The sequence below is a fragment of the Pseudomonas sp. Irchel s3b6 genome (genome assembly GCF_900187415.1).
GTDB lineage: Bacteria > Pseudomonadota > Gammaproteobacteria > Pseudomonadales > Pseudomonadaceae > Aquipseudomonas.
In genome coordinates this window covers 1-57671 of the sequence record NZ_FYDM01000013.1, presented here as the reverse complement: position 1 = coordinate 57671, position 57671 = coordinate 1, and the positions used below count along the sequence as shown (strand labels likewise).

General features: G+C 62.5%; 48 protein-coding genes and 2 pseudogenes (1 of these 50 running past the window's edge). 20 read left to right on the top strand and 30 right to left on the bottom strand.

The features are described 5' to 3' along the window. The 6 genes from CKW07_RS19480 to CKW07_RS19455 all read right to left on the bottom strand — a co-directional run. On the bottom strand, positions 1–101 hold the start of the coding sequence (locus CKW07_RS19480; protein WP_095146601.1) for an arylsulfatase. It extends 1558 nt beyond the left edge of the window; the window shows 101 of its 1659 coding nt (coding positions 1–101); the start codon lies at positions 99–101; the stop codon falls past the left edge of the window. 239 nt (positions 102–340) lie between these two features. Beyond that, entirely contained in the window at positions 341–1312 is a 972-nt protein-coding gene (gene lipA / locus CKW07_RS19475) for a lipoyl synthase (RefSeq protein ID WP_095146600.1), read from the bottom strand. 86 nt (positions 1313–1398) lie between these two features. Then, positions 1399–2655, bottom strand: a complete 1257-nt coding sequence (gene glyA / locus CKW07_RS19470) for a serine hydroxymethyltransferase (protein WP_095146650.1) — start codon at positions 2653–2655, stop codon at positions 1399–1401. 56 nt (positions 2656–2711) lie between these two features. Then, positions 2712–3095, bottom strand: a complete 384-nt coding sequence (gcvH, locus tag CKW07_RS19465; protein WP_095146599.1) for a glycine cleavage system protein GcvH — start codon at positions 3093–3095, stop codon at positions 2712–2714. A gap of 413 nt (positions 3096–3508) precedes the next feature. Continuing rightward, positions 3509–5044 carry a sigma-54-dependent transcriptional regulator gene (locus tag CKW07_RS19460; RefSeq protein ID WP_095146598.1) on the bottom strand — a complete coding sequence of 512 codons (1536 nt, stop codon included), beginning with the start codon at positions 5042–5044 and terminating at the stop codon, positions 3509–3511. An 84-nt stretch (positions 5045–5128) separates the two neighbouring features. Next, positions 5129–6052 (bottom strand): LysR family transcriptional regulator, encoded by a 924-nt coding sequence (locus CKW07_RS19455; protein WP_095146597.1) that lies wholly within the window; start codon positions 6050–6052, stop codon positions 5129–5131. 151 nt (positions 6053–6203) lie between these two features. Between CKW07_RS19455 and speB the strand changes: the two genes are divergently transcribed. The 5 genes from speB (at position 6204) to CKW07_RS19430 (ending at position 12736) form a co-directional block, all read left to right on the top strand. Beyond that, entirely contained in the window at positions 6204–7202 is a 999-nt protein-coding gene (gene speB, locus CKW07_RS19450) for an agmatinase (protein ID WP_095077166.1), read from the top strand. A gap of 71 nt (positions 7203–7273) precedes the next feature. Then, positions 7274–8782 (top strand): aldehyde dehydrogenase, encoded by a 1509-nt coding sequence (locus CKW07_RS19445; RefSeq protein ID WP_095146596.1) that lies wholly within the window; start codon positions 7274–7276, stop codon positions 8780–8782. 178 nt (positions 8783–8960) lie between these two features. Continuing rightward, positions 8961–10529 carry a cytosine permease gene (locus CKW07_RS19440; protein WP_095146595.1) on the top strand — a complete coding sequence of 523 codons (1569 nt, stop codon included), beginning with the start codon at positions 8961–8963 and terminating at the stop codon, positions 10527–10529. Positions 10530–10531: 2 nt separating this feature from the next. Further along, the gene (gene betA, locus CKW07_RS19435; protein WP_095146594.1) at positions 10532–12220 is read left to right on the top strand and encodes a choline dehydrogenase; all 1689 of its coding nucleotides are present in this window, start codon (positions 10532–10534) and stop codon (positions 12218–12220) included. 213 nt (positions 12221–12433) lie between these two features. Continuing rightward, on the top strand, positions 12434–12736 hold the full coding sequence (locus CKW07_RS19430; protein WP_095146593.1) for a hypothetical protein: 303 nt from the start codon (positions 12434–12436) through the stop codon (positions 12734–12736). Positions 12737–12850: 114 nt separating this feature from the next. Here the strand turns inward: CKW07_RS19430 and CKW07_RS19425 are convergent, their stop codons facing one another. Continuing rightward, positions 12851–13381 (bottom strand): hypothetical protein, encoded by a 531-nt coding sequence (locus CKW07_RS19425; RefSeq protein ID WP_095146592.1) that lies wholly within the window; start codon positions 13379–13381, stop codon positions 12851–12853. A gap of 54 nt (positions 13382–13435) precedes the next feature. Further along, positions 13436–14638 carry an MFS transporter gene (locus CKW07_RS19420; protein WP_095146591.1) on the bottom strand — a complete coding sequence of 401 codons (1203 nt, stop codon included), beginning with the start codon at positions 14636–14638 and terminating at the stop codon, positions 13436–13438. 123 nt (positions 14639–14761) lie between these two features. On the opposite strand from CKW07_RS19420, the gene CKW07_RS19415 reads away from it, so the two are divergent. After that, positions 14762–15598, top strand: coding sequence for a helix-turn-helix transcriptional regulator (locus tag CKW07_RS19415; protein WP_095146590.1), 837 nt, complete (start codon positions 14762–14764; stop codon positions 15596–15598). 260 nt (positions 15599–15858) lie between these two features. Here CKW07_RS19415 and CKW07_RS19410 read toward each other — a convergent pair whose 3' ends face one another. Genes CKW07_RS19410 through CKW07_RS19400 form a run of 3 tightly spaced genes read right to left on the bottom strand, consistent with a single transcriptional unit; the run spans position 15859 to position 20937 of the window. Then, positions 15859–16992 carry a branched-chain amino acid ABC transporter substrate-binding protein gene (locus CKW07_RS19410; RefSeq protein ID WP_095146589.1) on the bottom strand — a complete coding sequence of 378 codons (1134 nt, stop codon included), beginning with the start codon at positions 16990–16992 and terminating at the stop codon, positions 15859–15861. A gap of 48 nt (positions 16993–17040) precedes the next feature. Beyond that, the gene (gene mdeB, locus CKW07_RS19405; protein WP_218192036.1) at positions 17041–19725 is read right to left on the bottom strand and encodes an alpha-ketoglutarate dehydrogenase; all 2685 of its coding nucleotides are present in this window, start codon (positions 19723–19725) and stop codon (positions 17041–17043) included. 12 nt (positions 19726–19737) lie between these two features. Further along, positions 19738–20937 (bottom strand): methionine gamma-lyase, encoded by a 1200-nt coding sequence (locus tag CKW07_RS19400; protein WP_095146588.1) that lies wholly within the window; start codon positions 20935–20937, stop codon positions 19738–19740. A gap of 124 nt (positions 20938–21061) precedes the next feature. Between CKW07_RS19400 and CKW07_RS19395 the strand changes: the two genes are divergently transcribed. Further along, complete coding sequence (locus CKW07_RS19395; RefSeq protein ID WP_095146587.1) at positions 21062–21532, top strand: Lrp/AsnC family transcriptional regulator; 471 nt, start codon at positions 21062–21064, stop codon at positions 21530–21532. Positions 21533–21571: 39 nt separating this feature from the next. Here the strand turns inward: CKW07_RS19395 and chrA are convergent, their stop codons facing one another. Further along, entirely contained in the window at positions 21572–22777 is a 1206-nt protein-coding gene (gene chrA, locus CKW07_RS19390) for a chromate efflux transporter (protein WP_095146586.1), read from the bottom strand. Positions 22778–22873: 96 nt separating this feature from the next. Beyond that, positions 22874–23584, bottom strand: a complete 711-nt coding sequence (locus CKW07_RS19385) for an isoprenylcysteine carboxylmethyltransferase family protein (protein WP_256577071.1) — start codon at positions 23582–23584, stop codon at positions 22874–22876. A 199-nt stretch (positions 23585–23783) separates the two neighbouring features. Here CKW07_RS19385 and CKW07_RS19380 point away from each other — a divergent pair, with 199 nt between their 5' ends. Then, positions 23784–24380 (top strand): LysE family translocator, encoded by a 597-nt coding sequence (locus tag CKW07_RS19380; RefSeq protein ID WP_095146585.1) that lies wholly within the window; start codon positions 23784–23786, stop codon positions 24378–24380. Here the strand turns inward: CKW07_RS19380 and CKW07_RS19375 are convergent. Beyond that, entirely contained in the window at positions 24377–25258 is an 882-nt protein-coding gene (locus tag CKW07_RS19375; protein ID WP_095146584.1) for an AraC family transcriptional regulator, read from the bottom strand. The two genes, CKW07_RS19380 and CKW07_RS19375, sit on opposite strands and share 4 nt — an antisense overlap. Before the next feature lie 238 nt (positions 25259–25496). On the opposite strand from CKW07_RS19375, the gene CKW07_RS19370 reads away from it, so the two are divergent. Next, positions 25497–26951 carry a TrkH family potassium uptake protein gene (locus CKW07_RS19370; protein ID WP_095146583.1) on the top strand — a complete coding sequence of 485 codons (1455 nt, stop codon included), beginning with the start codon at positions 25497–25499 and terminating at the stop codon, positions 26949–26951. Positions 26952–27051: 100 nt separating this feature from the next. Beyond that, positions 27052–28742: pseudogene (aspT, locus tag CKW07_RS19365) on the top strand (aspartate-alanine antiporter). Positions 28743–28763: 21 nt separating this feature from the next. Here aspT and CKW07_RS19360 read toward each other — a convergent pair. The 4 genes from CKW07_RS19360 to CKW07_RS19345 all read right to left on the bottom strand — a co-directional run bounded on the left by CKW07_RS19360 (position 28764) and on the right by CKW07_RS19345 (position 33689). Continuing rightward, positions 28764–29267 (bottom strand): VOC family protein, encoded by a 504-nt coding sequence (locus CKW07_RS19360; RefSeq protein ID WP_095146582.1) that lies wholly within the window; start codon positions 29265–29267, stop codon positions 28764–28766. A 125-nt stretch (positions 29268–29392) separates the two neighbouring features. Further along, entirely contained in the window at positions 29393–31873 is a 2481-nt protein-coding gene (locus CKW07_RS19355) for a TonB-dependent siderophore receptor (RefSeq protein WP_176465341.1), read from the bottom strand. Between the two features lie 301 nt (positions 31874–32174). After that, a complete protein-coding gene (locus CKW07_RS19350; protein ID WP_095146581.1) occupies positions 32175–33158 on the bottom strand; it encodes a FecR domain-containing protein in 984 nt (327 codons plus the stop codon). Between the two features lie 6 nt (positions 33159–33164). Beyond that, positions 33165–33689, bottom strand: a complete 525-nt coding sequence (locus CKW07_RS19345) for a sigma-70 family RNA polymerase sigma factor (RefSeq protein WP_095146580.1) — start codon at positions 33687–33689, stop codon at positions 33165–33167. A gap of 350 nt (positions 33690–34039) precedes the next feature. Here CKW07_RS19345 and CKW07_RS19340 point away from each other — a divergent pair, with 350 nt between their 5' ends. The 3 genes and pseudogenes from CKW07_RS19340 to CKW07_RS25985 form a co-directional block, all read left to right on the top strand. Continuing rightward, positions 34040–34501 carry a (2Fe-2S)-binding protein gene (locus CKW07_RS19340; RefSeq protein WP_095146579.1) on the top strand — a complete coding sequence of 154 codons (462 nt, stop codon included), beginning with the start codon at positions 34040–34042 and terminating at the stop codon, positions 34499–34501. A 2-nt stretch (positions 34502–34503) separates the two neighbouring features. Beyond that, entirely contained in the window at positions 34504–36669 is a 2166-nt protein-coding gene (locus CKW07_RS19335; RefSeq protein ID WP_371850659.1) for a molybdopterin cofactor-binding domain-containing protein, read from the top strand. Between the two features lies 1 nt (position 36670). Continuing rightward, positions 36671–36850 (top strand): annotated as a pseudogene (locus CKW07_RS25985) (hypothetical protein); the annotation flags it as partial. Here the strand turns inward: CKW07_RS25985 and CKW07_RS19330 are convergent. Both CKW07_RS19330 and CKW07_RS19325 read right to left on the bottom strand, forming a co-directional pair. Beyond that, on the bottom strand, positions 36830–38200 hold the full coding sequence (locus tag CKW07_RS19330; protein WP_095146578.1) for an amidase: 1371 nt from the start codon (positions 38198–38200) through the stop codon (positions 36830–36832). The pseudogene CKW07_RS25985 and the gene CKW07_RS19330 sit on opposite strands and share 21 nt — an antisense overlap. Further along, positions 38197–38622, bottom strand: a complete 426-nt coding sequence (locus CKW07_RS19325; RefSeq protein WP_095146577.1) for a VOC family protein — start codon at positions 38620–38622, stop codon at positions 38197–38199. Before CKW07_RS19325 ends, CKW07_RS19330 begins: the two co-directional genes overlap by 4 nt. A 111-nt stretch (positions 38623–38733) precedes the next feature. On the opposite strand from CKW07_RS19325, the gene CKW07_RS19320 reads away from it, so the two are divergent. Further along, a complete protein-coding gene (locus tag CKW07_RS19320) occupies positions 38734–39609 on the top strand; it encodes a LysR family transcriptional regulator (RefSeq protein ID WP_095146576.1) in 876 nt (291 codons plus the stop codon). A gap of 110 nt (positions 39610–39719) precedes the next feature. On the opposite strand, the gene fabI is transcribed toward CKW07_RS19320, so the two are convergent. The 8 genes from fabI to gloB form a co-directional block, all read right to left on the bottom strand. After that, positions 39720–40514, bottom strand: coding sequence for an enoyl-ACP reductase FabI (gene fabI, locus CKW07_RS19315; protein ID WP_095146575.1), 795 nt, complete (start codon positions 40512–40514; stop codon positions 39720–39722). Positions 40515–40533: 19 nt separating this feature from the next. Then, positions 40534–42144, bottom strand: a complete 1611-nt coding sequence (locus tag CKW07_RS19310) for an ABC transporter ATP-binding protein (protein ID WP_095146574.1) — start codon at positions 42142–42144, stop codon at positions 40534–40536. A gap of 1 nt (position 42145) precedes the next feature. Then, positions 42146–43165: an ABC transporter permease gene (locus CKW07_RS19305; RefSeq protein WP_095146573.1), complete on the bottom strand. Its 1020-nt coding sequence runs from the start codon at positions 43163–43165 to the stop codon at positions 42146–42148. A gap of 1 nt (position 43166) precedes the next feature. Beyond that, positions 43167–44240 carry a microcin C ABC transporter permease YejB gene (locus CKW07_RS19300; protein WP_095146572.1) on the bottom strand — a complete coding sequence of 358 codons (1074 nt, stop codon included), beginning with the start codon at positions 44238–44240 and terminating at the stop codon, positions 43167–43169. A gap of 1 nt (position 44241) precedes the next feature. Beyond that, positions 44242–46074: an extracellular solute-binding protein gene (locus CKW07_RS19295; protein ID WP_095146571.1), complete on the bottom strand. Its 1833-nt coding sequence runs from the start codon at positions 46072–46074 to the stop codon at positions 44242–44244. Then, positions 46071–47903 carry an extracellular solute-binding protein gene (locus CKW07_RS19290; RefSeq protein ID WP_095146570.1) on the bottom strand — a complete coding sequence of 611 codons (1833 nt, stop codon included), beginning with the start codon at positions 47901–47903 and terminating at the stop codon, positions 46071–46073. Before CKW07_RS19290 ends, CKW07_RS19295 begins: the two co-directional genes overlap by 4 nt. 212 nt (positions 47904–48115) lie before the next feature. Continuing rightward, positions 48116–49537, bottom strand: a complete 1422-nt coding sequence (locus CKW07_RS19285; RefSeq protein WP_095146569.1) for a LysM peptidoglycan-binding domain-containing protein — start codon at positions 49535–49537, stop codon at positions 48116–48118. A gap of 99 nt (positions 49538–49636) precedes the next feature. After that, positions 49637–50404 (bottom strand): hydroxyacylglutathione hydrolase, encoded by a 768-nt coding sequence (gene gloB / locus CKW07_RS19280; RefSeq protein ID WP_095146568.1) that lies wholly within the window; start codon positions 50402–50404, stop codon positions 49637–49639. A gap of 133 nt (positions 50405–50537) precedes the next feature. Between gloB and CKW07_RS19275 the strand changes: the two genes are divergently transcribed. Both CKW07_RS19275 and rnhA read left to right on the top strand, forming a co-directional pair. Continuing rightward, a complete protein-coding gene (locus tag CKW07_RS19275) occupies positions 50538–51296 on the top strand; it encodes a class I SAM-dependent methyltransferase (protein ID WP_095077140.1) in 759 nt (252 codons plus the stop codon). 92 nt (positions 51297–51388) lie between these two features. Continuing rightward, positions 51389–51841: a ribonuclease HI gene (rnhA, locus tag CKW07_RS19270; RefSeq protein WP_095077139.1), complete on the top strand. Its 453-nt coding sequence runs from the start codon at positions 51389–51391 to the stop codon at positions 51839–51841. Between the two features lie 21 nt (positions 51842–51862). Here the strand turns inward: rnhA and CKW07_RS19265 are convergent, their stop codons facing one another. Both CKW07_RS19265 and CKW07_RS19260 read right to left on the bottom strand, forming a co-directional pair. Beyond that, entirely contained in the window at positions 51863–52813 is a 951-nt protein-coding gene (locus CKW07_RS19265) for a glycerophosphodiester phosphodiesterase family protein (RefSeq protein ID WP_256577069.1), read from the bottom strand. A gap of 138 nt (positions 52814–52951) precedes the next feature. Further along, positions 52952–53842: a LysR family transcriptional regulator gene (locus CKW07_RS19260; RefSeq protein WP_095146566.1), complete on the bottom strand. Its 891-nt coding sequence runs from the start codon at positions 53840–53842 to the stop codon at positions 52952–52954. A 127-nt stretch (positions 53843–53969) separates the two neighbouring features. Between CKW07_RS19260 and CKW07_RS19255 the strand changes: the two genes are divergently transcribed. The 4 genes from CKW07_RS19255 (at position 53970) to CKW07_RS19240 (ending at position 57509) form a co-directional block, all read left to right on the top strand. Continuing rightward, positions 53970–55118: a muconate cycloisomerase family protein gene (locus CKW07_RS19255; RefSeq protein WP_176465344.1), complete on the top strand. Its 1149-nt coding sequence runs from the start codon at positions 53970–53972 to the stop codon at positions 55116–55118. 10 nt (positions 55119–55128) lie between these two features. Continuing rightward, entirely contained in the window at positions 55129–55419 is a 291-nt protein-coding gene (catC, locus tag CKW07_RS19250) for a muconolactone Delta-isomerase (RefSeq protein ID WP_095146565.1), read from the top strand. 51 nt (positions 55420–55470) lie between these two features. Beyond that, a complete protein-coding gene (gene catA, locus CKW07_RS19245) occupies positions 55471–56400 on the top strand; it encodes a catechol 1,2-dioxygenase (RefSeq protein ID WP_095146564.1) in 930 nt (309 codons plus the stop codon). 152 nt (positions 56401–56552) lie between these two features. Further along, the gene (locus CKW07_RS19240; RefSeq protein WP_095146563.1) at positions 56553–57509 is read left to right on the top strand and encodes an AraC family transcriptional regulator; all 957 of its coding nucleotides are present in this window, start codon (positions 56553–56555) and stop codon (positions 57507–57509) included. Positions 57510–57671: the final 162 nt, after the last annotated feature.

The following is a 57671-nucleotide window of genomic DNA, read 5'->3' as shown; positions in this document are numbered from 1 at the left end:
ATGTTGGGTTTTTCGGTTTGCGCGGCTTGGGCAAAACCGTTAAGCGCGATCAGCAATGAACAAGCAGCGTAGTACCTGAAGCGATGTGGGAGCCTTTGCATGGTGGCCTTCCTTTAACGAGTGTCGATCCGGGTGGCTGGCGACGCAAATCTCGTCGGCACAACGACCAGGAATCCTGGTGAGTGACCCCTGACCATGAGCCTGGACAGTGCGAGGAGACCAACCACTCGATAGAACTCCCGTTCACTACTCAAGGCGCCCGCGAAAGCCTAGTACGGTTTTTCATTGCGTGCGATTCCGGCGGTGGATTTCAACATCGCTCGTAGAACGGGGCGGGCCGTTACGCTTGTGTCAGGGTTCCTTGAACCTGTTGGTCGGCGTGGTAGGAGGAGCGTACCAGCGGGCCGGACGCGACGTTCTTGAAGCCCATCTTGTACCCTTCCTCGGCGAACCAGGCGAAGGTGTCAGGGTGCACGAAACGCTGCACCGGCAAATGGCTGCGGGACGGTTGCAGGTACTGGCCCAGGGTCAGCATGTCGATGTCGTGCTCGCGCATGCGCTGCATGACGTCGATGACTTCCTCGTCGGTCTCGCCCAGGCCCAGCATCAGCCCGGATTTGGTCGGGATGTGCGGCATCATCTGCTTGAAGCGTTGCAGCAGGGTCAGCGACCACTGGTAGTCCGAACCCGGACGCGCCGCCTTGTACAGGCGTGGCACGGTTTCCAGGTTGTGGTTGAACACATCCGGCGGCTCGGCGGCGGTAATTTCCAGCGCGATGTCCATGCGGCCACGGTAGTCCGGCACCAGGGTCTCGAGCTGCACGTTCGGCGACAGCTTGCGGATTTCGCGGATGCAGTCGGCGAAGTGCTGGGCGCCGCCGTCACGCAGGTCGTCGCGGTCCACCGAGGTGATCACCACGTACTTCAGGCGCAGGTCAGCAATGGCGATGGCCAGGCTTTCCGGTTCGTTGACGTCCAGTGGCTTCGGACGGCCGTGGCCGACGTCGCAGAACGGGCAGCGACGGGTGCAGATGTCGCCCATGATCATGAAGGTCGCGGTACCGCCGGAGAAACACTCGCCCAGGTTCGGGCAGGAGGCTTCTTCGCAGACGCTGTGCAGCTTGTGTTTGCGCAGCAGGGCCTTGATCCGGTCGACTTCCGGGGACGCCGGGATGCGCACGCGAATCCAGTCGGGTTTGCGTGGCAGTTCATCGGTGGGGATGATCTTCACCGGGATCCGCGCCACCTTGTCGGCGCCGCGCAGTTTGATGCCCACTTGCACGGTTGCCGGGCTGTTGCCTGATGAGTCCACAAGCGCTCTCCTGTGCGGTGTCCTTGATAGATGAGAGGGGCAATCTGTCGGGGGCAATGCGGGAGGCGAGAGCCTCCCGCTGCCGATCAGCTGCGGTAGACGGGGAAGTCCATGCACATTGCGGCGGCCTGCCTGGCAACCTGTGCCTCGACATCGGCATCGCCGAGGTGATCGAGGATGTCGCAGATCCAGCCGGCCAGCTCAACGCACTGGGCCACCTTGAAACCACGCGAGGTCACGGCCGGGGTGCCGATGCGCAGGCCTGAGGTGACGAACGGCGACTGCGGGTCGTTCGGTACGGCGTTCTTGTTCACGGTGATGCCGGCACGGCCCAGTGCCGCGTCGGCATCCTTGCCGGTCAGGCCCTGGCGGATCAGGCTGACCAGGAACAGGTGGTTGTCGGTGCCACCGGACACGACATCGTAGCCGCGTTCGATAAACACCCTGGCCATCGCCTGGGCGTTGTCGATGACGTGTTGCTGATACACCTTGAAGCCTGACTCTAGCGCTTCCTTGAAGCACACGGCCTTGGCGGCGATCACATGCATCAGCGGGCCGCCCTGGCCTCCGGGGAACACCGCGGCGTTGAGCTTTTTCTCCAGCTCCGGGTTCGACCTGGCCAGGATCAAGCCACCCCGAGGGCCGCGCAGGGTCTTGTGAGTGGTGGTGGTGACCACGTCGGCGAACGGAATCGGGTTCGGGTACAGACCGGCAGCGACCAGACCGGCGACGTGGGCCATATCAACAAAGAGATACGCGCCGACTTTGTCAGCGATCTGACGGAAGCGCGGGAAATCCAGGGTCTTGGAGTAAGCGGAGAAGCCGGCAATGATCATTTTCGGCTGGTGCTCCACCGCCAGGCGTTCGACTTCGTCGTAGTCGATCAGGCCGGTGTCGGTGTCGATGCCGTATTGCACCGCGTTGTAGAGCTTGCCGGAGAAGCTGACCTTGGCACCGTGGGTCAGGTGCCCGCCGTGGGCCAAGCTCATGCCCAGCACGGTATCGCCGGCATTGAGCAAGGCCAGATAGACCGCTGCGTTGGCCTGGCTGCCGGAGTGTGGCTGGACGTTGGCGTAGTCGGCGCCGAACAGTTGCTTGGCGCGGTCGATGGCCAACTGCTCGACCACATCGACGTGCTCGCAACCACCGTAGTAGCGCTTGCCCGGATAACCTTCGGCGTACTTGTTGGTCAGGCCGCTGCCTTGGGCCTGCATGACGCGCTGGCTGGTGTAGTTTTCCGAGGCGATCAATTCGATGTGCTGCTCTTGCCGCGCCTCCTCGGCATTCATTGCCGCCAGCAGTTCGTCGTCGTAGCCAGTGAGCCGGTCGTGTTTACTGAACATGGTGCGGTCCTCGATGGTGCGTGTTGGATGGCCGATGTGGCGGGCAATCAATGCCTTTAGCCGTGGTCCTGGTCGTTGATCAGACGCTCGTAGGCGCTCTGGTCGAGCAGGTGGTGCATGGCGTCGGTGTCGTCGGGGTGCAGGCGGAAGAACCAGCCAGCCCCCAGTGCGTCCTCGTTGACCAACTCCGGGGAGGTTTCCAGGGTGGCGTTGACATCCACCACTCGCCCGTCCAGCGGCATGCCGATGTTGCTGGCGGCTTTCACCGATTCCAGCACGGCCACTTCTTCGCCGGCACGGTAGGCCCGCAACTCGGGCACCTGGACGAAGACCACATCGCCGAGTGCCTGCTGGGCAAACGGGGTGATGCCGACGGTGATCGAGCCATCGGACTCAAGACGCAGCCATTCGTGATCGACGGTAAAACGCAGGTTGCTCATATCCACTCCCCATTGTTCTGACTCGCCCGCTGCGTATGGCGGACGGCAATTGCCAGGCTGGTCCTGGTAGGAGCGAGCGTGCTCGCGATGGACGTTAACGATAACGCGTGCTTTCTGATTAAACGCGTTGCCCTTGAGTCCATCGCGAGCACGCTCGTTCCTACAGAGGTCGGCGTTCGCTTAACTGACTTGGCCTGGAAGACCCGCCTGGTTTGAGGATTAAAAGCAAGGGTGATGCCAATTCTGTTTATTCGTTATAAAACAATGAGATATGTCTTCTGTTCGGAAGCGTATCGACCTGCTTTGTAGCGAAATCAATACAGCTCTCCAAGCCCAGTCCGTTTTCACGGGGCCGAGACAGGTCGTCGCCTGCGTGTCGAATTCGCTACGCTGTATCGATTTGCAGACGATAGTCAGTGCTTTTCTGGAATGCCGTATTTGCGCAAGCGAGTGGCGATCGCGCTGTGGGAGGTTTGCAGGCGGGTAGCCAATAGCCGGCTGGAGGGGTAGCTGCGGTAGAGCTGTTGCAGCAGATTGCGTTCAAAGCCTTCGACGGCATCGCCCAGGCTCCCGACTTCGTCGGCGTTCTGGCGCGCGACGGCGGTCCTGGCGATGTCCAGGTCGTCGATGTCCACCAGGGGGTTCTCGCAAATGGCGGCGGCACGGAAGATCACGTTCTGCAGTTGCCGTACGTTGCCCGGCCAGCGGTTGCCCAGCAGCGCCGGGAAGGTGGCAGGGGCCAGTCGACAAGGGGGGCGCTGGATCTGCGCGCAGGCTTGCTGCATGAAGTGCTGGGCCATCAACAGGATGTCATGCCCACGCTCGCGCAGCGGCGGCACTTGCAGGTTGAGCACATTCAGGCGGTAGAACAGGTCTTCGCGAAAGCTGCCTTCACTGACCATTTTTTCCAGGTCGCGGTGGGTTGCGCTGAGGACGCGCACGTTGACCCTGACCTCACGATCACCGCCGATGCGCCGGAAACAGCCATCGCTGAGAAAACGCAGCAACTTGGCCTGCAGGTAGGGTGACATTTCACCGACTTCGTCGAGGAACACCGTGCCCTGGTCCGCCAGTTCCAGCAGGCCGAGCTTGCCGCCGCGCTGGGCACCGGTGAAGGCGCCCGGGGCGTAGCCGAACAGCTCGCTTTCGGCCAGGCTCTCGGGCATGGCCGCACAGTTGAGCGCGAGGAAGGGCGCATCGCGCCGTGGGCTGATGGCATGACAGGCGCGAGCCACCAGCTCCTTGCCGGTACCGGTTTCACCCTGGATCAGCAGCGGCGCATCCAGGGTTGCCACGCGCTGGGCCCGAGCCTTGAGGGCGCGCACCGGAGGCGAGTCGCCCAGCAGTGCATCGAACCCGGCAGCGTGGTCGTGGTGCAGGGCGGCCACGCATTTGGAGATGCGCGCGGGCAGGTACAGGGTCAGCAAGCCGCCGGCCAGCGACGGGCTGCTTGACTCGCCGGCGTCGCTGATCGGCATGGCATCGAGCAGCAGCGTCTGGCCGCCCAGGCTCACTTCACCCATGGGCAGGCGGAAGCCGCGTTCGATCAGGGTGGCTTGCAAGGACGGGTCATCGAACAGCGCGGTCAGTGGCTCGCCGGCCGGTTCCCGCCCGCATAGTGCGATCAGGGCCGGGTTGGCCAACAGCACATGGCCGCGGCCATCCACCGCCATGACCGGGTCGGCGCTGGCCGCCAGCAAGGCATCGAGCTGCAGGCGTCGCCGTTGCCCCGGGAGCATGTCGACCACCGTCACCGCCTGCACGCCCTGTACGCCCAGAAAGGCTTCGCGCAACTCCTCCAGGACATCGGCGTCGAGGGTCGGGGCGTCGATGTAGACGTTGGGCGGCACCATCTCGACGGCGTCCAGGTTGAAACTGCGGCGACCGAGCAGGGCCAGCACTTCCTGGGTGATGCCGACGCGGTCGATGAAGGTGACGTGGATGCGCATGGGTGGCCTGCAAGGGTGGGCAAGGGAATCTATGTGAATCAGTATGCCGGGCCACGCTCGAGGGTGGCGAGCGTGCCGGGCGCATTATTTGCCCCGGGGGGTGGCGGCCTTGCGTGAACAGGCGGCCAGGTCCTCGAGGAAGGCCTCGAGGATCGGCGGCGGGGCAATACCGCGCCGGGTGATGACGTCGAAGGGTGACATCAACTGCAGGCTTGCCGGTGCCAGTTGCTGCATCTCACCGGTCTTGACCCACTGGGAGGCGAAGTGCACGGGCAGAAACCCCAGGTAGGCGCCGGAAATGATCAGGATCGCCAGGGCCTCGATGTTGTCCACGGTGGCGGCGGCCTTGCTGACGCCCAGGTGTTCCAGGTCGTACTGCTGCATGTAGCCCCGGGCGACAATCCGGCTGCTGCCGATTTCGGCCAGCAGTTCGTCGCGTTCGGCCTGGCTGCCATAGAGTGGGTGACGGCGTCCGCAATACAGGCCCAGGGCTTCCTGGTACAGCGGCGCCTGCAACAGGCCGGGCACATGGATCGGGAAGTGCCCGATGGCCAGGTGCAGGCGGCCGTCGAGCACACGCTCTTCCAGTTCGGCGGGAGTGCCGACGTACACGTTCAGGTGCACGTCATGACCCCGGGAGACGAAACGCTGGGTGGTCCGTGGAATCGGTGAGTCCGGGTCGGTAATGGTGGTGTCGATGATCCCCAGGTTGAGCTTGCCGCTGATGTGCTGCTTGAGCACGTCGGCGTCCATGCAGAAGTTCTCCACCGCCGAGAGCAGGCGCTGGGTGGCTTCATGGATGGCCACGCCTTGCTCGGTCAGGCGAAAGCCGCTGCGCCCGCGCTGGCAGAGCTTGACCCCGAGCCGGGTTTCCAGATGCGTCATCTGTTCGCTGATGGTCGACTGGCCGGCATTCAACGCCGCCTGCGCGGCGGAAAAGCCCCCGCACCTGACAATCGTGGCAAACACCCTGAGCAACTTCAGATCGACATCGTGCAGCTGGATCACCTTGGACCTCCCGCGTGTGGATGCATCGGTAATGCCGATATGAGTATCTGATGTTTAGCATTTTTTCCACGAAAACCTGCGCCCATAGTCACTCCAACGGCGGTCGCCTTGCAGTCCGCCTGGCCGATAACAAGAAGTGGAGAGGCTAGAAATGTCGAACAATGGTTATGAATCCGGTCGTCTGAACCTGCCATTCGTGGGGCACTGCACCTTTGGCAAATCCCCGGTGTGCACCGATTGGGATGCGCTGGATGCCGACGTGGCGGTCCTTGGCGTGCCCAACGACATGGGCACCCAGTGGCGCTCCGGCGCACGCTTCGGGCCACGGGGGATTCGCGAGGCATCGACGCTGTTCTCCTTCGGTCACGCCGGCGCCTATGACCACGAAGATGACGTGATGTACCTCACCGCCGCCGACGTGCGCATGGTGGACGTTGGTGATGCCGATATCGTGCACACCGACATGGCCACCAGTAACGCCAACACCGAATACGCAGTGCGCAAGATTCTCGATGCCGGCGTGATGCCGGTGGTGCTCGGTGGCGATCACTCGGTACACGCCCCGGTGATCAAGGCGTTCGAAGGTCGTGGGCCGATCCACATCATCCACTTCGATGCGCACCTGGACTTCGTCGACGAGCGTCACGGCGTGCGCTACGGCCATGGCAACCCGCTGCGCCGCGCCTCGGAAATGAACCACATCGTTGGCATGACCCAGATGGGCATCCGCAACGTGTCGTCCTCCAACCGCGATGACTACGAGGCGGCCCACGAGGCCGGTTCGAAGATCCTCTCGGTGCGCGATGTGCGCCGCCTCGGCGTCGAGGGCGTGCTGGCGCTGATCCCGCAGAACATCAACTACTACATCACCATCGACATCGACGGCTTCGACCCGTCCATCGCCCCCGGCACCGGCACCCCGAGCCACGGCGGCTTCCTGTACTACGAAGTGCTGGAAATCATCCAGGCCCTGGCCAAGCGCAGCCAGGGCAACATCGTCGGCATGGACCTGGTGGAGGTCGCCCCGGTCTACGACCCAAGCGGCATGACCTCTATCCTCGCCGCCCAACTGCTGCTCAACAGCATAGGTTTCATCTTCCACGAGCGGGCCAAGGTGCGCGCGGCCGAGAGTGAAGCCACCCCGGCCTGATCAAGGACCGGATCGATCATCGAAACCACAATCACCCGGCAGCCCCTGACTGCCGGGCAGAGAGAATAAAAATGGACACGATCGTCAAGCACTACCTGCAGAAATTCGGCGTCAGCGAAGCCACCCAGACCTTCCTCGGCAAGGTCCAGAAGATGTTCATCGCAGGCCAATGGGTCGAGGCCAGCGACGGGCAGACCTCCGACGTCATCGAGCCGTCCACCGAGGGCCTGATCACACGCATTCCCATGGGCACTACCGATGACCTCGACCGCGCCGTGCAAGCGGCCCGCGCGCAATTCGACGGCGGTGAGTGGCGCCAGGCGAAACCGGCGCAGCGCGAACGGCTGATCCAGCGCCTGGCCGACCTGATCGAAGCCAACGCCGCTGAGCTTGCCGAAATCGAGTCGATCGACATGGGCAAGTCAGCAGCCTTTGCCCGGGACGTCGATATCCAGGGCACGGTCGATACCCTGCGTTACTTCGCCGGCTGGGCCACCAAGCTCCATGGGCGCACCGTCGAACCTTCGCTGCCGGGCAACTACCTGGCCTATACCCGCAAGGAAGCAGTGGGCGTGGTCGGCGCCATCGTGCCGTGGAACTTCCCCCTGCAAACCATGGCCTGGAAACTCGGTGCGGCGCTGGCGACCGGTTGCACGGTGGTGGTCAAACCCGCCGAACTGACCTCGCTGTCGGCCCTGCGTTTCGCTGAATTGGTGCAGGAAGCCGGCATCCCCGACGGCGTGATCAACATCGTCACCGGGCGCGGCAGCGTGGTCGGCGCGGCCATGGCCACGCACCCGGGCATCGACAAGCTGACCTTCACCGGCTCGACCCCGGTCGGCCGCACCGTCGGCCGCGCCGCGCTGGACGAGATGAAGCGCCTGACCCTGGAACTGGGTGGGAAATCACCGGTGATCGTGTTTGCCGATGCGGACATTCCCGCCGCGGCTCAAGCGGTCGCCAACGGCGTGTTTTTCAACTCCGGACAGGTATGCGATGCCGGCACGCGGGCCTATATTCATAGCAGCGTCTATGACGAATTCCTGCGCGAACTGATCGCCTATACGCGCACCTTGAAAATGGCCCCCGGCATGGATCCGGACTGCTTCATCGGTCCGCTGGTCTCGGCCCTGCAAAAGCAGCGCGTGAGCGAGTACATCGAAACCGGCAAGCAGGAAGGTGCCGAACTGGTCTATGGCGGCCAGCCGGTCGATGGCCCGGGCTTCTTCGTCGAACCGACCATCTTCGCCAACTGCCGCAACGACATGCGCATCGTCCAGGAAGAGATCTTCGGCCCGGTGCTGGTCACGGCACCGTTCGACGATGAGGAAGAGGCCCTGGCCCTGGCCAACGACTCGCCTTACGGCCTGGCGGCAGCCCTGTATTCCAATGACCTGGGCAAGGTGCACAGCCTGATCCCGCGCCTCAAGGCAGGCTCGGTCTACGTCAACGCCCACGGCACCCTCGATCCGTCGATGCCGTTCGGCGGCTACAAGCAGTCCGGGTTCGGCAAGGACCTGGGCGCAGAGCAGCTCGATTATCTGCTCGAAACCAAGGCAGTCTGGATCACGCTTCCCTGAGTCAAGGCTGACTCAATCCCTTGTAGGAGCGAGCTTGCTCGCGAAGGTCGTTAACGAAAACGCGTGCTTGCTGGTTAAACGCGGCGCATTTGAGTTCTTCGCGAGCAAGCTCGCTCCTACAGGGCCTGCAAAAGAATGCGGTTTTCTCGTCATGATCTTCCAACAATAAGAGTCCATCATGAACACTAACGCCAAGTCAGCCACGAGCGTGTCCACCCTCGACGACAAGTCAGTCGTCGAGGGGCATTCGATTGACTTCATCCCCGAAAACGAACGCAGCGACAAGCTGTCGAGCCAGGGCCCGTTCTGGTTCCTCGGCAACTTCACCTTCTTCACCATGACCATCGGCTTCGTCGGCCCCAGCGTTGGCCTGACCGCCTTGTGGACCACCCTGGCCGGCACGCTGGGCATTATGTTCGGCACGCTGTTCATGGCCTTTCATGGCTCCCAGGGCCCGCACCTGGGCCTGCCGCAGATGATCCAGTCCCGCGCGCAGTTCGGCTATCGCGGGGTGATCTTGGTGCTGTTGGCGACGCTGTTTGTGTTCGCCGGTTTCAACATCGTCAACCTGGTGTTGATGATGCAGGGCTTGCACACGCTCTTCGGTTTCAACCCCGTGGTGGTGGCCGTGGCGGTGACCCTCCCGGCGGCGGTCCTGGCGATCCTCGGCCATGACTGGATGCACCGCAGCTTCAAATGGGCCTTGTGTCTGTCGATCCCGCTGTACGGCCTGGTGACCCTGGCCGTGATGATGGGGTGGGTGCCCGATGCGCCGTTGCCGGTACTCGCGGCCGGCGAGGCAGAGGCAGCCCCCCTGGGCTTCAACTGGACCGGCTTTATCGCCCAGTTCGCGGCGGCAGCCAGCTACAACATCGCCTACGCCCCTTACGTGTCCGACTATTCGCGCTACCTGCCGAAGAACACCTCCAGCGGCAAACTGATCGCCGTGGTGTTTCTCGGGGCCTCGCTGTCCGGTGCCTGGATGATCTCGGTGGGTGGCTGGCTGGCCGATCACCTGCACTCCACCGATGTGCTGGTGGCCCTGGGGCAAGTGGGCAACACCGTATCGCCACTGATGGGCACGGCGGTGGTGGTGATTACCATCCTGGCGTTCCTGCCGGTGATCGCCATGAACATCTACAGCGCGAAGCTGACCACGCTGACCTGCGTCGACTCCATCTGGCACATCGAACCGACCCGCAAGGCGCGGATCCTGGCCATTGCGTTCGTGATCCTGCTGCAACTGGGCGTGGCCCTGAGCATCCAGAGCAGCGGCAAGGGCTTGTCGGTGCTGGGTATCTACCTGGTGGTGATGCTGTACTTCCTGGTGCCGTGGACCTCGGTCAACCTCACTGACTACTTCTTCGTGCGCAAGGGCCGCTACGCCATCCCGCACTTCTTCATGCCCCACGGCAACATCTACGGCAACTGGGGCCTGCGTGGCATCGCGGCGTACGCGATCGGTTTCATCTCCATGATCCCGTTCTTCTACATCTACGACGGCGTCGAGCAGCGCGAGGTGTATGTCGGGCCGCTCGCCAAGGCCCTGGGCAGTATCGACATCGCCTGGCTCGTCGGGCTGATCGTGTCGGGGCTGGTGTACTACTGGTTCAGCCGCTCCATCGACCTGACGCGCGAAGAAGCGGTGATCCAGCACATCGAAATCACCTCGCCGCAATACACCACCGGTGACTCGCTGACCCAGCGCACGTCGTCCGTATTCACTGAATCGAAGGTCGGGAGATAACCATGGCCATCCAACAATACGACTACATCATCATCGGCGCCGGTTCGGCAGGTTGTGTGCTGGCCAACCGCTTGAGCGAAGATGCGGCCACCTCGGTGCTGGTCCTGGAATTCGGCGGCAGTGACAAGAGCGTGGTGATCCAGATGCCCAGTGCGTTCTCGATCCCGATGAACACCAAGAAGTACAACTGGCGCTACGAAACCGAGCCGGAGCCTTACCTCAACGGGCGTCGCATCCACTGTCCGCGCGGCAAGGTGCTGGGTGGCTCGTCCTCGATCAATGGCCTGGTGTACATCCGGGGCCACGCCTACGATTTCGATGAATGGGAGTCGCTCGGCGCCCAGGGCTGGGGCTACCGCAATTGCCTGCCGTACTTCAAGCGGGCAGAGAGCTATGAAGCCGGTGGCGACAGCTATCGCGGGCAAAGCGGGCCCTTGCACACCACCAACGGCAACAACATGAAGAACCCGTTGTACGGTGCCTGGGTCGAAGCCGGTGCCCAGGCCGGCTACATCAAGACCGACGACTGCAACGGCTTCATGCAGGAAGGCTTCGGCGCCATGCACATGACCGTGAAGAACGGCGTGCGCTGCTCCACGGCCAACGCCTACCTGCGCCCGGCCATGGGACGCCCGAACCTGACGGTGATCACCAAGGCGATGACCCGGCGGATCGTCTTCGAGGGCAAGCGCGCGGTGGGCATTCTCTACGACCACCAGGGCCAGACCCATGAGGTGCGCTGCAAGCGGGAAATCCTCGTGTCGGCCGGACCGATCGGTTCGCCGCACCTGCTGCAACGTTCCGGTATCGGCCCGGCCGAGGTACTGCGCACCGCCGGGGTCGAGTTGCTGCATGACCTGCCGGGCGTCGGGGAAAACCTGCAGGATCACGCCGAGGTCTACATCCAGTTCGGCTGCAAGCAGCCGGTCACCCTCAACAGCAAGATGGACCCGCTGAGCAAACTGTTGATCGGCCTGCGCTGGCTGTTGTTCAAGGATGGCCTGGGCGCCACCAACCATTTCGAGGCGGGTGGCTTCATCCGGTCCGAGGAAGGGCTGCGCTGGCCGGACATCCAGTTCCACTTCCTGCCCGCGGCCATGCGCTACGACGGCAACAAACCGATCAAGGGCCACGGCTTCATGGTGCTCACCGGGCCGAACAAACCCAAGAGCCGCGGCTACGTGCGCGTGCGTTCCGCCGACCCGTACGAGCACCCGCTGATCCAGTTCAACTACCTGCAACGCGAAGAGGACCGCGAAGGTTTCCGCCGCTGCATCCGCTTGACCCGGGAGATCATCGGCCAGCCGGCGATGGACAGTTTCCGCGACGGCGAGATTGCCCCCGGCCCGCTGGTCAACACCGATGCCGAGATCGATGCGTTCGTACGCGACAACCTGGAGAGCACCTACCATCCGTGTGGCTCGTGCCGCATGGGCGAGGACGACATGGCGGTGGTCGATTCCGACCTGCGGGTACGGGGCATCGCGGGGCTGCGGGTGGTCGACTCGTCGGTGTTCCCGACGGAGCCCAACGGCAACCTCAATGCGCCCACCATCATGCTCGCCGAGCGCGCCAGCGACCTGATTCGCGGACGCCAGACGTTACCGGCCTCCGATGCACCGGTGGGGCTGGCCGATGCCTGGGAGACACGCCAGCGTACGTCGGCACCGGCGCGTAATGTGAGGGTTTGATTCCAGCGGTGTAACCGTTCGCGGACCGCCCCTATCAGGCACACGGCCTTGGCGAGCCTTGCTCCCCAGGGCCGTGGCGCGTCAGGGCATGGGGTTGGCGTTGCCGCCAGCAGGGCAGGGGTGTGCGGCTAGTTTTCGGGTGTTTGCTATAGTCAGACGGCGCTGACCAACGTAACCTTTGCCGGTTAAAGCATTCTACCCAGGAGTCCAGATATGCGAATCGTAGCGGCACTTGCCTGCACGTTCATGTTGTCCCTGACGTTGCCATCGATGTCATTTGCAGGTTCCGATTGTGATGATGCGGACAGTGCGAGTGAGCTCAGGAACTGTCTCAAGAACAACAGCGATTATGACAACGACAACAAAGGCAAAGGCAATTGCAATGCCAACGGCAATTGCGACAAGTCCAAGAACAAGGGCAAGAACAAAGGCGATGACGATGATTACGCGGTCAGTTGCATGGACATCAACAACCTGACCCTGCGCCGTGAATGCATCGAGAAACGCAGGGACTGAAACCCCGATGCCCAATGGGGAGCGGACGCTGCAACAGCGCCCGCCGCTGACTGAAATACCGGCTCCGTGGGAGCCGGACACTCAGGCGGACCTTGGGCAGCCGGTCATTGCCGCTCAGCCTTCAAGGTATTCAATCACCTGATCAAGGGCACCAAGCGGCGGCGCCGCAGCCATCATGTCGCCTGGCAGGCACCATGGATAATTGAGGCGCTGTAGCCAATCCATCACCGGTTCCAGGTCCTGTGCAGGACAAGCCTGCATGTGCTCGATCGTAATGCTCAGGTGTTCTGCGAGCCCTGATTCCGGCAGGAACCGCCAAAGATAGTCCCCGCAGCCTACGCGCAGTTCGCCAGTGGCCTTGACTGACATGCCGACCAGCCATTTGCATCTATGTGTGGTCGCGCCTGTCGTTGGTGGGGCACCAAGACAGAAGGTGTAGACGTTTTCGTAGGTCTGGCCGAAGCGGCGTACCAATATGTCGGCGATGCCGGCCCGGCCGTCGACCGTCGGGGGGAATGAGATGGCACCTGTGCGCACAACCATTTCAAGGGTTGCATGGGCAGCAAAGCATTGACGCAGAAGATCGGGACGGTTGCCATCCTTGGCCAGAATGTAGTGCTCGATGGTACGGGCGGTGCTCTGCATTGCAGATTTCTCCTTGAAGTCGATGATGTCCAGTTTGATGCGTCGCGCAACCGGTTAACGGGCTGAAGGCCCAAACGCACGTTCCAGCGAATGGGATCGACTGGCGCGCACATTCAGAATCTGCAATACAGCGCCCAGCAATGCCACGGCTGCGGCACTGATCGCCAGTGTCCAGCTTGGCATCTCCAGCAACAACAGTAAGCCTCCAGCGCCCGCGCCCAATGCACTGCCCATATACAGTGCCGATTCATTCAAGGCCACAGCCAGATTGCCATCGCCGTGTCGATCGCGTGCCGCGAGCAGTTCGTTGTTTTGGGGAATCTGCAGGGCCCAACCCACACATCCCCAGACAGCGACAGGAATCATGGCCAGCCAGGGCGACAGGGCGGCTGCCGCTGGCAACACCAATAGCGATGCAGTCAATACCAGCATAATGATGAGGGTCAGCAATGGCCCTTGAATACGCTCTACCAACGGGGCAACCAGGAAGCTACCCACTACCCCGCCAAGGCCCCAGATCCAGAGATAGGGTGTCACGCTATCGACGCCACCATGCGCGGGATCATGCATGAATGGGGCGATGAAAGTGTACATGCCCAGGCTGGATACGGCGGCCAGCAGAGAAACCAAAAGGATGGTCATCACCTTCCTGTCAGCGAGCAAGGAGAGTTTGCGATGGAGCGTCATCCCCGGCCCGGCAGGGATCACCGGGAGCTTGACCAGTAACCCCAACCATGCGGCGGCCCCCAGCAGCGCCACCAGCCATAGCGCGGCCTGCCACCCGGATTGACTGGCAAGCAGCAGGCTGAGGGGGACCCCCAGAACGGTTCCGCAGGCCATCCCTCCCATGATGACGGCGATCGCCCTGCCGCGCTGCTGCGGCGCAGAGAGCGCAGCACACGCCGTGATACCCGTCGCCAGGTAAACCCCGGCCCCCAGCCCGGCCACCGCCCGACACACCAGCAGCACAGCGAAGTCATCTACAACAGCGCTGGCCGCATTGGCCAGGACGAAGATTGCCAGGGCGCACAACAACCCGAACCGCTGTCGATGTGGAGGGAGGAGGGCCACGACGACAGGCGAACCGATGCCATAGGCCAATGAGAACACGGTCACCAATTGGGCTGCCACGGCGACTTGCACGCCAAATGCCTGTTCAATCATCGGAATGAGGCCAGCCGTTACGTAGGAGGCCATGCCCAGCGCGAAGGCGCCGACAGCGATCAGGTAGACCGAAGGGGGTATTGTCTTGAACATCAGATTCATCCTTGGCGAAATCGGGTGGGACGCGTGGTTAGCCCCGGAGCGCTGGATTCTTTAGCAAGCTAAGTATTGTTACAATATCTACAACTTATGCTGTTACTGCGGAGCAACTGGGTAATGGGAAGGACTCTTGAACGCACGCGTGGAGAGCTGGCTGCGTTTCTGCGAAGCCGCCGGGAACGCGTTTCGCCCGAGCAAGCCGGATTGCCAACTACCGGGCGGCGCAGGACGCCAGGGTTGCGTCGCGAGGAAGTCGCGGCATTGGCTGGCGTTGGATTGACCTGGTATACCTGGCTCGAGCAAGGCCGCGATATCGGGGTATCTCCGGCCTTTCTCGACAATCTGTGTCGGGTCCTGAAACTCGACGCCGTGGAGCGCAGGCATCTCTACCTGCTCACCTATCAGCGTGCCCCGGTAGAACAGGCACACACCTGGTGTGTCGTTCCGAAGATCATCCACCGGTTGCTGGCAGACATGCCGCTACGCCCCGCGTATGTCCTGAATCTGCGTTGGGACGTTCTCGCCTGGAATCGGGCGGGCGATAAAGTATTCAACTTCTCGGACACATCACCCGAGCAGCGCAACCTGCTCTGGATGCTGTTTACCGATGAGAACATGCGCTCGTTACTGTGCCCCTGGGAGGATCAGGCGATGCAAATGCTCTCGGGTTTTCGCAGGGACTTCGTTCATGCTTCCAAGCAGAGCGATGTCGCGGATCTGGTGCGTGGCCTGGAAAAAGCCAGCGTACAGTTCAAGGAATGGTGGCGCCGACAGGATATCCATGGCCCATGCCAGGGGATTCGGCAGCTCAGCATTCCGTCATTTGGAACAGTCTCGTTCGAGCATACGACGTTGACCATCGACGTCGACCGGCATTTACGGCTGGTCTATTACGCACCCAGCCAGGACGCCCGTGTGCAGACTGAGTTTGAAGCCTGGCTCGAAGGCAGATAGCACCCTTCAATCACGCCTGGCGTCAGTCGGCAATCAGGGGGCGATGGACAAACGATACCAGCCTGGCTCGATCCCGCCCGACGCCCGGCGTAGCGACAGGCATTACGCAAGGTCGGCATGGGCAAGATCTCTCCCGGCGTCAACGGACGGCTTGCGCCTGTTGCTCAGGAGTCTTGAGGGTGACGATGGGAGGGCGGGTGCGGCGGGAGGTTGTGCAACGACTGTGCAAGCCAGGCGGGCCGGCTTGCACAGCGGATCGGTCAGAGCCCTGCGCTGTCTTCGGCCACGGTCTTTGGCTTGCCGTAGTGCCATTCGTAGACCACGAACTTGAAGTCCTTGAGGTCGCCTTTCTCATCGAAGCTCAGGTCCCCGGTGGGGGTCTTGAAGGTGCCGCCATGGATCGCCTCGGCCACTTTCTCCGGGTCTTCGCTCTTGGCAGCCGCGATGGCGCCGGCAATCACTTCGACCGCCGAATAGGTGGGCAGGACAAACGGCCCGGTAGGGTTTTCCTGCTTCGCTTCGAAGGCTTGCACCAGGGCCTGGTTGGCCGGGTCCTGATCGAAGGATTTAGGCAGGGTCACCAGCATGCCTTCCGAGGCATCCTTGGCGATTTGCGAGATGGAGTCGTTACCCACGCCTTCAGGCCCCATGAAGCGGGCGGTGAGGCCTTTCTCCCTGGCCTGGCGCAGCAGCAGGCCCATTTCCGGGTGGTAGCCGCCGAAGTACACGAAGTCGACATTGGCCTGCTTGAGCCGGGTCAGGATCGAGGAGTAGTCACGCTCGCCGACATTGAGGCCTTCGAACATCGCGACCTTGATGCCTTCCTTGCCCAGGATGTCGCGGACCGAGGTGGCGATGCCTTCGCCGTATTGCTGCTTGTCGTGCAGGACCGCGACGCTGGCCGGTTTCAGGCCCGTGATGTAGCGCGCCGCCGCCGGGCCCTGGGCGTTGTCCAGGCCAATGGTGCGGAAGATCATCCGGTAGCCGCGTGCCGTCAGTTCCGGGCTGGTGGCGGCGGGGGTAATCATGACGATGCCTTCGTCTTCGTAGATGTCAGACGCCGGTTGGGTCGAGCTGGAGCATAGGTGGCCGACCACGAACTTGATGCCGTCGTTGACCACTTTGTTGGCCACCGCCACCGCTTGCTTGGGGTCACAGGCATCGTCGTATTCCACGGCCACCAGTTGCTTGCCGTCGACGCCACCCTTGGCGTTGATTTGCTCGATGGCCATGCGGGCACCACTGAACTGCATGTCACCGTACTGCGCCACCGGGCCGGTCTTGGGGCCGGCGATGCCGATCCTGATGCTGTCGGCCGCCAGCGTATGGCAGGACAGGCCAGCGAGGATCATGGCGCTGAGCAGGCGGGTGGTTGTGTTGTTGATACGACTCATGGGGGTTCCACTCCTGTGGGTAACGATTCATAAGGTGTTGCAGGTGATTCAGCGATCCCAGGGCGCGGTGCGCGCGGGGTCGGGTTTGTAGCGCCGGATCGCCTCGGCGAGTACGCCGGGGTCGAGGCCATCGTGGTCCACCAGGCTTTTCAAGCCGGCAATGACAATGCTGTGCCGGTCCACCTCAAAGAACTCCCTGAGGTTGTGGCGATTATCGCTGCGCCCGAAACCGTCGGTGCCCAGGGTGGTGTAGGGCGCTTCCAGGTATTGGGCGATCAGTTGTGGCCAGGCGCGGATGTAGTCGGTGGCGGCGATCACCGGCTGTGTGCCGCCCAGGTATTTATCCAGCTGGCTGCTGCGTTGGGCGCCGGCCTGCAGGCGATTGTCGCGCTCGACTTCGCGAGCCTGGCGTGCCAGTTCGCTGAAGCTGGTGGCGCTGAACACCTCGCTGTCGATGTTCCAGTCCCGGGCCAGGATCGCGCTGGCTTCGATCACCTCCCGCAGGATGGTCCCGGAGCCCAGCAGCCGCAGGCGAATCCGCGAAGCCTCCGTGCTGCTGCTCGAATAGCGGTACAGGCCGCGCAGGATATCGTCGTGCCGGTCGGCATCGATCGATGGCTGGGGGTAGTTCTCATTCATCACCGCCACGTAGTGGAACTCGTCGCACTGTTCCTCCAGCAGGCGGCGCGCAGCGTGGTCGAGGATCACCGCCAGCTCCCCGGCAAAGCACGGGTCCCAGGCGCGGCAGTTGGGCACCATCGAGGCCATCACCAGGCTGGAACCGTCCTGGTGCTGCAAGCCTTCGCCGCCCAGGGTGGTACGACCGGCGGTCGCCCCCAGCAAAATGCCCCGGGAGCGCTGGTCGGCGGCAGCCCAGATCAGGTCGCCGACCCGTTGGAAGCCGAACATCGAGTAGTAGATGTACACCGGCAGCATCGGCTCGCCATGCACCGAATAGGAGGTGGCCGCCGCGACCCAGGACGACAGGGCGCCGGCTTCGGTGATGCCTTCTTCCAGTAACTGGCCATTGCGCGATTCGCGATAAGACAGGATCGAGCCGCTGTCTTCCGGCTCGTACAACTGCCCGTGGGGCGAGTAAATGCCGATCTGCCGAAACAGGCTGGCCATGCCGAAGGTGCGCGCTTCATCGGCGACGATCGGCACCACCCGCGGCCCCAATTGCGGGGCCTTGAGCCAGGCGGTGAGCAGGCGCACGGCGGCCATGGTGGTCGACATCTCCTTGCCCTCGGCCTGCAAGGCAAAGCCGCCGGTGACGTCCAGCGGCGGCACCGGGATCGTTGGCGCCTGGTGCTTGCGCGCCGGCAATGGCCCGCCCAGGGCCTGGCGCCGGGCATGCAGGTAGCGCATCTCCGGGCTGTTTTCCGGCGGACGATAGAAACGCAGTTGCGCGACGTCCTCATCCGTCAGCGGCAGATGGAAGCGGTCACGGAAGGTCAGCAGGGCAGTGATATCGAGCTTTTTCGCCTGGTGCGCAGTCATTCGCGACTCGCCGGCGGCGCCGATGCCAAAGCCTTTCTTGGTCTTGGCCAGAATCACGGTCGGTCGGCCCTTGCAGGCCTTGGCGGCGGCAAAGGCGGCGTAGAGTTTGCGCAAGTCGTGCCCGCCGCGCTTGAGGGCGTTGATTTCCTCAGCGCTCATGTGCTCCACCAGGCGCCGGACGTTCGGGTCCTTCTGGAAGAAGTGCTCCAGGTTATACGCGCCGTCATGGGCGCCGAGGGTCTGGAATTCACCATCGGGGGTCGCCGCCAGGCGCTTGAGTAGCACATGTTCGGTATCGCGGGCGAACAGCGCATCCCACTCCGAGCCCCACAGAACTTTGATCACGTTCCAGCCGGCGCCGGCGAACAACGCTTCCAGTTCCTGGATGATCTGGCCGTTACCGCGCACCGGGCCGTCGAGGCGTTGCAGGTTGCAGTTGACGATGAAGGTCAGGTTGTCCAATTGCTCCCGGGCGGCCAGGGACAGGCCGGCGATGGATTCCGGCTCGTCCATCTCGCCATCGCCGAACACGCCCCAGACGTGGCGCCCATCGGTCTGCTTCAGGCCTCGGTGCTGCAAATAGCGCATGAACCGCGCCTGGTACACCGCGCTGATGGGGCCGATGCCCATGGACCCGGTAGGGAACTGCCAGAAGTCCGGCATCAGCCACGGATGAGGGTAGGAGCACAGGCCGGGACCGTTGATTTCCTGGCGGTAGTTGGCCAGTTGCTCTTCACTCAGGCGCCCTTCGAGAAACGCCCTGGCATACACCCCGGGCGCCGAGTGTGGCTGGAAGAACACCAGGTCGGCATTGCGCTGGCCGTCGTCGCCATCCCCGCGAAAAAAATGCTGGAATCCCACCTCGAAGATTTCCGCCGCCGACGCGTAACTGGCGATATGTCCACCCAGTTCGCCGTAGGCCTGGTTGGCGCGAACCACCATGGCCAGGGCGTTCCAGCGCAGTAACCCGGTGATGCGTTCTTCCAGTGGCAGATCACCGGGGTAGGTGCCCTGTTGCTCCAGGGACAGGGTGTTGCGGTAGGCGGAAAAGGCCTGGGCCTCGCGGCTGATACCGTGTTCCCTGGCATATTCCTCCAGGCGCTTGAGCAGGTAGCGGGCGCGCTCCGGGCCGCAGGCGTCGAGGGTGGAGCCCAGGGCGTCGAGCCATTCCCGGGTTTCCTGCGGGTCCTGGTCACTGAAGTCGCTATCGTTGTCGGGGTAAGCCATGGCCATTTTCAACCTCCCTCACGCGCACACATCGAGGGCCTGGGCGACGTCGGCAAGCAAGTCGGCGCAGTCTTCCAAGCCTACCGACAAGCGTACCAGCCCCTCGGCAATACCGTGGCGGGCGCGTTCTTCAGGGGTGTAGGTGGAGTGGGTCATGCTGGCCGGGTGCTGGGCGAGGGATTCGGCGTCTCCCAGGCTGACGGCGCGGCTGAACAGTTGCAGGGCGTTCATGAAGCGCTTGCCGGTGGGCAGCCCGCCCTTGAGTTCGAACGCAATCATGCCCCCCGGCAATTTCATTTGCCGGGCCGCCAACTCGTACTGGGCAAAGGAGGGCAGGCCGGGGTACGTCACCGACTCGACGGCAGGGTGTTCCTGCAAATATCGGGCAATCACCTGAGCGTTGCTGCAATGGCGCTCCATGCGCAACGACAGGGTCTTGAGCCCGCGCATCAGCAAGAAGGCGTCCTGGGGCGACATCACGGCACCGGTCAGGTCCTTGAGCCCTTGCAGGCGGATTCGGTTCGCCAGTGCCTGGCTGCTCACCACGATACCGGCGGTGATGTCGCCATGGCCGCTGAGGTACTTGGTGGCCGAATGCACCACTACGTCCGCGCCCAGGTCCAGCGGTCGTTGCAGGTACGGGGTGCAGTAGGTGTTATCCACCACCAGGGTGACATCCGGGTGCTTGCGGGTGATCCCGGCCACCGCCGCGATATCGACCAGTTGCATGTTCGGGTTGGCCGGCGACTCGAAATAGATCATGCGCGTCGCGGGCCCGATGGCATCGCGCAACTCGGCCAGGTTGGCCATGTCGACATGGCGCACCTTGATGCCAAACTCGCCGATGCCGTGGTGCAGCAGGGCGAAGGTGCACCCGTACAGGGTGCCATTGACGATGATCTCGTCGCCGGGACGCAGCAGGCTCCAGAAGGTCGCGGCAATCGCCCCCATGCCGGAGCTGAAGGCCACCGCGGCCTCGCCGTTTTCCAGGGTGGCCATGCGTGACTCCAGCAGCGCCAGGGTCGGGTTGGAGATGCGAGTGTAGAAGTGCCCGGGCTCTTCGCCGGCGAAACACCCTGCACCGTATTCGACGGTGGGGAAGGCGAAGGTGGACGTCAGGTAGATCGGCGGGATCAGTGCGCCGTTGTTGTCCAGCGGGTTGTAGCCGTGATGGATGGCGCGGGTAGAAAAGCCAAGCTCATTGTTTTTATTGTTCATGGTCAACGCTCCCTGATTTCCTACAATGCTATGCTCAAACTCAACGCGAAAAATTCCAAAATAACCGACGAATAAACGGTTGTTTAGAATAAATATCCCTAAAAACAAGATTGAGAGGCAAGACATGCCCCCTGGCCTGGATCGCACTGACAAGGCACTCCTCATCGCCCTGCAAGGCAATGCCCGACTGACGGTCGCCGAGTTGGCCGATCAGGTTGCCCTGACCACCTCGCCGTGCTGGCGACGGGTGAAACTCCTCGAGGAGAGCGGGGTGATCACGGGCTATCAGGCGGTGCTTTCGCCCAAGGCGCTGGGCTACGGTGTCACCGCGTTTGTCAGCGTGATGATGGAGTCCCATAACCAGGACATGGCCAGGACCTTCGAACAGCGCTTGCTGGAAATTCCGGAAATCGTCGCCTGCCACAACGTCTCCGGGCGCTACGACTTTCTGCTGGAAGTGGTGGCCAAGGACCTGGAGTCCTTCGGCGAGTTCGCGCGCGAGGTGCTGCAAACCCTGCCGGCGGTCAAGGAGATCTACTCGAGCTTTTCGTTCAAATCGGTCAAGCCGTCGCGCGTGGTCCCGGTGCTGGACTGAGCGCGACCGTGCCCTGGCGGGTCTCAGACCCCGCGCGGCTCAGGGCATGAGGCTCAACAGCCCGCCGGCAATGCCGCAACCCACGACCACCAGCCAGGGTGGGAGCTTCCAGTACATCAACGCCACCAAGGCGACCAGTGCCAGGCCGAAGTCCGCCGGCTGCACAATGGCGCTGGTCCATACCGGCCGATAGAGCGCGGCCAGCAGCAGGCCGACCACCGCGGCGTTGATCCCGAACATCGCCGCTTGCACGCCTTGATTGCGCCGCAGTCGCTCCCAGAACGGCAGGACGCCGAGTACCAGCAGCCAGGACGGTGCGAAGATCGCCAGCAGGCACAGCAGACCGCCGAGCCAGCCTGACTGCGGGCCGTGCATCGAGGCCCCGAGAAAGGCGGCAAAGGTGAACAACGGACCGGGCATGGCCTGGGTCGCACCGTAGCCGGCCAGGAAGGTCTCGTTACTGATCCAGCCAGTGGGGACCACTTCGGCCTGGAGCAGCGGGAGCATGACGTGCCCGCCACCGAACACCAGGGATCCGCTGCGGTAGAAGGCACCCAGCATGTCCAGGGTCGGACTGGCCATCAGTCCGGCCAACAGTGGCAGGCCCGCCAGCAAGGCCAGAAAGAGTGTCAGCCACAGCGCCCCCGCCCGGCGACTGACCGTGATCGGCAGCGGCTCATGCTCGCCGGCCCGTGCGGGCTTGCACAGCAACAGGCCCGCGATGCCCGCGCCGGCCATCACGCCAACCTGTGCCCAGGCCGATGGCAGCAGTAGCACCAGGCAGGTCGCGGCCACCATCAACGTGACACGGGGCACATCCGGGCAGAGGGTGCGCGCCATGCCCCATACCGCTTGGGCGACGATGGCCACCGCGACGACTTTCAGGCCGTGCAGGGTGCCGGACGGTAGCACTTCCCCATAACCGGAAATACCCAGCGCCAGCAGGATCAGGAGCAGTGCCGAGGGCAGGGTAAAACCGAGCCAGGCTGCCAGCGCGCCACGGTAGCCGGCCCGCGACAGGCCCAGGGCCATGCCGACCTGGCTGCTGGCGGGGCCGGGCAAAAACTGGCAGAGCGTCACCAGGTCCCCATAGCTGCGCTCACTCAACCAGCGTCGGCGGACCACGAACTCCGCTCGAAAGTAGCCCAGATGGGCGACGGGGCCACCGAACGAGGTCAGTCCCAGGCGTAGGAAGACAAGAAAGACCTGCCAGGGGCTACGATCGTCGAGGTGGGTAGGGGGCATGGGCTGTTCTTCTGGAAATCATGTGGGCTGCATCGGTCATCGGGATGAGCGACGGACTCAGGGGTTCTCTACAGCCTATCAGCGGGCAGGAATCATTCACCAGACGCCGGGGAGCAATCTCCACCGCACCCGACGGGAATAGTCGGCATAGCCGGGCAGTTCGGCCTGCAATAACCGGTCTTCCCAGGCCGTGCGCAGGACCAGTAGCGCTGCCGCGAGCGCGGCGGGCACCAGCGCCCAGAACGAGCCCAGCGCCAGCGCCATGCCGAAGAACAGAAACAGTGCGCCGACATACCCGGGGTGCCGCACGAAGCGGTAGGGACCGCCATCAATCACGCGCTGATGCCGTTCGGACTGGATCCGTACGCCCGGTTCGAAGAACGGATTCACCGCCTGTGCCCAGCCCGTCACACCGATCCCCGCCAGCACGCCGAGATAACCCGCCAGCACCGCCCAGGCCGGAACGGCCGAGCCATGAAACCGCCCGGCATCGAGGGCGGCCACCGGCAGGATCGCCACCAGAGTCGGCAGGAGGAGCGCCAGCAGCGCTTTGTCCCAGCGTTTGGTGCCCGCCTGAATCCGGCTGCGCGCACGGTAGATCACCGGGTTGACCCGGGCGAGCACCAGGGCCGAGATCCCGAAACCCAGCACCAGCACGCCGAGGAATATCCACCCGGGCCGCCAGGCGAGGGTACCGGCGGGCAGGAAGATCAGGCCCAACAGCGCCAGCGGCAGGCCGATCGCATAGGCGACGACCATACCCGGCGACATCGGGCTCGGGTCACGGGGCTCTTCGGTGTTTGCCATGCTGCTTACCCTTTGTGATGCAGTGTTTGCTCGTCATCGGTGTTGCGGCAGTTGTACTGTCAGTGACATCCGTATGACACAGATCGTTCGATCTGCAACGCGGACATCCGCCAAGGGGTGTTTTCTTCAATACAGCTGCCTGGGCCTCCTTCTACCTTGAGCGCCGGGATGTCCCCGGTTGTCTGAAGGAAGGTGTGCAATGAGTCTGATCATTTCCATGGCCGCGTTTGCGTTGGTTGCGTCGATCACCCCGGGGCCGGTGAACATTGTTGCCCTGAGTTCGGGGGCGCAGTACGGCTTTCGCGCCAGTCAGCGGCACGTGGCGGGGGCCACCCTGGGGTTTGTGCTGTTGCTGGTGTTGATGGGGTTGGGCTTGCATGAGCTGCTGGAACGCTGGCCGGCGTTGACCCGGGTGGTGCAGTTGGCCGGGGTGGCGTTTCTACTGTTCATGGCCTGGAAACTGGCGACCGATGATGGCCGTCTCGGCACCAAGGACGGGGGCAAGGCGCCGACGATGTTCTACGGGGCGCTGATGCAGTGGCTCAACCCCAAGGCCTGGCTGGCCTGTGTCGCGGGCATGGGGGCCTTTGTCGCTGACGGAGATGCGCGGCTGGTCTGGCAGTTTGCGGCGGTGTACCTGGTGATCTGCTACCTGTCGGTCGCCTGTTGGGCCTATGCCGGTACCTATTTGCGGCACTACCTGAACAATGCCGGTGGCATGCGTCTGTTCAACCGCTTGATGGCATTGCTGCTGGCGCTCAGCGCCGGCTATCTGCTGCTGCCTCAGGCGGTTTAGCCGCGATATTGCCCGGGTGTCGCGGCCAGGTGCTGTTTGAAGGCGCGCTGAAAGTGCGCCTGGTCGGCGAACCCCGCTTGCAGCGCGACGTCGGCAATCAGCTTGCCCTGGCGCAACTGGTGGCGGGCGAACTGGATGCGCTGGTTGACCAGGAACGCATGGGGCGTCATCCCGTACTGTTGCTTGAACGCGCGGATCAGGTACGACGTCGAGAGCTGCGCCGCTTCGCAGATATCCTCCAGTTTCAGCGCCTGGGTGCAGTGCTCGCGGATGTACTCGGCGGCCCGTTCGAGCTTGAAGTTGGGTTCGCGAACCAGGACCTCGGCCGGGTTGAGCAGGGTCTGTACCTCGGTAAAGAACGCCACCGTGGCGCTGTGTTTTTGCAGGATCGGCGCCTGTTCGTCGAGCAGGGTGTCATACAGTTGATTGAGCCCGTCGAACACGGCGCGGTCGTCGCAATGGGGGATGGCAAAGCGCCGAAAATCCAGTTCCGCGCTGAATCCCAGCTGATGCTGGAGGTCGGTCAGCCACGGCGTATCGACATACAGCATGCGGTAGGCCCATGGCTGGTCGTCGATGGGGTTGCAGGCATGGACGTCGCCGGGGTTCATCAGCACCACGGTGCCAGCTGCAACTTCGAAGGCCGAGCGCTCATGCAGGTAGGTGCTGCGTCCGGCCGTGATTGCACCGATGGAGAAATGCTCGTGGGAATGCCGGGCGTAACAGACTTCTCGACCATCGGCGATGGCGCGTGCCTCGATGAAGGGCAGGGCATCATCGCGCCAGAAGCGCGGGGACGTGTCCCCTGCCTGGGTCTTTGGTCGAGGTGAAGGGGGGGTAAAAACGCCCTTGGCCTGTGCGGCATTGCGGTATGACATGGGGGTGTATTCCATTGTGCACATCACGGCGGTGGCGTGCGTTACACACGGGCAACGAGACGCTTGCGCCTCTTCTACACTGTTAATCGTTGTTTGAGAAGCAGGTGCCGGTGCCTCCCGGTGGTCCGGCGCAGGTGATGAGTCCACTGCGCAGCCAAGGGAAAAATTACGGAAACTTTACGCGGGCGCACGGTTCGACCTCTGATACTGCGTGCCTTTTATCTGGTGGGTCTGTTTGATGTCTGGCACGGCAATTCGGCTTATCGGTTTTATCCTGGGCATGTTTCTGATAACGCTGGCTGTCAGCATGGCGATCCCCATGCTGACCCTGGTGGCGCACGAGCGCAGCGACGACCTGCCGGCCTTTCTCTGGTCGAGCCTGATCACCTTCGTTTGCGGGCTGTTGCTGGTGGCAAAGGGGCGCCCGGAAACCGTGCAATTGCGCCCCCGGGACATGTACCTGCTGACGACGGCGAGCTGGGTCGTGGTCTGCACCTTTGCGGCGCTGCCCATGGTGTTCATCCGTCACATCAGCTACACCGACGCGTTCTTTGAAACGATGTCGGGGATTACCACCACCGGCTCCACGGTCCTGACCGGCCTGGACACCGCCTCTCCCGGATTGTTGATCTGGCGCTCGATGCTGCATTGGCTCGGGGGTATAGGCTTTATCGGTATGGCGGTGGCGATTCTTCCCATGTTGCGGGTGGGCGGCATGCGGCTGTTCCAGACCGAGTCGTCGGACTGGTCGGAGAAAGTGACGCCACGCTCCCATGTCGGTGCCACGTACATCGTCTGGATTTACCTGGGCCTGACTGGCCTTGGCACGCTGGCGCTGTGGCTTGCCGGGATGACCCCGTTCGAAGCGGTCAACCATGCCATGTCGCTGATCTCGACCGGCGGCTTCTCGACCTCGGATGCGTCCCTGGGGCACTGGACCCAACCGGCGATTCACTGGGTGGCGGTGGTCATCATGATCCTCGGCAGCCTGCCGTTCGCGTTGTACGTCGCGAGCTTGCGCGGCCATCGAAGTGCCGTGCTCATGGATCAGCAGGTGCGGGGGTTCATCGGTTTCCTGGTCATTACCTGGCTGGCGTTCGGTACCTGGCTGTGGCTGCACAGCGACTTCGGGTGGTGGGATGCGTTTCGCATCGTGGCGGTCAACGTGACGTCAGTGGTCACGACCACGGGGGTCGCGGTCGGCGACTACACCTTGTGGGGCAGCTTTTCCGTGCTGCTGTTCTTCTACCTGACCTTCGTGGGGGGGTGTTCCGGCTCCACGGCGGGAGGCCTGAAGATCTTTCGTTTCCAGGTGGCCGCCGCGCTGCTGATGAGCAACCTCAAGCAACTCATCCACCCACGGGCGGTGATTCAGAAGCAGTACAACGGTCACTCCATTGACGAGGAGATTGTCCGGTCGCTGTTGACCTTCTCGTTTTTTTTCACCATCACCATTGCCGTGATTGCCCTGGGGCTGGCGCTCATCGGGCTGGACTGGACGACCGCGTTGACGGGGGCGGCCACGGCCGTGTGTAACGTGGGCCCGGGGGCAGGGGCGATCATCGGGCCGGCAGGTAATTTTTCAACCTTGCCTGATGCCGCGAAGTGGCTGCTGACCATTGGCATGCTCCTGGGGCGCCTGGAGATCCTGACGGTACTGGTGCTGTTCACGCCGGTGTTCTGGAAGTACTGAACCCGGAACGGAATGATTTAGCGACTACACTGGCCGGCGACAGGACTCTGTTGCCACCTGGTGCGCGACGTGCTCAATCAAACCGGAAAGGGAGTTTCGAATGCTTGAGTTCTTGCTGGGTGCGCTACAGGCGTCACCGGAAATCGCGGTGTTCCTGGCGATTTCCCTGGGCGTGCTCATCGGTCGGATTCAGCTGGGCAGCTTTCACCTCGGATCGGTGGCCGGCGCCCTGTTGATGGGGTTGCTGATCGGGCAGATCGGCATTGAGGTGCCACAAGCCTTCAAATCGGTGTTCTTTGCACTGTTCATCTACGCAGTGGGGTTCAAGAGCGGGCCGGAGTTTTTTGGCAGCCTCAACCGCGGCACCCTGAAACTGGTGTTGCTGTCGGTGGTGCTGTGTGCGACGGCACTGGGCTCGATCCTGCTGATGAACGCGGTCTTCCATTTCGACGCCGGCTTCACCGCCGGTCTCGGCGCGGGTGCGCTGACCGACACGGCGATCATGGGAACCGCCAGCAGCGCCATCAACGAACTGGCCCTCGAGCCGGCGGCCCGGAACCTGCTCAACAGCCATATGGCCGTGGCCTATGCGGTGACGTACCTGTTCGGCACCATCGGCCTGATCGTGTTTGTCGGCACTGTTGCCCCACGCCTGCTGGGGATCGACCTGAAAAGCTCGGCCCGGGAACTGGAGCGGGAGTTGGGCATCGACAATGAGGAAGACGCCATCGCCGTACCTTATACCCGCGTGGTGGTGCGTGCCCATCGGGTCGCGGCCAACGGGCCCGCGGACGGTCACCCCATTGCCTGGCTCGAACAGCAGCATGCGGGCCTGACGGTGGAGCGGGTGGTGCGCGACGGTCACGTACTGGAGCGGGATATCAGTCTGGTCCTGCGGGCGGATGACATTCTGGGGGCTATGCGCTGCGCGAGGCCGTGGGACCTTTGAACGAGTGGATCGGACCGGAACTGGATCACCCACTATCGCTTTCGTTTGCTACACGTCAGGCGGACATTGTCCTGACCTCGGCTGAGTTTGCGGGCAAGACCCTGCAGCAGATCAAGCGTCTGGTCACCGGCGGCGACCGCCCGGGGTGTTTTGTCAACGCCATTACCCGCCAGACGTTTGAACTGCCGCTGTTGCCCCATACCGTGCTGCGCCGTGGCGACGTGATTTCCCTGACCGGGCGTACCCGCAGTGTCGAAGCGCTGGCGGCGCGCCTGGGGCGGATCCGCAAGCAGGATTACAAGAGCGATATCGCCATTCATACCCTGGGCATGGTCATCGGCTCGCTGCTGGGGCTGCTGTCGACCCATGTCGGCATGATCCCGGTGGAGCTCGGAGTCGGCGGTGGCGTGCTGGTGACGGGGCTGGTGATTGGCTGGTACAACTCCCGTCACCCTGAAACGGGTGCGTTGTCCCCGGCCGCGCAATGGGCGTTTTCCGAGTTCGGTCTGACCGCCTTTGGTGCCGTGATCGGGTTGCTGGCCGGGCCTGCGGCCATCACCGCCATGCGCGAGCATGGTCTGCCACTGTTGCTTTCAGGGGTGGTGGTGACCCTGTTGCCGCCTCTGGTCTCCCTGTATTTCGGTCGATATGTGTTGCGCTTGCACCCCATGATCCTGCTTGGCGCCCTCGCCGGGGCGCAGACCGAAGCGGCGTCCATGAACAAAATCATCGAACAGTCCGGCAGTAGCACGCCGGTGATCGGCTTTACCGTGTGTTATGCGATCTCCAACGTGCTGCTGGCCGTGTGCGGCCCCATCATCGTGTTTGTGGTCGCAGGCTGAGCCCCGAGTGGCCGGGGCGTCTCAGCCCTGGTCGTTGAAGGCCCGCTCGAGTGTGGCGATGTCGATTTTCTTCATGTTGAGCATGGCCTGCATGGCGCGTTGGGACTTGCTGGAGTCCTGGTCGGTCATCATCTCCATCAACGCCACCGGTACGATTTGCCAGGACAGGCCGAACTTGTCCTTGAGCCAGCCGCATTGCTGGGCCTGCTCGTCGCCCCCGGCCGACAGAGCGTACCAGAAGTGATCGATTTCAAACTGCGAGTGGCAGTTGACCTGGAACGAGATCGCCTCGTTGAAGCGAAACACCGGGCCGCCGTTGAGAGCGGTGAAGGTCTGGCCGTCGAGCACGAAACTGATGGTCATCACCGAGCCTTCGGGCCGACCGTGGAACTCGAAGCCGGCCTTGCCGTAGCGAGTGATGGCGGTGACGGTGGAGTGCTCGAACACCGAGCAGTAGAAGTGCGCGGCGTCTTCGGCCTGGTCGTCGAACCACAGGCAGGGGGTGAGTTTCTGGATACGCGACATGGCGGTTCTCCTCAACAGGTCATCACACTGGACTATCAGCATAGTCGTTGGGTGATGCCGTGGATCGACCGTCGGGAGAACCGCGCGCTGCCGACGGTTCGGCAGCGGCGGGAGGGGCAGTTGGCCTAGAAGTCCCACTTGGTGGTGAGCATCAGGTTGCGCGGCTCGCCATAAAAGGTGGTGTCGAAGTTGCCCAGGCCCGTCAGGTACTTCTTGTCGAAGACGTTGTTGGCATTGGCGGTGAAGCTCAGGTGCTCGTTGTACTGATAGCGGGTCATCAGGTCGACGAGGCTGTAGCCGCCCTGGCTGATCCGGGTGTTATCGCCCACGGTCGGGCTGTAGACCTTGCCGTAGAACGCGCTCTGCCAACTGACCCCGCCACCGACGGTGACCTTGTCCAGGGCGCCCGGCAGGCGGTAGGTGGTGAATGTGCGGATCACGTGTTCCGGCTTGGTGGTGGACAGCGGGTAACCGTAGACGCGTTGATCGTCCTGGTCACGGGTGCGGGCGTAGGTGTAGCCGGCGATCAGGTTCCAGCCTTCCTGCAGTTCACCGGCCAGTTCCAGTTCCACGCCCTGGGTGGTGGCGCCATCGATGGCCTTGTAGATGCCTTCGTCGGTGACCGGGTTGGTGCCGATCGATTCGGCGAGGTTGTACTGCTCGGTGCGGAACAGGGCCAGGCTGGCGTTCAGCCTGCCGTCCAGGTACGCGGCCTTGAGGCCGGTTTCATAGCTGTCGCCTTCCACCGGCGCCAGGGTCTTGCCATCGGTGTCCTTGTAGACCTGGGGCTGGTAGATCGAGGTGTAGCTGGCGTAGACCGAGTAGGTATCGTCCAGGTCATAGATCACGCCGGCGTAGGGGGTAACGACGCCATGTTCCTTGTAGCTGGCGTGGGTGTCGTCCAGGCCTGAGCCCGGGTAGTAGGTGTAGTCTTCGTTGTACTTGAAGGTGCTCAAACGGCTGCCGAGGATGAACGACAGGTCGTCGGTCGGTCGCAGGCGGGTGGCCAGGTAAACACCGTTCTGGCTCTGGGTGCGCTCGTATTTGCCGTTTTTCGGAAATGCCTGGTACGGCAGGTCGCCGTTCCAGTCATAGATGCTGCCCGGCACCGTTTCGAAGGCGCTGGTGTCGTAGGTCGAGCCGGTCTGGCGCGAGTGGGACGCCATGACGCCGGCCACCAGGTCATGCTCGCGACCGCCCAGGGTGAAGGGGCCGGAGAGGTTGACGTCGGCGGTGTCCTGGACGCGATGGCCTTCCCAGCGGCCCCAGTACAGGAACATGCCTTCGCCGGTGGCCCGGTCCGGGTTGCCGCCACTGGCCGAGGCCAGGCGGGTGTCGTGGTCGGTGGTTTTCTCGTCGAGGCTGACTTTGAGTTTCCAGTCATTGGCCAGCGCCTGCTCCAGGGAGGCGAAGTAGGTGATGTCGTCGAAGTCGCGACGACTCCAGTCGGCGCCCGGGTTGAAGTGGCGCGAAAAATCGGTGCGGCCGCCGTCGGAGAAGTAGGTCGGGTTGCCGGTCCAGGAGGTCCCGCGTGGGGTCACGCTGGACTTGTCGATACCGAAGGTCAGCAGGGTGTCCGGGGTCAGGTCGGCTTCCAGGATGCCGTAGAACAGATCCTTCTTCTGGCTGTAATGATCGAGGTAGGAGTTCTTGTCCTGATAGGCGCCGACGAAGCGCCCGCGCAGGCTGCCGCTGTCGTTCAACGGTCCGGAGATATCGCCTTCGGTGCGGTAGGCGTCCCAGGAGCCGACGGTACCGCTGACCGAAGCCTTGAACGCCTTGGTTGGCTTCTTGCGAATCAGGTTGACCGTGGCAGAGGGGTCGCCGGAGCCGGTCATCAGGCCGGTAGCGCCCTTGACCACTTCAATACGGTCCAGGGTGGCCGCGTCGACGTTAGTGGCCGCTTCACCGTAAACGCCGTCGTAGACGCGGTTGACGCCATCGTACTGGTAGTTGGTGATGGCAAAGCCGCGGGACGAGAACTCCATGCGGTCGGTGTCGTAGGCCTGTTGCGTGATGCCGGGGGTATTGCGCAACACGTCGCCGACATCCTGTGCGCCGCGATCGTCCATTTGCTGACGGGTGATCACGGTGACCGACTGCGGCGTTTCACGCAGTGACAACGGCAAGCCGGTGGCCGAGGACGTGGAGCCGGTGGTGTAGGAGTGGGTGTCCTCGGTGGTCGTCCCCAGGCCTTGGCCGGAAATGGTCGTGGCCCCCAGTTGCAACGTGCCGTCACCCGTGGGCTCCGCTTGCAGCACGTAGCTGCCATCGGCTTGCGGCTGGGCTTGCAGGCCGCTGCCCTGAAGCAGGTGCTGCAAGGCTTCCTGTTCAGTGAAACTGCCGTTGAGCCCCGGGCTGCGTTTGCCGCTGGCCAGGTCGTTGTGCCCGGCGAGGAACACCCCGGATTGCTCGGCGTAGCTATTGAGCGCACTGACCAACGAACCCGCGGCAATGCGGTACTGGCGCTGGCTGCTGGACTGCTCGCGGCTGGCGGTGTCAGCCGCCTGGGTGGCCACAGGGGCCAGGCTCAGCAGGGCGGCGGGAAGGGCCAGTGCCAAGGGGCGCAAGGCGAAACGAAAACGGGCGGCGACGTGGTGCGGCATGGAGGTCCCTTTGGATCGAGTCGATCGGCAATTGAAGTGCTTCTTGGGGTTAACCGAACGAAAAACGCAAAAGGGAACCGCGATCTGAAAAAAATCTGGTTCTGGTGTAATGCAGTTCAGTTAAGGCGATGAGACTGCACTTGTAGGAGCAGCCGGTCGACGCTCGAGTGCTCGCGATGGGCGTTAACGATTACGCGTATTTTCTGAGTAACCGTGTAGTTCTTGAGTTCATCGCGAGCGCGCTCGCTCCTACAAAGCTCGGTGTCGCTTGATTGATCAGCAGTACGATTCTGGCGATGGTTCAGGCTTTGGCACCGACGCTGACCCACCAGGCCAGGGTCTTTTCGACGCGGATCGGCAGCGCCGCTTCCAGCAGGCGCAGGGCCTGGTCAGTGTCCTTGAGCGGGAAAGAACCCATCACCGGCAACTGCGCCACTGCCGGGTCGCAGGCCAGATAGCCTTGGCGATAGCGGCTCAGCTCTTCGATCAACTGGCCCAGCGGCAGGTTATCCGCCAACAGCACGCCACGGCGCCAGGCTTCGCGGGCCATAGAGACGGCGCGCCCGGGTTCGAAGGCCGTCTGGCTGAAAGCCATTTGCCGCCCAGCCTGCACCACGTTGACCTGATCGTTGGCCAGGCGCACCTCAACGGCCCCTTCGAACACGTTGAGCAAGGTCCGCTCATCGTCCTGGCGCACACTGAAACGCGTGCCCAATGCCCGTAACAGGCCCTGTGCGGTCTGCACCCGAAACGGTCGCAACGGGTCCCTGGCCGTGTCGATCAGCACTTCGCCGGCGCGCAATCGCAGCAGGCGTTCACGGGCGTCAAAGCGCACATCCAGCGCGCTGAGCGCATTGAGCCAGAGCTGGCTGCCGTCGCTGAGCCGGCTTTCGCGGATCTCTGCGGTGCCGGTGGAAAGGTCGGCGGTCCAGCGGTCCAGGGTGTCCGGCAGCGATGTCTGGTGCCAGGCGCTCCAGCCGAGCAGGCTGCCGGAGGTGAGGATCAGCAGGGACTTGAGGGTCTGGCGGCGCGTGACGCTGGTACGCCCGGTACCCCGCAAGGCCTGGCTGGCCGCGGGTGATGCGCCGTCGCCGTGCAGCGGCGCAAAGCGCTCGCCGACCCGCTCCACGTAGCGCCAGGCCGCCTGGTGCTCGCCGCTCTGGGCCAGCCAGGCTTGCCAGCGCAGGCGCTCGTGTTCGTCGACCTGTTGGTCGTTGAGTTGCACATACCAGTGGGCCGCCTGTTGCAGGCTGGCGTGGCTGAGTGCTTTCAAGGCTCCAGGCAAGGGCGCTTACTCGATCAGCAGGCCGTCGAGCTCGGCCTCCAGCAGGGCGCAATGCATCAGGGCCTGGGCCAGGTACTTCTTGACCATGCGTTCGGACACCCCGATCTCAAGGCCAATGGCCTTGTAGGGCAAGCCATGCAATTGCGCGAGGATGAACGCATCGCTGACCCGCTGGGGCAGGCGCTGCAGCATGGCATCCACTTCGTGCAGGGTCTCGACGATGATCAAGCGTTGCTCGGGGGAGGGCTGCAGGGCTTGGGGGCGTTCGCTCAATGCCTGCAGCCAGGCCTGTTCCAGCTGCCGGCGGCGCCAGTGATCAATGCACAGGCCCCGGGCAATGGTCGCCAGGTGGGAGCGCTCATGCACTTCGCACTCGAAGTCCTGCGGGCGCTTGAGGACGCGGACAAAGGTGTCGTGTGCCAGGTCGGCCGCATCGAACGCATCGCTCAAACGTCGGCGTAATAGCGCGTACAGCCAGCGATGGTGGCTGGTGTAGAGGTTCTGCACGAGGGAGGTTTCGACGACCATCATTGAGTGCGCATGTCCAGGAGGCGCCGTAACGCCAAGGGTGCAAATGGGAATTGGTCGCGATTAAAACAAAAGGTCTTCGGCGATGCAAATGATATTGGTTTGCTTTTGAGTGGCGTGTCGGGCGGGTGTGTGGGTGGAGCGTTGTTGGCTGTCGATGTGACAACTTCATGGGGCTTTGAAGAGGTGACCCCGCTTTTGTGCTGGCCGTTGGGTGACCGGTGGTCGCTCAACCCCGAGCCTCAGGGAAATTGCGCTTAGCTCAATGAACAACCCGACGCGCGCGTAGGCATCCGTTGCCACAGCGACGCGATCAAAGGACAGAAAGTCCTGACCGCCCCGAGGAGATTGCCGTGCTGACGTTCAATATCAATGGTAAGGACCACCCTCTGGAAGTGCCTGGCGACATGCCGTTGTTGTGGGTGTTGCGTGATGTCGCGCACCTGACCGGGACCAAGTTCGGCTGTGGCATGGCCCAGTGCGGCGCCTGCACGGTCAACGTCGATGGCGCGCCGTTGCGCTCGTGCATCACGCCGGCTGCGGCGGTGGCCAGCGGGCAGAAGATTCTCACCATCGAAGGTTTGTCGAGCGACGGCTCGCACCCGGTACAGCGCGCCTGGGCCGAGATCGACGTGGTGCAGTGCGGCTACTGTCAGTCCGGGCAAATCATGTCGACCGTGGCGTTGCTGGCAAAAATACCGGCACCGACGGACAGCGACATCGACCAGGCGCTGTCGGGCAATCTCTGCCGTTGCGGCACCTATCCACGCATTCGTGCCGCGGTCAAACGCGCTGCCGACCTCGGGGAGGCTTGAACATGGGTCCTGTCATGGATACGTCCCGGCGCACCTTTCTGAAAGGCAGCGCCATGCTGGGTGCGGGCCTGGTGGTGGGGTTCTTCATTCCCGGGGCCAATCGCTTTGCCCAGGCTGCCGCGGCGCCGGACGCGGTGTTCGCGCCCAATGCCTTTTTGCGCATCGCTCCCGATGGCCGAGTGACGGTCCTGCTGGGGCACTCGGAAATGGGCCAGGGGATCTGGACCGGTCTGACCATGCTGATCGCCGAAGAACTGGATGCCGATTGGAGCCGCATCCGTGTTGAACACGCGCCGGCATCGGCGGCTGACTATGGACTGCCGGCCTTCGGAGGCATGCAGATTACCGGGGGCTCGACCTCGACCTGGATGGAGTTCGACCGTTACCGCCAGGCCGGTGCCGCCGCCCGGTTGATGCTGATCCAGGCGGCCGCCAAGCGCTTCAATGTTGCACTGTCGCAGGTCCGGACGGAGTCGGGGGTGGTCATCGCCGGTGACCAGCGTGCCACCTATGGCGAACTGGCCAATGAGGCCGGGCAACTGCCGGCACCGGATCCGGCGTCGATCAAGCTCAAGGAGGCCAGGGACTGGAGGATTATCGGCAAACCCACCCAGCGCCTGGACACTCCGGAGAAAATCACCGGGCAGGCGAAGTTCGGCATGGATGTGCAGTTCGACGGCTTGCTGACCGCCATGGTCGCCCGTTCGCCGGTGTTTGGCGGCAGCGTCAGGTCATTCGACGCCCAGGCCGCGCTGGCCCTGCCGGGGGTGCATAAAGTAGTGCAAGTGCCGACCGGGATCGCGGTGGTAGCCGATCATTACTGGGCGGCGAAGCTGGGTCGCGATGCCTTGAAAATCGACTGGGACCTTGGCCCCAACAAGGGGCTGGACAGCCTGGCGCTGCTGCAAAGCTTCCGCAAACTGGCCGCCACCCCGGGGACGCCCGCCAGCCAGGCCGGCGACATCAGCACGGCGTTGGCCAAGGCAGTGAAAACCGTCGAGGCCGAGTACAGCGTGCCTTATCTGGCCCATGCGCCGATGGAGCCGCTCAACTGCACTGTCAGGATTACCCCGGACCAGTGCGAGATCTGGACCGGCACCCAGTTCCAGACCCTGGACCAGATGATCGCGGCAAAAATCACCGGGCTCAAACCCGAGCAGGTGGTGATCCATACCGAGTTCCTCGGTGGCGGGTTTGGCCGGCGGGCTAATCCGACCTCGGACTTTGTCAGCGAAGCGGTGCAGGTGGCCAAGGCGGGCGCGCCGGTGAAAACCGTCTGGTCGAGGGAGGATGACATTCGCGGTGGCTATTACCGCTCGGCGTTTGTGCATCAGGCCCGTATCGGCTTGGGTGCCGATGGCTTGCCCCAGGCCTGGAAGCATGTGCTGGTCGGCCAGTCGATCATGGCCGGGACCATGCTGGAGGCGACCATGGTCAAGGACGGCATCGACAAGACCTCGGTCGAAGGGGTGGCCGACAGTCCTTACCTGACCGGGCTGGCCAACCACCGGGTGGACCTGCACTCACCGCAGACCGGGATCAGCGTGTTGTGGTTGCGTTCGGTGGGGCACACCCACACGGCCTTCGTCATGGAGTCGCTGATCGACGAACTGGCCGCGGCGGCGGGCCAGGATCCGGTGGCATACCGACGCACCTTGCTCAAGGCGCATCCACGGCATCTGGGCGTACTGAACCTGGCGGTGGAGAAGGCCAACTGGAAGGCGCCGTTGCCGGCGGGGCATGCCTTGGGCGTGGCGGTACACGAGTCCTTTGGCAGTTACGTCGCGCAGGTGGCCGAGGTGTCGCAGGACAACCTGAAAATCCGTGTGCACCGCGTAGTCTGTGCGGTCGACTGCGGGATTGCGGTGAACCCTGCGAGCATTGCCGCGCAAATGGAGTCCTGTATCACCTTTGGCCTGGGGTTCACCCTGCACAGCAAGCTGACGTTCAAGGACGGCCAGGTTCAGCAGTCCAACTACCATGACTATCAGGTGCTGCGTCTGAACGAAATGTCGGTGGTGGAGGTGCACATCGTGCCCAGCACCGACAAACCGGGCGGTATCGGCGAGACCGGTGTGCCGCCGACCGCGCCGGCAGTGGCCAACGCGGTGTTCGCCCTGACCGGGCAACGGCTGCGTGAACTGCCCTTGCAACTGGCGGGGGTGTGAGATGCGGCGGCACCTGTTTTTGGGCACCGTGCTGCTGTTCGGGATGGGCGGTTACGCCCCGGACCTGTTTGCTGAGGACCAGGCGGCATTGACCGCGTTTGCCACGGTGCAGAAGGTCTTCCAGAACCCGCGCTGCCAGAACTGCCATATCCCTGGCGACTCACCCCTGCAGTTCGGTGCGGCGGGTTTCGAGGTTTGGAGCCGCTGGGGTGTTGTTCAAGGTTGCGGCCACCTGGCGGGCGACCCACAGCAGTTGGCGGTCGTTTCTGAATCCAGCGATCAGTTGCAACCCGATCGGTAGCAGACCCTCTGCGCGATTCAGTGGGAGGTTCAATTGCGGCCAGCCGAACGCGCCCCAGAACTTGATGAAATCCGAGGGGCCGGTTGATGCCAGACCGGCTGGCGCGACCATGGCGCAACTGACGTCGAGCATGGCATCGAAGGATTGGCAATGCCGGGCCAACTGTGGGGCGAGCCGGGACAGGCGGGCTTTAGCTGCTGACTCTTTCTCCCAGGTAGTGGCCTGTGCACGCTCGAACATCGCCAACAGGGCGTCGCTGAGTTGTTCGCGCTGGGCGTGGAATTCCTTGGCAAGTGAGCGAGCACCTTCGCAATCATTGATCAAGGCGTGATCATCGAAGACACCCGCGAATGACGCGGGCAGTTGCACCTCTTCCACCTGGTGCCCGGCAGCGCGTAGTTGGGCGATAGCGGCCTGCAGTGTGTCGGCAACGGACGGCTCGACCTGCTCCCCGTGCGGGGGCCGGCATAGGCCCAGGCGTAATGGACGGTGTTCGCCGGTCACTACGGTAAAGCCGGGAATCAGCACGCGCGCGACACGTTCGAGGTCGCGTACCGAGCGACCGTACCAACCGATCGTGTCGAAACTTTGGGCCAAGGGTTTGACACCTTCCAGGGAAACCAGCCCAAGGGAAGGCTTGAAGGCATGGAGGCCGCAATAGGCAGCGGGCTTGAGCAATGATCCGGCTGTCTGGGTACCCAGAGCCAGTGCAAAGAAACCGGCGGCCATCCCCGCGGCCGAGCCGGCACTGGAGCTGCCGGGCGTGTGCGCAAGGTTGTGGGGGTTGCGGGTGGGCCCCGTGTGCATATACGCGAATTCCGTCGTGTGGGTCTTACCCATGATCAACGCGCCGGCTTGACGCAACAGGGTGACCACATGGGCATCTCGGGAGGGCTGATGGCCGGTATACAGTGGCGAATAGAATTGTGTCGGCAGGTCGGCGCTGTCAAAGATGTCTTTTATGCCCACCGGTACGCCAGCCAGCAACCCTTGATGGCCCTCTTGCGCAAGCTGGTTGGCTTGAGCGCGGACACCGTGTGGGTCGAAAGCGGCGAACGCCTGCACGCAGGGCTCATGCGCTTCGATCCGCCGCAGGAAATGTTCGGCAACCCGGCTGCAGGACGTTTGACCACTGCGCACCGAATCACCGATACCGCTGGCATCCAGTTGGTTGAGCGGCGCATCGCAGTCATCGGCGTTTGCCAGGAGCAGTGAGGGACGGACGCTCATTTGGCGAACAACTGGTCGATATGCTTGAACGCCTTGAATTCCAGCGCGTTGCCACAGGGGTCGAACAGAAACATCGTCGCCTGCTCGCCCACCAGGCCCTTGAAGCGGATGCCGGGTTCGATCACGAAGCGTGTGCCCAGCGTTGTGAGGCGTTCGGCCAGGGACTCCCATTCACTCATCGACAGCACCACACCAAAATGCGGAACCGGTACGTCATGGCCGTCCACCGCACTGGTGTGGGCGGATTCCTGGGTGGCGGTTTCAGGGTGTTGGTGGATGACCAGTTGATGGCCGAAGAAATTGAAATCCACCCAGTGCTCGCTTGAGCGGCCTTCTTCAAGGCCGAAAACCTGGCCGTAAAACCGCCGTGCAGCGTTTAGGTCATAGACCGGGATAGCCAGATGGAAAGGAGAGATGCTCATGACGATCAGCCTCGGGGTAGGGGAGTCAGCTGATTCTAGTGGTGTTAATTTCGATTAAAAGACGATAATTTTTGCGTCGAGCTCAAATAATATCGATCAATCGGAACCCTCATGCTGCGTGAACTGAAAACCTTTATCGCGGTGACCCGCTATGGCACTTTCGCTGCGGCCGGCATGCATATAGGCCTGACCCAGTCGGCGGTCAGTGCCCAAATACGCAATCTGGAACAGGCGCTGGGGATCCGTTTGTTCGACCGTACCGGGCGTCAGGCGATTCTCAATGCGGCCGGACAGCGGGCATTGCCGATGGCGCGGGAGATGCTTGAGCTGTTCCAGCGCATGGCGGTCAGCGACGACGTCAGTGAGTTTCGTGGCGAACTGAAGATCGGCGCCGTGGCGACGGTGCAGACCGGATTGTTACCTCAGGCGTTGCTACGCTTGCGACAACAGGCGCCATTGCTCGAAGTGAAGCTGGTGCCCGGGGTCTCCCTTGACCTGTTGAGTCAGGTGGACACGGGCGAAGTCGATCTGGCACTCCTGATCAAGCCACCCTTCGATCTGCCCAAGGAGTTGTCGGTCCAGGTCGTGCGCAAGGAACCCTTTGTACTGATCGTTCCGTCGAACCTCGAGGGCGACGATCCGTTGCAATTGCTGGCTGACCATCCCCATGTCCGCTACGACCGTAATTCCTTTGGTGGCCGACGGGTGACACGGTTTTTGCGCGAGCAGCAGATCGAGGTGAAAGTAGCCCTGGAGCTGGACGAACTGGAGGCCATCGTGAAAATGGTCGAATGTGGCTTGGGGGTATCGTTGCTGCCCCTGGCCGGGCTCTGGCTTGAGCGCAGCATGAAGGTCAGGGTTGTCGACCTGGGTGAGCTGACGTTTTACCGGGAGATCGTGCTGTTGCAGCGCTATAGCCAGCGTACGCAGCCCATCCAGCAGTTGTTTGCAGGGTGTCTGGCGCCGACCGACCCCGATCAGTGCTGAAGTACTCATGAAAACAAAACACCCTGCGAAAGCGTAGCCCTCGCAGGGTGTGGGGGGTGACCATTTCTTAACCCGCCTCAATCGGCGGGTTTTTTGTCACACCGCGAAGATCACTCTTCGATGCTGCCCATGGCCGTGGTATTGAAACCACCGTCCACGTACATGATTTCGCCGCTGATGCCGGAAGCCAGGTCCGAGCACAGGAAGGCGCCGGCGTTGCCGACTTCGTCGATGGTGACGTTACGACGCAGCGGAGTTTGCGCTTCGTTGGCGGCCAGCATCTTGCGGAAGTTCTTGATGCCGGAAGCAGCCAGAGTGCGGATCGGGCCTGCCGATACGCAGTTGACGCGGGTGCCGTCCGGGCCCAGGGAGCCGGCCAGGTAACGTACGCCCGCTTCCAGGGAGGCCTTGGCCATGCCCATCACGTTGTAGTTCGGCATGGTGCGTTCGGCACCCAGGTACGACAGGGTCAGCAGGCTGCCGTTGCGGCCTTTCATCATTTCGCGGCCAGCCTTGGCCAGGGCCACGAAGCTGTAGGCGCTGATGTCGTGAGCGATGCGGAAGCCTTCACGGGTGGTGGCTTCGGTGAAGTCGCCGTCCAGTTGGTCGCCCGGGGCGAAGCCCACGGAGTGCACGATGCAGTCCAGGCCGTCCCACTTCTTGCTCAGTGCTTCGAAGACCTTGGCGATTTCTTCATCGCTGGCCACGTCACACGGGAAGCACAGCTCAGGGCTCGAGCCCCAGCCTTGTGCGAATTCTTCGACACGACCTTTCAGTTTGTCGTTCTGATAAGTGAAGGCAAGCTCAGCGCCCTCGCGATGCATGGCGGCAGCAATGCCGGATGCGATGGACAGCTTGCTGGCGACACCGACGATCAGTACGCGCTTACCGGCGAGAAAACCCATGTGTTGCTCCTCTTTCAGGTTATTCGGCTATTGCTGGGGCCAGGAAAGCGGCCTCCAGCAACTGCTGGGTATAAGGATGTTGCGGTGCGGCAAAGATACCTTGCGCATCACCTTGTTCGACCACTTGGCCATGCTTGACCACCATCAATTGGTGGCTCAGCGCTTTCACCACAGCCAGGTCATGGCTGATGAACAGATACGTCAGGTTGTACTTGCTTTGCAGTCTGCGCAGCAGTTCAACCACCTGGCGTTGCACGGTGCGGTCCAGAGCCGAGGTCGGCTCGTCCAGCAAAATCAACGCCGGTTTTAGCACTAAAGCCCGGGCAATGGCGATTCTTTGCCGTTGCCCGCCGGAAAATTCATGGGGGTAGCGGTGCCGGGTTTCCGGGTCCAGGCCTACCTCCTCAAGGGCTGCAATGATAGCCAGTTCCTGTTCGGCCTCCGTGCCGATCTTGTGTATCCGCAGGCCTTCACCGACGATCTGGCTCACGCACATCCGTGGGCTCAGGCTGCCGAAGGGGTCCTGGAAGACCACCTGCATTTCCCGCCGAAGCGGCCTTACCTGTTGCTGCGACAGGCAGTCTAGCTGCTTGCCTTCAAAGCGGATCACACCTTTGCTGGCAATCAGGCGCAAAATCGCCAGGCCCAGCGTCGACTTGCCCGAACCACTCTCGCCGACGATGCCCAGGGTCTGGCCCTGGGGCAGGCTGAAGTGGATACCGTCCACTGCCTTGACGTAATCGACGGTGCTGCGCAAAAAGCCTTTCTTGATCGGGAACCAGACTTTCAGGTCCTCGACCTGCAGCAACGGCGGGCCAATTTCATTGGTCGCCGGGTTGCCGCTGGGCTCCGCTGCCAGCAGCTCCCGCGTGTACGGATGCTGCGGCGCGCGAAACAATTGTTCACACGATGCCTGTTCGACGATGCAACCGCGCTGCATGACACATACGCGGTGCGCAATTCTTTGCACCAGATTCAAATCGTGGCTGATCAGCAGCAGGGCCATGCCCAGGCGGGCCTGTAATTCCTTGAGCAGTTCGAGGATTTTCAGCTGAACGGTCACATCCAGCGCGGTGGTTGGCTCGTCGGCGATCAACAGCTCCGGCTCGTTGGCCAGGGCCATGGCGATCATCACCCGTTGCCGCTGGCCGCCGGACAACTCGTGGGGCAGGGCCTTGAGCCGTTTATGCGGCTCGGGAATGCCCACCAGTTCCAGCAGTTCGAGGGTGCGTTTGGTTGCCACCTTGCCGGTCAGGCCTTTGTGAATGCCCAATACCTCGTTGATCTGCTTCTCGATCGAGTGCAGCGGGTTGAGCGAGGTCATGGGCTCCTGAAAGATCATCGCAATCCGGTTGCCGCGAATGTGCCGGATGGTTTTCTCTTTCAGGCTCAGCAGATCATGCCCGGCATACTGGATGGTGCCGCTGGGGTGGCTCGCCAGGGGGTAGGGCAGCAGGCGCAGGATCGAGTGCGCCGTCACGGATTTTCCCGAGCCGCTTTCGCCCACCAGCGCCAGGGTTTCCCCGCGCTTGATGTCGAAGCTGACGCCTTCGACCACCCGTTGTCGAGACTCACCGCTGGTGAACTCGACGCAGAGGTCGCGCACTTCGATCAGATTGTCCTGATTCATTTCACTTCCTCGGGTCGAAGGCATCGCGAGCTGACTCGCCGATAAACACCAGCAGACTCAACATCAGCGCCAGCACCGCAAAGGCGCTGATGCCGAGCCAGGGCGCCTGCAGGTTGGACTTGCCCTGGGCCACCAGCTCGCCCAGCGACGCGCTGCCTGCAGGCAGGCCGAAGCCGAGGAAGTCCAGCGCGGTCAAGGTGCCGATGGCGCCCGTGAGGATGAAGGGCATGAAGGTCATGGTCGAAACCATGGCGTTGGGCAGGATGTGCCGGAACATGATCGCGCCATTGCGCATGCCCAGCGCCCGGGCGGCGCGCACGTACTCCAGGTTGCGCCCGCGCAGGAACTCGGCACGCACCACGTCCACCAGGCTCATCCAGGAAAACAGCAGCATGATGCCCAGCAGCCACCAGAAGTTGGGTTGTACGAAGCTGGCGAGGATGATCAGCAGGTACAGCACCGGCAAGCCCGACCAGATTTCCAGGAAGCGCTGGCCGGCCAGGTCGACCCAGCCGCCATAGAAACCCTGCAAGGCCCCGGCGATCACGCCGATGATCGAGCTCAGCAGGGTCAGTGTCAGGGCAAACAGTACCGATACCCGGAACCCATAGATCACCCGCGCCAGCACATCGCGTCCCTGGTCGTCGGTGCCCAGCAGGTTGTCCGCCGAGGGCGGGCCCGGGGCCGGTACTTTCAGGTCGTAGTTGATGCTCTGGTAGCTGAACGGGATCGGCGCCCACAGGGTCCAGGCGTCCTTGGCCTTGAGCAGCTCACGGATGTACGGGCTCTTGTAGTTGGCTTCCAGGGGGAATTCGCCACCGAAGGTGGTTTCCGGGTAGCGCTTGAGGGCCGGGAAGTACCACTGGCCGTCGTAATGCACGGCCAGCGGTTTGTCGTTGGCGATCAGTTCGGCGCCCAGGCTGGCGCCGAATAGGACCAGGAACAGCCACAGCGACCACCAGCCACGCTTGTTGGCCTTGAACAGCTCGAAACGTCGGCGATTGAGAGGGGAAAGGCGCATCTCAATGCTCCCGTGTTTCGAAGTCGATACGTGGATCGACCAGGGTGTAGGTCAGGTCGCCGATCAGTTTCACCACCAGCCCCAGCAGGGTGAAGATGAACAGGGTGCCGAAGACCACCGGGTAGTCGCGGTTGATCGCCGCCTCGAAACTCATCAGACCGAGGCCGTCGAGGGAGAAGATCACTTCCACCAGGAGGGAACCGGTGAAGAAAATGCCGATAAAGGCCGAAGGAAAGCCCGCGATCACCAGCAGCATGGCGTTGCGGAACACATGGCCATAGAGCACGCGGTGTCGGGTCAGGCCCTTGGCCTTGGCGGTGACCACATACTGCTTGTTGATTTCATCCAGGAAGCTGTTTTTGGTCAGCAGGGTCATGGTGGCGAAGTTACCGATCACCAGCGCGGTCACAGGCAGCGCCAGGTGCCAGAAGTAATCGAGGACCTTGCCGCCCAGGCTCAGCTCGTCGAAGTCGTTCGAGGTCAGGCCGCGCAAGGGGAACCAGTCCAGGTAACTGCCACCGGCAAACACCACGATCAGCAGGATGGCGAACAGGAATGCCGGGATCGCGTAGCCGACAATGATCGCCGAACTGGTCCAGATGTCGAAGTGGCTGCCATGCCGGGTGGCCTTGGCGATCCCCAGGGGTATCGACACCAGGTACATGATCAGGGTGCTCCACAGTCCGAGGGAGATCGACACCGGCAGCTTTTCCTTGATCAGGTCGATGACCTTGGCGTCGCGGAAGAAGCTGTCGCCGAAATCCAGGCGGGCGTAGTTCTTGATCATGATCCACAAGCGTTCCGGTGCCGACTTGTCGAAACCGTACATGTGTTCGATTTCCTTGATCAGCGCCGGGTCCAGGCCTTGGGCGCCCCGATAGCTGGAGCCCGCCACCGAGACTTCGGCGCCGCCACCGGCAATGCGGCTGGTGGCGCCCTCGAAGCCTTCGAGCTTGGCGATCATCTGCTCCACCGGGCCGCCAGGTGCGGCCTGGATGATCAAGAAGTTGATCAGCAGGATGCCGAACAGGGTCGGGATGATCAGCAACAGTCGCCGTAATATGTACGCCAGCATCTTATTGCTCCACGCCCGTTTGCTCTTTGCTCAGGACTTCGATCGCAGGTTTGGCGTCGGGTTTGATCCACCAGGTGTTGATGCCCACGTCATAGGTGGGCGGGACCTGCGGATGGCCGATGTGATTCCAGTAGGCCACGCGCCAAGTCTTGATGTGCCAGTTGGGGATCACGTAATAGCCCCATTGCAGCACCCTGTCGAGCGCCCGGGCATGGGCCACCAGGCTGTTGCGCGAGTCGGCATTGATCAGCTCCTCGACCAACTGGTCGATGGCCGGGTCCCTGAGGCCGATGTAGTTGCGGCTACCGGGCTTGTCGGCGCTTTCGGACTTCCAGAACTCACGCTGTTCGTTACCCGGTGAACTGGATTGCGGGAAGCTGCCCACCACCATGTCGAAGTCCCGCGAGCGGACCCGATTGATGTATTGCGATACGTCGACCCGGCGAATCACCAGGTCGATCCCCAGGTCACTCAGGTTGCGCTTGAACGGCAGCAGCACCCGCTCGAACTCGGTCTGGGCCAGCAGAAACTCGATGGTCACCGGTTTACCGGTGGCATCGACCATCTTGTCATCAACGATCCGCCAGCCGGCCTCCTGCAGCAGTTGATAGGCCTGGCGCTGTTGGGCGCGGATCATCCCGCTGCCATCACATACCGGATTCTGGAAGGCTTCGCTGAAGACCTGGTCGGGGATCTTGCCGCGCAACGGCTCGAGGATCGCCAGTTGTGCCGCGTCCGGCAGGCCGGTGGCGGCCATTTCCGAGTTCTCGAAGTAGCTGCGGGTGCGGGCGTAGGCGCCGTTGAACAGTTGCTTGTTGGTCCACTCGAAGTCCAGCAACAGGCTCAGGGCCTGGCGCACGCGCACATCCTGGAACACCGGACGACGCAAGTTGAAGATGAAGCCTTGCATGCCGGTCGGGTTGCCGTTGGGGATCTGTTCCTTGATCAGCCGGCCCTCGGTGACCGCCGGGATGTTGTAGGCGTTGGCCCAGCTCTTCGCGGTCATCTCCAGCCAGTAGTCGAACTGCCCGGCCTTGAGGGCTTCCAGCGCCACGGTGTTGTCGCGGTAGTAGTCGGTGGTCATGACGTCGAAGTTGTAGACCCCCCGATTGATCGGCAGGTCCTTGCCCCAGTAGTCCTTGACGCGTTCATAGCGTACCGAGCGCCCGGCCTTGACCTCGCTGACCTTGTACGGGCCGCTGCCCAGGGGGATTTCCAGGTTGCCCTTGGAGAAGTCTCGGTTTTCCCACCAATGCTTGGGCAGGACCGGAAGCTGGCCGAGAATCAGCGGCAGTTCGCGATTGTTGTTGTGTTTGAACCTGAACAGTACCCGCAGCGGGTCTTCGGCGATCACTTCTTGCACGTCGCCATAGTAGCCACGGTAGAGCGGGGCGCCGCTTTTCATCAGGGTCTGGAAGCTGAACACCACGTCGTCGGCACGCACCGGATGGCCATCATGAAAGCGGGCTTCGGGACGCAGGTAGAAACGCACCCAACTGTTGTCCGGGGCCTTTTCGATCTTGCCGGCGATCAGGCCGTATTCGGTGAAAGGTTCATCCAGGCTCTGCCGGGCCAGGGTGTCGTAGATCAGGTCGATGTCGGTGGCCGCCACGCCTTTGCTGATAAAGGGGTTGAGGCTGTCGAAGCCGCCGAAGCCGGCCTGGCGAAAGGTGCCGCCCTTGGGCGCGTCCGGGTTGACGTAGTCGAAGTGCTTGAAGTTTGCCGGGTACTTCGGTGGCTCGTTGTACAGGGTCAGGGCATGTTGCGGGGCCGCGAGGGAAACGCTACACATCCCGGCAAACAGCAGGCCCAGCAGGGTACGCAAAGGCATCATTGGGCTTTCTCCGAAGTCTTCAGCCACCACGCATTCAGCCCGAGGGTGTAGGGCGGCGTGGTGACGAAGGCGAACCGGTTGCGGTACGCCAGGCGATGATAATTGATATACCAGTTGGGGATCATGTAGTGGTGCCACAGCAGCACCCGGTCCAGTGCCTTGCCGGCCGCCAGTTGCTCGTCGCGCGACTTGGCCGCCAGCAGGTGTTCCAGCAGGTGGTCGACCACCGGGTTGGCCACGCCTGCGTAATTCTTGCTGCCCTTGACCCCGACCTGGCTGGAGTGGAAGTACTGCCACTGCTCGAGGCCCGGGCTCAGGGTCTGGTCGAGGGTCATGAGGATCATGTCGAAATCGAACTGGTCCAGACGCTGTTTGTACTGGGCACGGTCCACCGTGCGCAGGCGGGCATCGACGCCGATGCTGGCGAGGTTTTCGACGTAGGGCTGGAGGATGCGTTCCAGGTTCGGGTTGACCAGCAGAATCTCGAGGCGCAGCGGCTGGCCGGCGGCATTTTGCAAACGCTGGCCATTGAGTGTCCAGCCGGCCTCCGCGAGCAGGCCCAAGGCCTGGCGCAGGGTGTGCCGGGGAATGCCGCGGCCCTCGGTCTGCGGCAGGCTGAAGGGCACGGTGAACAGTTTGGCGGGCAGTTGCTCGCGGTAGGGCGAGAGCATCAGCCATTCGTGGCCGACCGGGAGTCCGGCGGCGGCGAACTCGCTGTTGGGGTAGTAGCTGGTGGCTCGTTTGTAGGCGCCGCTGAACAGCGTGCGGTTGGTCCATTCGAAGTCGAACATCAGGCCCAGGGCTTCACGCACCCTGGCGTCGGCGAAGGTCGCTCGCCTGCTGTTCATGAACAGGCCTTGGGTCTGGGTCGGAATCTGGTGGCTGACCTGTGCCTTGATCACGTCGCCACGGTGTACCGCCGGGAAGTTGTAGGCATTGGCCCAGTTCTTGGCCTGGTGCTCGATGTAGATATCGAATTCGCCCGCCTTGAACGCTTCGAACGCTACCGCGCTGTCGCGGTAGAACTCGACTTCCATGCGGTCGTAGTTGTACTTGCCGCGATTGACCGGCAGGTCCTTGCCCCAATAGTCCTTGACCCGCTCCAGCACCAGTCGGCGCCCCGGCTGGACCTGGGTAATGCGATAGGGCCCGCTGCCCAGGGGCGGCTCGAAGGTGGTGGCCTGGAAGTCGCGGCCTTTCCAGTAGTGTTGCGGCAGTACCGGCAACTCGCCCAGGCGCAGGATCAACAGCGGGTTGCCCGCGCGCTTGAACACGAAGCGAATGCGCTGCGGGTTGAGGACGTCGACCCGCTGTACTTCCTGAAGGTTGGTGCGGTATCGCGGGTGGCCCTGCTTGAGCAGCAAGCGGTAAGAGAACGCCACATCGTAGGCGGTGATCGGCTTGCCGTCGTGGAAGCGCGCTTCGGGCCGCAGGTTGAACACCACCCAGCTGCGGTCTTCGCTGTATTCGACCGACTGGGCGATCAAGCCATAGCTGGAGGCGGGTTCATCGCCCGAGGGGGCGTACTGCCCGGTGCCGACCATCAACGGCTCGTTCAGCTCGTTGATGCCGTATTGCAGGAAATTCGGGGTGGCAACCGGGCTGGTGCCCTTGAAGGTGTAGGGGTTGAGCGTGTCGAAGGTGCCAAACGCCATGACCCGCAAGGTGCCGCCCTTGGGCGCTTGCGGGTTGACCCAGTCGAAGTGGGTGAATCGGGTCGGGTACTTGAGTGTGCCGAACTGCGCATAACCATGGCTTTCGCTGATCGTGGCGCTTACCGGGGAGCTCAAGGCCAGACTGATCAGGAACAGGGGGAGGGGACGCTTCAAGTCAGAGATCCGATCCAGGCGGCTTGGGCTTTGTGGATCGTACAGTAACAGCTTGTATGCACAGGAAAAAGGTAGGGGTCAACGTTAAGCGAACGTGGACCTTCGTGGGAGCGAGCCAGCTCGCGAAGAACACAAAAACAACACGTTTAGTCAGAAAACACGCGTTATCGTTGACGTCCATCGCGAGCACGCTCGCTCCTACAGGTGCCGGATCAGTGCGGCTGGTAAACCGTCAGCATCTGCCCGGGCTTGAGGGCCTGGCCCACACGTGGGTTCCAGCGCTTGAGGTGCTGCATCTCGACGTTGAAGCGCTTGGCAACCATGTACAGCGAGTCGCCTTGCTTGACCTTGTACTGGGTCTGCTTCTTGGTGTTGGCGGCGAGCACCGTGGTGGTCCGGCCGCTGCGTCGGGTGTCCTGCATGACCAGGGTCTGGCCGGCCTTGAGGTGCTTGCCGGTCAGGTTGTTCCAGCGTTGCAGGTCCTTGACCTCGACCTTGTTGGCCTTGGCGATGGACGACAGGCTGTCGCCACGCTTGACCCGATAGCTGCGTTTGGCGCCTGCCAGTGCCGGGCCATCGGCCCCTTCGAACACCGGTTTGAACGAGCGTTTGCTGATCAGCTCTTCAGGTTTCATGGTCGACAGGCTGGCCGTCAGCAGTTGCGCCTTGGACGTCGGCACCAGCAAGTGCTGGGGGCCGTCGATGGTGGTGCGTTGCTTGAAGGCCGGGTTGAGCTGGAACAGTTCGTCTTCGTCGATGTTGGCCACCGCGGCAACCTTGGACAGGTCCATGCGCTGGTTGATTTCGACGACTTCAAAGTAGGGTTCGTTGGCGATCGGGTTGAGGTTCACGCCGTAGGCTTGCGGGGTCAACACCACTTGCGACAGGGCCAGCAGCTTGGGCACGTAGGCCTGGGTTTCCGAAGGCAGTGTCAGGTTCCAGTAGTCGGTGGGCAGGCCGAGCCTTTCATTGCGCTCGATGGCCCGGCTGACGGTACCTTCACCGGCGTTGTAGGCCGCCAGGGCCAGCAGCCAGTCGCCGTTGAACATGTCGTGCAGGCGGCTCAGGTAGTCGAGGGCCGCGGTCGTGGAAGCGGTAATGTCGCGACGACCGTCATAGAAGCGGGTTTGACGCAGGTTGAAGTAGCGCCCGGTGGACGGGATGAACTGCCACAGGCCCACGGCATGGGCACGCGAATAGGCCATCGGGTTGTAGGAGCTTTCAATCACCGGCAGCAGGGCCAGTTCCAGCGGCATGTTGCGTTCATCGAGACGTTCGACGATGTAATGGATGTACAGGCTGCCGCGTTCGCCGGCGTTTTCCAGGACTGACGGGTTGCTGGCAAACCACAGGCGCTGTTGCTCGATGCGTGGGTTGACGCCCAGCCCGTCCTGCAACTGGTAGCCCTGGCGCATGCGTTCCCAGACGTCCTGGGGAATCTCTGGCGTCGGCTTCTCGCTGAGCCAGACCGGCTTCTGTTTGGCGCGGGCAGAAGCCAGGTGGGCCGCGTCGGTTTGCGGCACTTGACTGGTGCTTTGGCAGCCCGCCAGGGTGGCGGACACAGCCACCGCGATGGCTTGTGCCAGGCGGGTCAATGCGTCTGAGTTGATGGACTTACGAATAGATGACGACATTGGCTGGAAGTAAGTTCCGGGCAAAAATGTCGGGCGATTCTAGAAAGCGTACCGGGTGCGGTCAACCATTCAGAATTTTCCGGCCTATGCCCGGCCTGTTTAGAACGTATCTTTCCAAGCCCTCAGGGCCGCAAAAACCTCACTCGGAGACCGGTTATTACGGCCGATCCGTTCGTCTACTTTTTCTTTAACAGATGTTTCTCCTGTACGCAGAAACGGGTTTGTCAGTTTTTCCAGGGCCAGGGTGGAGGGCAGGGACATGCGTCCGGCCTCGCGCAGTTGGGAGACCTTCTCGAAACGCTCGGCGATCGCGGCGTTGTCCGGCTCGACGGCGACGGCAAAGCGCAGGTTGCTCAAGGTGTACTCGTGGGTGCAATACACCAGGGTGTCTTCAGGCAGGGCCGCGAGCCGGCCGAGGGAGTGGTGCATCTGTTCTGGCGTGCCTTCGAACAAACGCCCGCAGCCGGCGGCGAACAGGGTATCGCCACAGAACAGCAGGCCATGATGGTAGTAGGCGATGTGGCCCAGGGTGTGGCCAGGCACCGCATACACCTCGAACGCCCAGCCCAGTACGGTGACACGGTCGTTGTCGTGCAACGCCACGTCCCGCGCCGGGATGTTTTCACTGGCCGGGCCGTAGACCGTGGCGCCCGTCGCTTTTTTCAACCGTTCGACGCCGCCGACGTGATCATGGTGGTGGTGAGTGATCAGAATATCGCTCAGGCGCCAGTCCGGATGTTCGGCCAGCCAGGCCTGCACTGGGGCGGCGTCACCCGGATCGACCACGGCGCAGCACTGGCTGCGGTGATCCTGTAACAACCAGATATAGTTGTCGGTAAAGGCGGGAAGAGCACTGATCTGTATCATCGCGGGATTCGCCAAGCGGTAAACATTAGCGCATCTTAGGGGCTGTTGACGTTGGGTGGCTAGCCGCGGGATACCGCCCATGGTTACTCCTTGGGTTACAGACACTGGAATTCTTGGCGAGTTGGAGAGTGCAATGACCGATAAAGCGTTCGCTCAGGCGGATCCGGACTGGTTGGCATTGATCAGCGCAGCCCGCGAGTGGTTGTCCGGTCCCCTCGGGCAATTTCTGCTGGATGAAGAGCGCCGGATGCTCGAAGACGAACTGGGGCGCTTCTTTGGTGGTTACCTGGTGCACTACGGCCCGTCGGCCGAAGCACCGCCCACGGCACCCCAGGTGCAACGCAATGTGCGGCTTGGCGCACCACTGCCGGGGGTGGAGATCGTCTGCGAAGAGCAGGCTTGGCCCCTGAGCGAGCATGCCGCCGACGTGGTGGTGATGCAGCACGGGCTGGATTTCTGCCTGTCGCCCCATGGCTTGCTGCGCGAGGCGGCCAGTGCCGTGCGTCCCGGTGGGCACTTGCTGATTGTCGGCATCAACCCCTGGAGCAGTTGGGGGCTACGCCATGTGTTTGCCCAGGACGCCCTGCGCAAGGCCCGTTGCATTTCGCCGTCGCGGGTTGCCGACTGGCTCAATCTGCTGGGTTTTGCGCTGGAGAAACGCCGCTTCGGGTGCTATCGTCCGCCGCTCGCATCCCCCGCCTGGCAAGCTCGCCTGGCCGGTTGGGAACGCAGGGCCGGTGACTGGCAGTGGTCCGGGGGCGGCTTCTATTTGTTAGTGGCGCGCAAGATCGTCGTCGGCTTGCGACCGGTTCGCCAGGCACGCCGCGAACCGATGGGCAAGCTGATTCCGCTGCCGATGGCCAAGGTCAATCGCCGCGACAGCAAGCCGTAACACTCCCTTTATTTTTCCGGCCGGGCTTGCCCGGCCTCAGGCGTTGTCGGTCCTCGATTGGCAAGCCGCAGACATTTTCTGGATAGATTGGCATGAGCGATAGCGTAGAACTCTTCACCGACGGCGCCTGCAAGGGCAACCCTGGTCCTGGCGGCTGGGGCGCGCTGCTGGTGTGCAAGGGCGTTGAAAAGGAACTCTGGGGGGGCGAAGCCAACACCACCAACAACCGCATGGAGTTGATGGGGGCGATTCGCGGCCTGGAGGAGCTCAAGCGCTCCTGCGACGTGCTGCTGGTGACCGACTCGCAGTATGTGATGAAGGGCATCAACGAGTGGATGGTCAACTGGAAAAAGCGCGGCTGGAAAACCGCAGCCAAGGAACCGGTGAAGAACGCCGACCTGTGGAAGCAGCTCGACGAACAGGTCAACCGCCACAACGTGACCTGGAAGTGGGTTCGCGGACACATCGGCCATCCGGGCAACGAACGCGCTGACCAGTTGGCCAACCGTGGCGTCGATGACGTCCGGGGTTACAAGCAGGACTGAGGCTGTTGTGAGGCTGCCTGGTCATGGACAACGCAGTGGTTGTTCCATGTGCTGCTTGAGCGTTTTCATTTTCTCTGGCGAGTCGACCAGTACCGCGTCGACTCCCAGACAGGCCACCGCTTTATAGTCCTCTGCGGTTTCAGCGCCGATAACCAGCACATTCACTTTGCCCCGGGATGCAAAGCAACGCATTGCATCGGGTGTCCAGAATTTGGCGCTTACCTGGGACCTGGCTTCACCCAGGGTAAAGGTTTCAACCACGGCAACCTTGCGCTGATATTCGAACGCCGCCCAGGTTCCGGGAGAAGGTGGTGCGGGGCAAGACTGCGCGAGTGCAACGCTTGCCAGTCGGTCGCGGGTGTTGTCTCTGGACTCGAACAGCCTGGCGTGAGGGTGACTGGCAAATGCTTGTTGATAGGTGTCGTCGGTCGAATAGATCAGCACGTCGTCCCAGCGTCTGGTGGCGTCCAGTATTTTGGCCACTGCATGAGCTTGAGGCGGCGCTGGTAGCGCCTTCATATCGAGAATGACCCGGGTCGACGGTGGGATTGCTTTCAGGGCCTGTTGCAACGAAGGGATCGGCATCTGTCGTGAACGATAGGGGTAGGCACTGTTTTCAGCGGGCTGCTTGAAGTTCCATCCGGCATTGAGCTGTTGCAACTCTGCAAAGGTTTTTTGCGCCACGGGACCGGAGCCCTGCGTATTGGCGCTCAAGTCCGCCGGGCGATACAGCACGGGTACGCCGTCGTGGCTCAGCTGCACGGTGAGCCAGATCATGTCAGCGTGATTGCGCAGTGCGGCATCGATGGCCAGCAAGGTGTTTTCTGGATAGTCCGCTGTACCCGCCCGGTGAGCGACGATCAAGGGCAGATGCTCGACCAGGCGAGCGTCGGGCGCGGTGTTCGGCCGCGAGGAGCAACCGGTGCCGAGCACTGCTGCAATCAGCAGACAAAAAATTCGTTGCGTGGTCATCAGGGCTTGCTCACCTCAGGCATGGCGAAATCGGGGATATTCATTGCCCATGATGCATGAACGAAGCAGCAGGCCGTCAATTCAGGTGTTTTTACAGCGTGAGGTTTGCTAATGAATGTTAAAAACTGCGCAGGGTCGTCACAGTCGGGGACGCATACGCAATTCCTCGATCATTCTCAGGCAATGACTCAACCCCGGTGACACATCGCCGACGCGCCGACTCAGGATGATCGGCGAGGTGGCGTTGGTTTCCAGCACTGGCGTGAAACCGATGTCGTCGCGGTGCAGCAACTGCACCGAGGCCGGCACTAGGGTGACGCCGATGCCTGCGCCCACCAGGCCGATGGCGGTTTGCAGTTCGTTGGTCCATTGCGCCACCTTGATGCTCACACCGTAGGACTCGAACAGCGCGATCACATGGTCGGCATAGCTGGGGCGGGGATTGCCGGGGTAGAGCACAAAGGGTTCGTCGGCCAGTTCCGTGAGGCTGATGGGCCTGGCCAGTAACGGATGGCCAGCGGGCAGGGCGGCGACCAACCGGTCTTCGCGCAACACGGTCTGGGTGATGGCCGGGTCATTGATGCGAATCCGCCCGAAACCGACGTCGATCCGGCCTGCCTTGAGGGCCTGCACCTGTTGCAGGGTGGTCATTTCCGACAGCCCCAGTTCCAGCTCCATGGCGTCATTGCTGCGCAGGCGACGGATCAGTTCCGGCAGCACGCCATACAAGGTCGAAGGCGCAAAGCCGATGCCCAGCCAGGTCTTCTCGCCCAGGCCGATGCGGCGGGTGTTGTCGCAGACCTTGTTCAGCTGTTCCAGCAGCGCCGTGGAGTGTTCGAGGAAAAACCGTCCGGCCTCGGTCAGGCGCAATGGCCGCCCACGCTCGAGCAGCACCACTGCGAGCTCGTCTTCCAACTGCTGGATCTGCCGGCTCAGCGGCGGTTGCGCGATGTGCAGGCGCTCGGCGGCGCGGGTGAAATTCAGGGTTTGCCCCAGCACCTGGAAATACCGCAGATGACGCAGTTCCATGGGTTCTCACTCGTCGAGGGTGGTGTATACCTTTAAGGTATCGATCAAGACCAATTCTATATTGGAACCCGGAAAAAAGCCGTACGAGAATCCATCCCAGAACTTCAAGAACCTGACGGGTATGGACATGCTTTCTTCTGCCATTGAATCGATCGAAACGATCATCGTCGATCTGCCGACCATCCGCCCGCACAAGCTGGCCATGCACACCATGCAGAACCAGACCCTGGTGATCATCCGTGTGCGCTGTGCCGACGGCATCGAAGGCATCGGCGAGGCGACCACCATCGGCGGCCTGGCCTACGGCAATGAAAGCCCGGACAGCATCAAGACCAACATCGATCGCCACTTCGCGCCGCTGCTGCTGGGCCAGGATGCGTGCAACATCAACGCGGCCATGCTGCGCCTGGACCGCAGCATTCGCGGTAATACCTTCGCCAGGTCCGGTATCGAAACTGCCTTGCTCGACGCCCAGGGCAAACGCCTGGGGCTGCCGGTCAGCGAGTTGCTGGGTGGGCGGGTACGTGATGCGCTGCCGGTGGCCTGGACCCTGGCCAGCGGCGATACCGCCAAGGACATCGCCGAAGCCGAGCAGATGCTCGACCTGCGGCGCCACCGGATCTTCAAGTTGAAGATCGGGGCTGGCGAAGTCGACCGCGACCTGGCGCACGTGATTGCCATCAAGAAAGCCCTGGGCGACCGTGCCAGCGTGCGGGTCGACGTCAACCAGGCCTGGGACGAAGCGGTGGCGCTGCGGGCCTGCCGGATCCTGGGTGGCAACGGCATCGACCTGATCGAACAACCGATTTCCCGCAACAACCGCGCCGGTATGGCGCGCCTCAATGCCATCAGCCCGGCACCGATCATGGCGGACGAGTCGATCGAGTGCGTCGAAGATGCGTTCAACCTGGCCCGTGAAGGCGCGGCGTCGGTGTTCGCCCTGAAGATCGCCAAGAACGGTGGCCCGCGCGCGGTGTTGCGCACAGCGGCAATTGCCGAGGCGGCGGGGATCGGCCTGTACGGCGGCACCATGCTCGAAGGCGGGATCGGCACCCTGGCCTCGGCCCATGCCTTTCTGACCTTGAATAAGCTGGCGTGGGACACCGAGTTGTTCGGCCCGCTGTTGCTGACTGAGGACATCCTCAGCGAAGCGCCGGTGTACCGCGATTTCCACCTGCATGTTTCCAGGGCGCCTGGCCTTGGCCTGACTCTGGACGAGGAGCGCCTGGCGTTCTTCCGCCGCGACAAAACCTCCACTGCCATTCATTCCGCCTGAGGAGATGCGCATGTTGTTCCACGTAAAGATGACCGTGAACCTGCCGGTCGACATGAATCCCGAGCAGGCCGCCCAGCTCAAGGCCGATGAAAAGGCCCTGGCCCAGCGCCTGCAGCAACAGGGCAAGTGGCGGCACCTGTGGCGTATCGCCGGGTTGTACGCCAACTACAGCGTGTTCGACGTCGACAGCGTGCAGGAGCTGCACGACCTGCTGATGCAACTGCCGCTGTATCCCTACATGGCTATCGAAGTGAACGCGATGTGCAGGCATCCTTCCTCTATTCATGAGGATGATCGCTGATTCGTTGTTTGCCTGTTCTGTACTCTAATAAATACAAGATGAGGATTAATCATGAACGTCAGAATTTCCCACACTGCCAGCGCCCAGAAGTTCCTCGAAGACGCCAGCGGCCTGCTCAACGACCAGGGCAATCCACGGGCCAAGGCGTTGATCTACCGCATCCTGCGCGATTCGGTGAACATCATTGAAGACCTGCAGGTGACCCCGCAAGAGTTCTGGAAAGCCGTCAACTACCTCAACGAGCTGGGCGCACGCCAGGAAGCCGGTCTACTGGTTGCAGGCCTTGGCCTGGAACACTACCTGGACCTGTTGATGGACGCCGAAGACGAGCAGGCCGGCAAGGCCGGTGGCACCCCGCGCACCATCGAAGGCCCGCTGTACGTGGCCGGCGCGCCGTTGGCCGAAGGTTTTGCGCGACTGGACGACGGGGTCGATCCGGGCGTGGTGCTGTTCATGCAGGGCCAGGTCAAGAACACCGATGGCACGCCGCTGGCCGGCGCCGTGGTGGATGTCTGGCACGCCAACACCGGCGGCACCTATTCGTACTTCGATGGCAGCCAGTCGGAATTCAACCTGCGTCGCCGGATCGTCACCGATGCCGAAGGCCGCTACCGCCTCCAGAGCATCGTGCCGTCGGGTTATGGCTGCCCGCCGGACGGTCCGACCCAGCAACTGCTCGATCAACTGGGCCGTCATGGCCAGCGCCCGGCGCACATTCACTTCTTCATCTCGGCGGACGATCATCGCCACCTGACCACCCAGATCAACCTGGACGGTGACCAGTACCTGCACGATGACTTCGCCTACGCCACCCGTGACGAACTGATCGCCAGGATCACCTTCAGCGACGATCAGCAGCGTGCGGCCGAGCATGGCGTCAGCGGGCGTTTCGCCGAGATCGACTTCGATTTCACCTTGCAGTCGACGGCACAGCCGCAAGAACAACAGCGCAGCGAGCGGGTTCGCGCACTGGAGGCCTGAAGTCGCTGAGGTCCTGGCCACGAGATAACCCACCGTTTATCTCGTGGCTTTGCGTTATGGAATGACACCCATAGAATGATCGGGCCCGATGTACTGGGCGGGCGCCACTCGCGACCCGCCACAGCCTATAAAAACAATGAGAGTGACCGGTTATGCAAGCGCATCTATTGAGTGAGCGCAGCAGCGTGTTTGTCCAGGCCGACCCCTACGCGGTGTCGGGCTATGTCAATCAGCACGTGGGCAGCCATTGCATCCGCCTGCCCCGCAGCGGTAGCCCGCAGGCCAGTCTCAATCACAGCAAATTCGCCAGCCTGGACCTGTGCCGTATCAGTTACGGCGGCAGCGTGCGGGTGACCTCGCCGGCGCTGGAAACCATTTTTCACCTGCAAGTGCTGCTCAAGGGCCATTGCCTGTGGCGCGGCCATCGCCAGGAGCACTACTTCGCCCCTGGCGAGCTGCTGCTGATCAACCCGGACGATCCGGTGGACCTGACGTACTCCGACGATTGCGAAAAATTCATCCTGAAAATGCCCGCCAGCCTGCTGGAGTCGGTCTGCCAGGAGCAACGCTGGATTCACCCGGGGCAGGGCGTGCGGTTCCTGGAGAATCGCTACCAGCTGGACGAGCTTGAAGGGTTCGTCAACTTGCTGGGCATGGTCTGTCAGGAGGCCGAGGCGGCCGAGAGCATGCCGCGGGTCCAGGAGCATTACGCGCACATCATCGTGAGCAAGATGCTCAGCCTGATGAAAACCAACGTCAGCCGCGCCGGCCTGGGTTCGCAGTCGGCCAGTTTCGAGCGGATTGCCGACTATATCGAACGTAACCTCAAGCAGGACATCTGCAGCGAGGAGCTGGCTCGCCAGGCGCAGATGAGCCTGCGCTCTCTGTACGGCCTGTTTGAGCGCAACGCCGCCACCACGCCGAAAAACTACATCCGCCAGAAGAAGCTCGAGCGGGTCCAGGCTTGCCTCAGCGACCCGACCTGCACCGTGCGCAACGTCACCGAACTGGCCATGGATTATGGCTTCCTGCACCTGGGGCGGTTCTCCGACAGCTACCGCAAGCAGTTCGGCGAACTGCCCTCCGACACCCTCAAGCGCCGGCATTGATCGCGTCCTCGTTGATTGATCGTTCCCACGCAGGGTGAACTGACCCCCAAAGGTTGGACACAACCTTTGGGGGCGTCATGGGTAAGTACACAGAGCAAGCAAAACACGCAGCAGTGCAGGATTATTGTTCCGGTAGCGCGGGTTTGAGGGATGTTGCACACC

Bases quoted from the DNA above. Each gene is read 5' to 3' on its own strand.
- CKW07_RS19360 (WP_095146582.1), bottom strand. From the start codon at position 29,267: ATGTCGCGTATCCAGAAACTCACCCCCTGCCTGTGGTTCGACGACCAG.
- CKW07_RS19325 (WP_095146577.1), bottom strand. From the start codon at position 38,622: ATGAGCATCTCTCCTTTCCATCTGGCTATCCCGGTCTATGACCTAAAC.
- CKW07_RS19460 (WP_095146598.1), bottom strand. From the start codon at position 5,044: ATGCGCATCCACGTCACCTTCATCGACCGCGTCGGCATCACCCAGGAA.
- speB (WP_095077166.1), top strand. From the start codon at position 6,204: ATGTCGAACAATGGTTATGAATCCGGTCGTCTGAACCTGCCATTCGTG.
- CKW07_RS19355 (WP_176465341.1), bottom strand. From the start codon at position 31,873: ATGCCGCACCACGTCGCCGCCCGTTTTCGTTTCGCCTTGCGCCCCTTG.
- gloB (WP_095146568.1), bottom strand. From the start codon at position 50,404: ATGATACAGATCAGTGCTCTTCCCGCCTTTACCGACAACTATATCTGG.
- CKW07_RS19330 (WP_095146578.1), bottom strand. From the start codon at position 38,200: ATGAGCGTCCGTCCCTCACTGCTCCTGGCAAACGCCGATGACTGCGAT.
- CKW07_RS19345 (WP_095146580.1), bottom strand. From the start codon at position 33,689: ATGATGGTCGTCGAAACCTCCCTCGTGCAGAACCTCTACACCAGCCAC.
- gcvH (WP_095146599.1), bottom strand. From the start codon at position 3,095: ATGAGCAACCTGCGTTTTACCGTCGATCACGAATGGCTGCGTCTTGAG.
- CKW07_RS19335 (WP_371850659.1), top strand. From the start codon at position 34,504: ATGGGTCCTGTCATGGATACGTCCCGGCGCACCTTTCTGAAAGGCAGC.
- fabI (WP_095146575.1), bottom strand. From the start codon at position 40,514: ATGGGTTTTCTCGCCGGTAAGCGCGTACTGATCGTCGGTGTCGCCAGC.
- CKW07_RS19375 (WP_095146584.1), bottom strand. From the start codon at position 25,258: ATGTCATACCGCAATGCCGCACAGGCCAAGGGCGTTTTTACCCCCCCT.
- CKW07_RS19400 (WP_095146588.1), bottom strand. From the start codon at position 20,937: ATGAACAATAAAAACAATGAGCTTGGCTTTTCTACCCGCGCCATCCAT.
- CKW07_RS19385 (WP_256577071.1), bottom strand. From the start codon at position 23,584: ATGGCAAACACCGAAGAGCCCCGTGACCCGAGCCCGATGTCGCCGGGT.
- catC (WP_095146565.1), top strand. From the start codon at position 55,129: ATGTTGTTCCACGTAAAGATGACCGTGAACCTGCCGGTCGACATGAAT.
- CKW07_RS19300 (WP_095146572.1), bottom strand. From the start codon at position 44,240: ATGCTGGCGTACATATTACGGCGACTGTTGCTGATCATCCCGACCCTG.
- CKW07_RS19380 (WP_095146585.1), top strand. From the start codon at position 23,784: ATGAGTCTGATCATTTCCATGGCCGCGTTTGCGTTGGTTGCGTCGATC.
- CKW07_RS19430 (WP_095146593.1), top strand. From the start codon at position 12,434: ATGCGAATCGTAGCGGCACTTGCCTGCACGTTCATGTTGTCCCTGACG.
- CKW07_RS19370 (WP_095146583.1), top strand. From the start codon at position 25,497: ATGTCTGGCACGGCAATTCGGCTTATCGGTTTTATCCTGGGCATGTTT.
- CKW07_RS19255 (WP_176465344.1), top strand. From the start codon at position 53,970: ATGCTTTCTTCTGCCATTGAATCGATCGAAACGATCATCGTCGATCTG.
- CKW07_RS19275 (WP_095077140.1), top strand. From the start codon at position 50,538: ATGACCGATAAAGCGTTCGCTCAGGCGGATCCGGACTGGTTGGCATTG.
- CKW07_RS19320 (WP_095146576.1), top strand. From the start codon at position 38,734: ATGCTGCGTGAACTGAAAACCTTTATCGCGGTGACCCGCTATGGCACT.
- CKW07_RS19240 (WP_095146563.1), top strand. From the start codon at position 56,553: ATGCAAGCGCATCTATTGAGTGAGCGCAGCAGCGTGTTTGTCCAGGCC.
- CKW07_RS19295 (WP_095146571.1), bottom strand. From the start codon at position 46,074: ATGATGCCTTTGCGTACCCTGCTGGGCCTGCTGTTTGCCGGGATGTGT.
- glyA (WP_095146650.1), bottom strand. From the start codon at position 2,655: ATGTTCAGTAAACACGACCGGCTCACTGGCTACGACGACGAACTGCTG.
- CKW07_RS19440 (WP_095146595.1), top strand. From the start codon at position 8,961: ATGAACACTAACGCCAAGTCAGCCACGAGCGTGTCCACCCTCGACGAC.
- CKW07_RS19420 (WP_095146591.1), bottom strand. From the start codon at position 14,638: ATGTTCAAGACAATACCCCCTTCGGTCTACCTGATCGCTGTCGGCGCC.
- rnhA (WP_095077139.1), top strand. From the start codon at position 51,389: ATGAGCGATAGCGTAGAACTCTTCACCGACGGCGCCTGCAAGGGCAAC.
- chrA (WP_095146586.1), bottom strand. From the start codon at position 22,777: ATGCCCCCTACCCACCTCGACGATCGTAGCCCCTGGCAGGTCTTTCTT.
- CKW07_RS19445 (WP_095146596.1), top strand. From the start codon at position 7,274: ATGGACACGATCGTCAAGCACTACCTGCAGAAATTCGGCGTCAGCGAA.
- catA (WP_095146564.1), top strand. From the start codon at position 55,471: ATGAACGTCAGAATTTCCCACACTGCCAGCGCCCAGAAGTTCCTCGAA.
- CKW07_RS19305 (WP_095146573.1), bottom strand. From the start codon at position 43,165: ATGCGCCTTTCCCCTCTCAATCGCCGACGTTTCGAGCTGTTCAAGGCC.
- mdeB (WP_218192036.1), bottom strand. From the start codon at position 19,725: ATGGCCATGGCTTACCCCGACAACGATAGCGACTTCAGTGACCAGGAC.
- betA (WP_095146594.1), top strand. From the start codon at position 10,532: ATGGCCATCCAACAATACGACTACATCATCATCGGCGCCGGTTCGGCA.
- CKW07_RS19395 (WP_095146587.1), top strand. From the start codon at position 21,062: ATGCCCCCTGGCCTGGATCGCACTGACAAGGCACTCCTCATCGCCCTG.
- CKW07_RS19410 (WP_095146589.1), bottom strand. From the start codon at position 16,992: ATGAGTCGTATCAACAACACAACCACCCGCCTGCTCAGCGCCATGATC.
- CKW07_RS19265 (WP_256577069.1), bottom strand. From the start codon at position 52,813: ATGACCACGCAACGAATTTTTTGTCTGCTGATTGCAGCAGTGCTCGGC.
- CKW07_RS19415 (WP_095146590.1), top strand. From the start codon at position 14,762: ATGGGAAGGACTCTTGAACGCACGCGTGGAGAGCTGGCTGCGTTTCTG.
- CKW07_RS19425 (WP_095146592.1), bottom strand. From the start codon at position 13,381: ATGCAGAGCACCGCCCGTACCATCGAGCACTACATTCTGGCCAAGGAT.
- CKW07_RS19285 (WP_095146569.1), bottom strand. From the start codon at position 49,537: ATGTCGTCATCTATTCGTAAGTCCATCAACTCAGACGCATTGACCCGC.
- CKW07_RS19260 (WP_095146566.1), bottom strand. From the start codon at position 53,842: ATGGAACTGCGTCATCTGCGGTATTTCCAGGTGCTGGGGCAAACCCTG.
- CKW07_RS19310 (WP_095146574.1), bottom strand. From the start codon at position 42,144: ATGAATCAGGACAATCTGATCGAAGTGCGCGACCTCTGCGTCGAGTTC.